Annotated in this window: 50 protein-coding genes (2 of these 50 only partly in view); 23 read left to right on the top strand and 27 right to left on the bottom strand. The window is 64.0% G+C overall.

What is annotated here, in order from left to right:
- Positions 1-505, top strand: the 3' portion of a protein-coding gene (locus AC1RRT_RS08410; protein WP_493013335.1) for a hypothetical protein. 182 nt of this gene lie to the left of the window's left edge; 505 of the gene's 687 nt are visible here — the last part of the coding sequence; its start codon lies beyond the left edge, outside the window; it ends in the stop codon at positions 503-505.
- A 6-nt stretch (positions 506-511) separates the two neighbouring features.
- On the opposite strand, the gene AC1RRT_RS08405 is transcribed toward AC1RRT_RS08410, so the two are convergent.
- Positions 512-1,702: a hypothetical protein gene (locus AC1RRT_RS08405; protein WP_493013334.1), complete on the bottom strand. Its 1,191-nt coding sequence runs from the start codon at positions 1,700-1,702 to the stop codon at positions 512-514.
- Positions 1,703-1,972: 270 nt separating this feature from the next.
- Between AC1RRT_RS08405 and AC1RRT_RS08400 the strand changes: the two genes are divergently transcribed.
- The 4 genes from AC1RRT_RS08400 to AC1RRT_RS08385 all read left to right on the top strand — a co-directional run bounded on the left by AC1RRT_RS08400 (position 1,973) and on the right by AC1RRT_RS08385 (position 8,360).
- Positions 1,973-2,611 (top strand): glutathione S-transferase family protein, encoded by a 639-nt coding sequence (locus tag AC1RRT_RS08400; RefSeq protein WP_493013333.1) that lies wholly within the window; start codon positions 1,973-1,975, stop codon positions 2,609-2,611.
- An 81-nt stretch (positions 2,612-2,692) separates the two neighbouring features.
- Positions 2,693-5,344 carry an FG-GAP-like repeat-containing protein gene (locus AC1RRT_RS08395; RefSeq protein WP_493013332.1) on the top strand — a complete coding sequence of 884 codons (2,652 nt, stop codon included), beginning with the start codon at positions 2,693-2,695 and terminating at the stop codon, positions 5,342-5,344.
- Positions 5,345-5,768: 424 nt separating this feature from the next.
- A complete protein-coding gene (gene scpA, locus AC1RRT_RS08390; RefSeq protein WP_493013331.1) occupies positions 5,769-7,925 on the top strand; it encodes a methylmalonyl-CoA mutase in 2,157 nt (718 codons plus the stop codon).
- Between the two features lie 21 nt (positions 7,926-7,946).
- Complete coding sequence (locus tag AC1RRT_RS08385; protein WP_493013330.1) at positions 7,947-8,360, top strand: MAPEG family protein; 414 nt, start codon at positions 7,947-7,949, stop codon at positions 8,358-8,360.
- A gap of 1 nt (position 8,361) precedes the next feature.
- Here the strand turns inward: AC1RRT_RS08385 and AC1RRT_RS08380 are convergent, their stop codons facing one another.
- The gene (locus tag AC1RRT_RS08380) at positions 8,362-8,751 is read right to left on the bottom strand and encodes a response regulator (RefSeq protein WP_493013329.1); all 390 of its coding nucleotides are present in this window, start codon (positions 8,749-8,751) and stop codon (positions 8,362-8,364) included.
- 150 nt (positions 8,752-8,901) lie between these two features.
- Between AC1RRT_RS08380 and AC1RRT_RS08375 the strand changes: the two genes are divergently transcribed.
- On the top strand, positions 8,902-11,172 hold the full coding sequence (locus AC1RRT_RS08375) for a PAS domain S-box protein (protein WP_493013328.1): 2,271 nt from the start codon (positions 8,902-8,904) through the stop codon (positions 11,170-11,172).
- On the opposite strand, the gene AC1RRT_RS08370 is transcribed toward AC1RRT_RS08375, so the two are convergent.
- Positions 11,169-11,687, bottom strand: a complete 519-nt coding sequence (locus tag AC1RRT_RS08370; protein WP_493013327.1) for a GAF domain-containing protein — start codon at positions 11,685-11,687, stop codon at positions 11,169-11,171. The two genes, AC1RRT_RS08375 and AC1RRT_RS08370, sit on opposite strands and share 4 nt — an antisense overlap.
- Positions 11,688-11,773: 86 nt before the next feature.
- Complete coding sequence (locus tag AC1RRT_RS08365; RefSeq protein ID WP_493013326.1) at positions 11,774-13,483, bottom strand: GNAT family N-acetyltransferase; 1,710 nt, start codon at positions 13,481-13,483, stop codon at positions 11,774-11,776.
- A 317-nt stretch (positions 13,484-13,800) separates the two neighbouring features.
- Between AC1RRT_RS08365 and AC1RRT_RS08360 the strand changes: the two genes are divergently transcribed.
- Positions 13,801-15,249 (top strand): CYTH and CHAD domain-containing protein, encoded by a 1,449-nt coding sequence (locus AC1RRT_RS08360; protein WP_493013325.1) that lies wholly within the window; start codon positions 13,801-13,803, stop codon positions 15,247-15,249.
- Positions 15,250-15,255: 6 nt separating this feature from the next.
- Here the strand turns inward: AC1RRT_RS08360 and AC1RRT_RS08355 are convergent, their stop codons facing one another.
- From AC1RRT_RS08355 to AC1RRT_RS08330, 6 genes are read right to left on the bottom strand one after another with little or no spacing between them, the layout of a single operon-like run.
- Positions 15,256-16,080, bottom strand: a complete 825-nt coding sequence (locus AC1RRT_RS08355) for a phosphodiesterase (RefSeq protein ID WP_493013324.1) — start codon at positions 16,078-16,080, stop codon at positions 15,256-15,258.
- A 21-nt stretch (positions 16,081-16,101) separates the two neighbouring features.
- Positions 16,102-17,148 (bottom strand): ABC transporter ATP-binding protein, encoded by a 1,047-nt coding sequence (locus AC1RRT_RS08350; RefSeq protein ID WP_493013323.1) that lies wholly within the window; start codon positions 17,146-17,148, stop codon positions 16,102-16,104.
- Complete coding sequence (locus AC1RRT_RS08345) at positions 17,141-17,953, bottom strand: ABC transporter permease (RefSeq protein WP_493013322.1); 813 nt, start codon at positions 17,951-17,953, stop codon at positions 17,141-17,143. Before AC1RRT_RS08345 ends, AC1RRT_RS08350 begins: the two co-directional genes overlap by 8 nt.
- A gap of 4 nt (positions 17,954-17,957) precedes the next feature.
- Positions 17,958-18,776 (bottom strand): ABC transporter permease, encoded by an 819-nt coding sequence (locus AC1RRT_RS08340; RefSeq protein ID WP_493013321.1) that lies wholly within the window; start codon positions 18,774-18,776, stop codon positions 17,958-17,960.
- Positions 18,777-18,836: 60 nt separating this feature from the next.
- Entirely contained in the window at positions 18,837-19,847 is a 1,011-nt protein-coding gene (locus tag AC1RRT_RS08335; protein WP_493013320.1) for an extracellular solute-binding protein, read from the bottom strand.
- 2 nt (positions 19,848-19,849) lie between these two features.
- Positions 19,850-20,695: a DeoR/GlpR family DNA-binding transcription regulator gene (locus AC1RRT_RS08330; protein WP_493013319.1), complete on the bottom strand. Its 846-nt coding sequence runs from the start codon at positions 20,693-20,695 to the stop codon at positions 19,850-19,852.
- Between the two features lie 123 nt (positions 20,696-20,818).
- Here AC1RRT_RS08330 and AC1RRT_RS08325 point away from each other — a divergent pair, with 123 nt between their 5' ends.
- Together AC1RRT_RS08325 and AC1RRT_RS08320 are read left to right on the top strand one after the other, a co-directional pair.
- Positions 20,819-22,228: a sodium:proton antiporter gene (locus AC1RRT_RS08325; RefSeq protein ID WP_493013318.1), complete on the top strand. Its 1,410-nt coding sequence runs from the start codon at positions 20,819-20,821 to the stop codon at positions 22,226-22,228.
- A 62-nt stretch (positions 22,229-22,290) separates the two neighbouring features.
- Positions 22,291-22,749: a hypothetical protein gene (locus AC1RRT_RS08320; RefSeq protein ID WP_493013316.1), complete on the top strand. Its 459-nt coding sequence runs from the start codon at positions 22,291-22,293 to the stop codon at positions 22,747-22,749.
- Between the two features lie 10 nt (positions 22,750-22,759).
- On the opposite strand, the gene AC1RRT_RS08315 is transcribed toward AC1RRT_RS08320, so the two are convergent.
- Positions 22,760-22,951 carry a superinfection immunity protein gene (locus AC1RRT_RS08315; protein WP_493013315.1) on the bottom strand — a complete coding sequence of 64 codons (192 nt, stop codon included), beginning with the start codon at positions 22,949-22,951 and terminating at the stop codon, positions 22,760-22,762.
- A 103-nt stretch (positions 22,952-23,054) separates the two neighbouring features.
- Between AC1RRT_RS08315 and AC1RRT_RS08310 the strand changes: the two genes are divergently transcribed.
- From AC1RRT_RS08310 to gltB, 3 genes are all read left to right on the top strand, one after another.
- Positions 23,055-24,020 (top strand): complex I NDUFA9 subunit family protein, encoded by a 966-nt coding sequence (locus AC1RRT_RS08310; protein ID WP_493013314.1) that lies wholly within the window; start codon positions 23,055-23,057, stop codon positions 24,018-24,020.
- A 418-nt stretch (positions 24,021-24,438) separates the two neighbouring features.
- Positions 24,439-25,884 carry an NAD(P)-dependent oxidoreductase gene (locus AC1RRT_RS08305; RefSeq protein ID WP_493013312.1) on the top strand — a complete coding sequence of 482 codons (1,446 nt, stop codon included), beginning with the start codon at positions 24,439-24,441 and terminating at the stop codon, positions 25,882-25,884.
- Positions 25,885-25,897: 13 nt separating this feature from the next.
- Positions 25,898-30,439 (top strand): glutamate synthase large subunit, encoded by a 4,542-nt coding sequence (gene gltB, locus AC1RRT_RS08300; RefSeq protein ID WP_493013311.1) that lies wholly within the window; start codon positions 25,898-25,900, stop codon positions 30,437-30,439.
- A gap of 143 nt (positions 30,440-30,582) precedes the next feature.
- Here the strand turns inward: gltB and AC1RRT_RS08295 are convergent, their stop codons facing one another.
- Entirely contained in the window at positions 30,583-31,509 is a 927-nt protein-coding gene (locus AC1RRT_RS08295; protein ID WP_493013310.1) for a PLP-dependent cysteine synthase family protein, read from the bottom strand.
- A gap of 67 nt (positions 31,510-31,576) precedes the next feature.
- On the opposite strand from AC1RRT_RS08295, the gene AC1RRT_RS08290 reads away from it, so the two are divergent.
- A complete protein-coding gene (locus tag AC1RRT_RS08290) occupies positions 31,577-31,888 on the top strand; it encodes a hypothetical protein (protein WP_493013309.1) in 312 nt (103 codons plus the stop codon).
- 25 nt (positions 31,889-31,913) lie between these two features.
- Here the strand turns inward: AC1RRT_RS08290 and AC1RRT_RS08285 are convergent, their stop codons facing one another.
- From AC1RRT_RS08285 to AC1RRT_RS08275, 3 genes are all read right to left on the bottom strand, one after another.
- On the bottom strand, positions 31,914-32,303 hold the full coding sequence (locus AC1RRT_RS08285; protein ID WP_493013308.1) for an MAPEG family protein: 390 nt from the start codon (positions 32,301-32,303) through the stop codon (positions 31,914-31,916).
- A 35-nt stretch (positions 32,304-32,338) separates the two neighbouring features.
- Entirely contained in the window at positions 32,339-32,938 is a 600-nt protein-coding gene (locus AC1RRT_RS08280) for a TetR/AcrR family transcriptional regulator (protein WP_493013306.1), read from the bottom strand.
- A 76-nt stretch (positions 32,939-33,014) separates the two neighbouring features.
- Entirely contained in the window at positions 33,015-34,904 is a 1,890-nt protein-coding gene (locus AC1RRT_RS08275) for a methyl-accepting chemotaxis protein (protein ID WP_493013305.1), read from the bottom strand.
- Positions 34,905-35,141: 237 nt separating this feature from the next.
- Here AC1RRT_RS08275 and AC1RRT_RS08270 point away from each other — a divergent pair, with 237 nt between their 5' ends.
- Positions 35,142-36,947 (top strand): ABC-F family ATP-binding cassette domain-containing protein, encoded by a 1,806-nt coding sequence (locus AC1RRT_RS08270; RefSeq protein WP_493013304.1) that lies wholly within the window; start codon positions 35,142-35,144, stop codon positions 36,945-36,947.
- A gap of 11 nt (positions 36,948-36,958) precedes the next feature.
- Here AC1RRT_RS08270 and AC1RRT_RS08265 read toward each other — a convergent pair whose 3' ends face one another.
- The 6 genes from AC1RRT_RS08265 to AC1RRT_RS08240 form a co-directional block, all read right to left on the bottom strand.
- Positions 36,959-38,815 carry a glycosyltransferase family 39 protein gene (locus tag AC1RRT_RS08265; RefSeq protein ID WP_493013303.1) on the bottom strand — a complete coding sequence of 619 codons (1,857 nt, stop codon included), beginning with the start codon at positions 38,813-38,815 and terminating at the stop codon, positions 36,959-36,961.
- Positions 38,816-38,866: 51 nt separating this feature from the next.
- Positions 38,867-39,463 (bottom strand): PAS domain-containing protein, encoded by a 597-nt coding sequence (locus tag AC1RRT_RS08260; RefSeq protein WP_493013302.1) that lies wholly within the window; start codon positions 39,461-39,463, stop codon positions 38,867-38,869.
- Positions 39,464-39,481: 18 nt separating this feature from the next.
- Entirely contained in the window at positions 39,482-40,060 is a 579-nt protein-coding gene (locus tag AC1RRT_RS08255; RefSeq protein WP_493013301.1) for a PAS domain-containing protein, read from the bottom strand.
- A gap of 119 nt (positions 40,061-40,179) precedes the next feature.
- Positions 40,180-41,187, bottom strand: coding sequence for an ABC transporter substrate-binding protein (locus tag AC1RRT_RS08250; protein WP_493013300.1), 1,008 nt, complete (start codon positions 41,185-41,187; stop codon positions 40,180-40,182).
- A gap of 25 nt (positions 41,188-41,212) precedes the next feature.
- A complete protein-coding gene (locus AC1RRT_RS08245; RefSeq protein WP_493013299.1) occupies positions 41,213-42,004 on the bottom strand; it encodes an ABC transporter permease in 792 nt (263 codons plus the stop codon).
- The gene (locus tag AC1RRT_RS08240) at positions 42,001-42,840 is read right to left on the bottom strand and encodes an ABC transporter ATP-binding protein (RefSeq protein ID WP_493013298.1); all 840 of its coding nucleotides are present in this window, start codon (positions 42,838-42,840) and stop codon (positions 42,001-42,003) included. Before AC1RRT_RS08240 ends, AC1RRT_RS08245 begins: the two co-directional genes overlap by 4 nt.
- A 581-nt stretch (positions 42,841-43,421) precedes the next feature.
- Between AC1RRT_RS08240 and AC1RRT_RS08235 the strand changes: the two genes are divergently transcribed.
- A complete protein-coding gene (locus tag AC1RRT_RS08235) occupies positions 43,422-43,610 on the top strand; it encodes a hypothetical protein (protein ID WP_493013297.1) in 189 nt (62 codons plus the stop codon).
- Between the two features lie 81 nt (positions 43,611-43,691).
- On the opposite strand, the gene AC1RRT_RS08230 is transcribed toward AC1RRT_RS08235, so the two are convergent.
- Positions 43,692-43,850 (bottom strand): hypothetical protein, encoded by a 159-nt coding sequence (locus AC1RRT_RS08230; RefSeq protein ID WP_493013296.1) that lies wholly within the window; start codon positions 43,848-43,850, stop codon positions 43,692-43,694.
- Positions 43,851-43,950: 100 nt separating this feature from the next.
- Between AC1RRT_RS08230 and AC1RRT_RS08225 the strand changes: the two genes are divergently transcribed.
- Positions 43,951-44,307 (top strand): hypothetical protein, encoded by a 357-nt coding sequence (locus AC1RRT_RS08225; protein WP_493013295.1) that lies wholly within the window; start codon positions 43,951-43,953, stop codon positions 44,305-44,307.
- A 205-nt stretch (positions 44,308-44,512) separates the two neighbouring features.
- The gene (locus tag AC1RRT_RS08220; RefSeq protein ID WP_493013294.1) at positions 44,513-44,815 is read left to right on the top strand and encodes a hypothetical protein; all 303 of its coding nucleotides are present in this window, start codon (positions 44,513-44,515) and stop codon (positions 44,813-44,815) included.
- Positions 44,816-44,817: 2 nt separating this feature from the next.
- On the opposite strand, the gene AC1RRT_RS08215 is transcribed toward AC1RRT_RS08220, so the two are convergent.
- The gene (locus tag AC1RRT_RS08215; protein ID WP_493013293.1) at positions 44,818-45,120 is read right to left on the bottom strand and encodes a hypothetical protein; all 303 of its coding nucleotides are present in this window, start codon (positions 45,118-45,120) and stop codon (positions 44,818-44,820) included.
- 397 nt (positions 45,121-45,517) lie between these two features.
- Between AC1RRT_RS08215 and AC1RRT_RS08210 the strand changes: the two genes are divergently transcribed.
- The 5 genes from AC1RRT_RS08210 to AC1RRT_RS08190 all read left to right on the top strand — a co-directional run bounded on the left by AC1RRT_RS08210 (position 45,518) and on the right by AC1RRT_RS08190 (position 49,776).
- Complete coding sequence (locus tag AC1RRT_RS08210; RefSeq protein ID WP_493013292.1) at positions 45,518-45,814, top strand: hypothetical protein; 297 nt, start codon at positions 45,518-45,520, stop codon at positions 45,812-45,814.
- A gap of 76 nt (positions 45,815-45,890) precedes the next feature.
- Positions 45,891-46,529, top strand: a complete 639-nt coding sequence (locus AC1RRT_RS08205) for a DUF938 domain-containing protein (RefSeq protein WP_493013291.1) — start codon at positions 45,891-45,893, stop codon at positions 46,527-46,529.
- A 13-nt stretch (positions 46,530-46,542) separates the two neighbouring features.
- Positions 46,543-47,619: a metal-dependent hydrolase gene (locus AC1RRT_RS08200; RefSeq protein WP_493013290.1), complete on the top strand. Its 1,077-nt coding sequence runs from the start codon at positions 46,543-46,545 to the stop codon at positions 47,617-47,619.
- Between the two features lie 278 nt (positions 47,620-47,897).
- Complete coding sequence (locus AC1RRT_RS08195; RefSeq protein ID WP_493013289.1) at positions 47,898-48,221, top strand: hypothetical protein; 324 nt, start codon at positions 47,898-47,900, stop codon at positions 48,219-48,221.
- A 217-nt stretch (positions 48,222-48,438) separates the two neighbouring features.
- Positions 48,439-49,776 carry a hemolysin family protein gene (locus AC1RRT_RS08190; protein WP_493013288.1) on the top strand — a complete coding sequence of 446 codons (1,338 nt, stop codon included), beginning with the start codon at positions 48,439-48,441 and terminating at the stop codon, positions 49,774-49,776.
- 579 nt (positions 49,777-50,355) lie between these two features.
- Here the strand turns inward: AC1RRT_RS08190 and AC1RRT_RS08185 are convergent.
- The 3 genes from AC1RRT_RS08185 to AC1RRT_RS08175 all read right to left on the bottom strand — a co-directional run bounded on the left by AC1RRT_RS08185 (position 50,356) and on the right by AC1RRT_RS08175 (position 53,030).
- Positions 50,356-51,558, bottom strand: a complete 1,203-nt coding sequence (locus AC1RRT_RS08185; protein ID WP_493013287.1) for an EAL domain-containing response regulator — start codon at positions 51,556-51,558, stop codon at positions 50,356-50,358.
- Between the two features lie 112 nt (positions 51,559-51,670).
- On the bottom strand, positions 51,671-52,405 hold the full coding sequence (locus AC1RRT_RS08180) for a phosphatase PAP2 family protein (protein WP_493013286.1): 735 nt from the start codon (positions 52,403-52,405) through the stop codon (positions 51,671-51,673).
- Between the two features lie 7 nt (positions 52,406-52,412).
- Positions 52,413-53,030, bottom strand: coding sequence for a peroxidase-related enzyme (locus AC1RRT_RS08175; protein ID WP_493013285.1), 618 nt, complete (start codon positions 53,028-53,030; stop codon positions 52,413-52,415).
- 171 nt (positions 53,031-53,201) lie between these two features.
- On the opposite strand from AC1RRT_RS08175, the gene AC1RRT_RS08170 reads away from it, so the two are divergent.
- Positions 53,202-55,406: a methyl-accepting chemotaxis protein gene (locus AC1RRT_RS08170; RefSeq protein ID WP_493013284.1), complete on the top strand. Its 2,205-nt coding sequence runs from the start codon at positions 53,202-53,204 to the stop codon at positions 55,404-55,406.
- A 142-nt stretch (positions 55,407-55,548) separates the two neighbouring features.
- Here AC1RRT_RS08170 and aroC read toward each other — a convergent pair whose 3' ends face one another.
- On the bottom strand, positions 55,549-55,579 hold the 3' end of the coding sequence (aroC, locus tag AC1RRT_RS08165; protein ID WP_493013283.1) for a chorismate synthase. It continues 1,079 nt past the right edge of the window; 31 of the gene's 1,110 nt are visible here — the last part of the coding sequence; its start codon lies beyond the right edge, outside the window — the gene reads right to left on this strand; the stop codon is at positions 55,549-55,551.

Genomic DNA, 55,579 nt, shown 5'->3' with positions numbered 1-55,579 from the left:
CTCCATGCTGGACTCGCAGCTCGACAACGTGCCGCGCGCCTTCGTCTATGTGCCGCTCCGCGCCTATGTGCTGCCGACAACGCTTTATCCGGCGGTGCGCGGCCAGCTTGATGCGCTGGACGGCCTGACCCTGCCGACTGGCGGCGAAGTGACCATCGCGATTTCGCGGCAGCTCTCGGGCTGTTCGATCTGCTACCGGCCCTCGGGCGGGGCGGAGAATTTGCAGGACGTCAAGATCATCCACATCCAGCCCGATGGCCTCACCCGGACACCGGGCGGCATGTCGCCCGGCGACAAGCTGCAGAATATCCTGCAGGCCACGCCAGCCACCTTCGCCGGCGATAACGGCCGCCCGACCAAGGTCTACGGCGCCATCGACATCAACAACCAGCGCGCCAACATCATCTTCCTGCGCGCCGAGGGGAAGTGGAGCATGCTGTCGCAACGCTATGTCGCTGGCAGCAGCACCCCGATCGGCGTCGATGTCGTGCCGTTGTATGAGTGAGGGTGCTCAGCGCCGCCGCGCCTTGCCCGCCGTCTTCACCGCCCGCCGCTTTTTGGTCGGCGCTGTCTTGACTGGCGCTGTCTTGACCGGTGCCGCTTTGCGCCGGTCGCCCTGCGCAGGCGGCGGCATCTGGGCCAGCCTGTAGGCGCGGCGTCCGATCAGGGCGCTGGCATCGTCGTCGGCGGGGATGTTGATATTCGCGGTCGGCTTCGGCGGCTGGCTCGGCGCCGGCGGCAGGTTGCCGGGATCGTAGGCATCGCTGATCAGCACCGGGCTCTGCGCCATCGAAACCGTGGTCAGCGGCGTCATGCCGCCGGGGCCGTTGACCGGCGTCGGCCAGATAGGGTCGGGCGCGTCGGTCGAGGATGCGATGTTCAGTGTCTGGTAGACGGTGAGAATATCGACCAACTGCCAGCGCAGGAAATACTGCGTGACGTCGGTCGTGTTGTGCAGCTCCAGCGATTCATACTGGGTCGATTCCGACGATACCGAAATCTGCTGGAAACTGCTGGAGCTGGCGCTCAGGTTGGCCGACAGGCTGGCCGAGATCGGCCCCCAGCCGAACGAGCTGCTGAGGCCGATGCTCTTCGACACGGACTCTTCATGCGACGAGGTATCCTGCATGCCAGAGACCAGCGTGGTCGAGACCGTGCGCTTGGTCTGCGGCGCCATCGTGTAGGAATCGCTGGCGCGCTGCCAGAACTGTTCACGCACGATCACATTGGGTGGCGTGGTCGAGGTGGTGCCGACGCCGACCAGCACGCGCGGCGAGTCGGTGGGCAGTGGCATGTCAGGCCATGGCACCGGGAACATGCCGATCTGGTTTGGCGGCAGCAGGTTGTTGGCATTGAGGGTGAACGGCGGCGCCAGGTCGGTGGTCGAAGCGCCGTTGGTGGTCGTATAGAGCAGGCAGACGAAGGCGCCGGAAAAGGCGGTGCGGGCGATGAAGAAGGCGTTGGTGATCATGTTGAATACCGTGGGCACGCCGGGACTGAACAGGATCGGCGTTTTGGTGTTGGTGCCTGGCGCGAAATTCAGACACAGCACCTGCTCGCCCGCCGTGGTGACGCCATAGAGATAGAGTGGCACCGGCAATTGGTTCGTCAGGGTGAAATAGCCGCCGCCGCTGTAGTTCTGTCCGAGCCAGCTTGGCGATACCAGCGAGCCGTTCAGCGCGGCGGTTGTATACGGGTCCATGCCTGTCTCCCTCATCACGATGCGCAGGATGCGTATCGCATCTCAGCATTGCGGGATGATGGCGACAAGATAATCCACGCGATGCGCCTTGCGGAGGGCATGAGTTGAATACGCGGGTGTGTTTGATGCAGGGGCGTGATAGTGCATGATGGTGGCCGTCGCCTGCCGGGATATGCCTCTCCGGGATGTGATCGGCGCCGCCCTGTGCCTGGCGGGCACCGGAATTATCTTCTTCGGACCCCAAACCCACGTTTGCATCAGGGACCCATCATGCTCACCGTGCATCACCTCGTCCGCTCGCAGTCCGAACGCATCGTCTGGCTCTGCGAGGAGCTCGGCATTGCCTACGAGCTCAAGCGCTACCAGCGCATGGCCAACAATCTCGGGCCGGCGGACTACAAGGCGCTGTCACCGATGGGCACGGCACCGGTCATTTATGACGGCGATCTGGTGCTGGGCGAGTCTGGTGCCTGCGTCGAGTATATCATCAACACCTATGGCGAGGGCCGGCTCAGCATCCGCCCGGGCCAGCCGAATTATGCCGATTATCTGCACTGGTTCCATTTCGCCAACGGCACCCTGCAGCTCGGCGCCATGCGCATGATGGTGATGCGCCGGCTCGATGCGCCGGCCGATCACCCGACGGCGGTGATGGGCGCGCAGCGTTTCGCGCTGGTGCTCTCGATCATCGATGCGCGTCTGAAAGACGTGCCCTGGCTGGCTGGCGAGCAGTTCACGGCCGCCGATATCATGACGGTGTTCTCGCTCACCACCATGCGGCTGTTCCAGCCCTATGATCTCTCGGAGTACCCCAACATCCTGGCCTACCTGCAGCGCGTGGGCGCGCGCCCAGGATACCAGCGCGCGATGCAGAAGGGCGACCCGGAGATCGAGCCGCTGTTGGGGTGAGGGTCGCCCCCCCTTCAGGTGATTGACAAGTCCGTCATGGATTTCCTAGCTGTCAGTCAGGCATCCGGTCGGGGGAAGACAATGCATAAGACTCACGTGATCATGGCAGCTGCCCTGGTGCTGGTGGCCTTGCCAGCTGCTGCGCAGATGACGCTGCCTGGCAAGTTCGAGGTCACGGATACCGGCTCGGCGTCTTACAGCATTCCGATCAGCGTGGTGCCTGGCACGGCAGGGCTGGAGCCGAAGCTGTCGCTTTCTTACGACAGCCGCGGCGGCAATGGCCTGCTCGGCATGGGCTGGTCACTCTCCGGCCTGCCGTCGATCACGCGCTGCGGCCGCACGATTGTGCAGGATGGCGCGGTGGGCGGCGTGAATTTCGATGCCAATGACCGCTTCTGCCTCGACGGCCAGCGCCTGATTGCCACCAGTGGCAGCTACGGCGCCGACCAGACCGAATACCGCACCGAGCGCGAGAGTTTCTCCAAGGTCGTGAGTTTCGGTAGTGCCGGCAGCGGCCCTGCCTGGTTCAAGGTCTGGACCAAGGCCGGCCTGATCATGGAGTTCGGCAACACCACTGACAGCCGCATCGAGGCGCAGGGCAAGGCCAGCGCGCGCGTCTGGGCCATCAACAAGACCTCGGACACCAAGGGCAATTACTTCTCGGTCAGCTACACCGAGGATAACGCCAACGGTAGCTACCAGCCGGCCCGCATCGATTACACCGGCAATGGCGCGACGGTGCCGACCAACTCGGTGAGCTTCGTCTATGAGGCACGGCCTGACGTGACGCCGCTTTATCAGGCCGGTAGTCTGATCAAGTCGACCCAACGCATGACCAAGGTACAAACCTGGCAGGCAGAGACTCTGGTGCGTGAATACCGAACGGCATATGAAACCAGCCCTAGCACGCAGCGTAGTCGAGTTACCAAGGTGGAACTCTGCGAGGCGACCTCATGCCTCGCAGCCACAAGCATGTCATGGCGCAATGGTGGCGGCGGCTTGATGACGGCGGCCAATCTGGTCGAGAGTTTCCCGGCCACCAACTGGAAGGGGACCTTCGATATCTATCCGGGCGACTACAATGGCGACGGCATTTCCGACCTGTTCGTGGCAGGCGCGAATGAAGCCTATTTCTGTCCCGGCCCCGGCGTTACCACCAGTAATAATTGCGGTGCGGCACTGCCGAACTTTGGCAGCGGCTGGCGCGCCAATTATGCCATTTATCCAGGCGACTATACCGGCGATGGGATCATTGACCTGCTGCTGGTCAGCGATACAGGAATGCATTTCTGCTCAGGCCCTGGCATTGCAGTTGGCAACAACTGCACGCCGATCACGGGCGTCGGCACCGGCTGGAAGACGTCCTACTCAATTTATTCGGCTGATTATAATGGCGACGGCAAAACTGATCTACTCATGATCGGCGACAACGGCACCTATCTATGTGCCGGCCCCGGTTTCACGACCGCGAACAACTGCATTGCTATGCCTGGATATAGCGGTTGGCGCTCTACTTACTCGGTTTCTATTGGCGACTTCGATGGCAACGGTAAATCGAAGGTCTACCTGATCGGCGAGCAGGGTAATTATCTCTGCACGCCAGCCCCGGATCTGGCGTCTCTGCCCTGCACGCAGACGACGGGCGCCAGCAACTGGCGGTCGGCCTATACGACCTATGTCGGTGATTTCAACGGTGACGGCGTGGCGGAACTGTTCTTGACCGGCCTGCAGTCAAACGTCCTGTGCAGTTTCACGCATGGCTCGGCCGCCGTGAATTGCTCAACACTGCCGACCGGCAACAACTGGAAATCGACTTATGCGGTTTATCCCGCCGATTACATAGGCGATGGTTTGACACGGCTTTACATGATCGGGGATGTCAGCGGCAATCATGCTTGTCGGATCACGATGCTACCTTCGGCGGATGTCGTCTGCCAGCAGATATCGGGCTATAGCTTCTGGTTGTCGGCCTATAATGCTTATCCGGGTGATTTCAACGGCGATGGCACCACCGACCTGATGCTGACAAGTGCAAACGGGGTTTACTTTCTGGCTGGCGGTGATCGTCAGGTGGATGTTGTTGAGCGTTTCGCCAGCGCATCCGGTGCGATGTCTGATATTGCGTCGAAGCCGATTTCCGTCGGCTCAGTAATCTATGCCAAGGATATTGCGGGGGCGACTTGCGCCTTCCCATGCCTCGACCTGCAGGGTCCGATGTATGTTGTCTCCGAGGTGAAATCCTCCAACGGCATCGGCGGCGAGTATCGCTCGACGTATCGCTATGCCGGCGCGAAAGCGCATGTGCAGGGCCGAGGCTTCCTCGGTTTCCGCCAGATGACGGTGAAGGACGAGCAGACCGGCGTCGAGCAGGTGACGACCTATCGCCAGGACCATCCCTTCACCGGACTGGTCGCATCGCGCGAGAAGAAGCTGGCGGCCCAGCTTCTGAACCGTTCGACCAACACCTATGGCAGCACCGATCTCGGCGGCACGCGGCGCTATCCCTTCCTCACCGCAAGCCTGGAGGAAAGCTGGGAGCTGACCGGCGCGGCGCTGCCGGCTGTCACCACGACCTATCAGTACGATGCCTTCGGTAACGCCACGCAGGTCGGCGTCTCCACCGGCGACGGCCATGCCAAGACGACGGTGAACACCTACAGCAACGACAGCGCCACCTGGCTGCTCGGCCGCCTGACGCGATCCGAAGTGACGAGTGCGACCCCTGAAAACTGATTGACGGCTGGCGAGCAGCGCGGAAGCCTTGGCTTGAAATTCGGCCCAATTGTTGCTATAATGTTCTAATTATAGTTGCGGATTTCCGCTATTCCCCGGCCCGGCCCCCGGATTTCAAGGACTTGGTACGCCAGATCAATCACTTAGCCGGCTTTTCGCTGGCCCGCGTTGGCTGAAATTGGTCAGAATTGGCTAAAGGTGGCGCGCATTGGCTGGAACAGGCACGCCGCTGGCTCGCATTGGCCGGATTTGGCATCGGCTGGCACCGGGTTGGCGCAACGGGAACGCGCAAGCCGTGTTAGACTGACGATACGGGACTTTGACAGCATCGGGAGCCGCGCTTCATACTGGCTGCTGCACCGCAGCAATTTGAACCAGTCTGCGGCCAAAAAAGCGCAAGTCCGGGACGAAAGTTACAGAGACCATGACCAGCAAAGACGAGATGTCATTCCCAGAAGCCTGGGCCAAGCTCGCGCAGAAAGAGCTGGGCGAGAAGCCGCTGGCCGATGCGGTCTGGCAGACCCCGGAAGGCATCGCGGTCAAGCCGCTCTACACCGCCGCCGATCTCGAAGGCCTGGAGACGGTGAATTCGCTGCCGGGCTTCGAGCCTTTCACGCGCGGCGTGCGCGGCACCATGTACACCAACCGGCCCTGGACCATCCGCCAGTATGCCGGCTTCTCGACCGCCGAAGAATCCAACGCCTTCTATCGCAAGAATCTCGCCGCCGGCCAGCAGGGCGTCAGCGTCGCCTTCGATCTCGCCACCCATCGCGGCTATGACTCTGATCATCCGCGCGTGGTCGGCGATGTCGGCAAGGCCGGCGTGGCGATCGATTCCGTTGAGGACATGAAGATCCTGTTCGACGGCATTCCGCTCGACAAGATGAGCGTGTCGATGACCATGAACGGCGCGGTGCTGCCGGTGCTCGCCTGCTACATCGTGGCCGGCGAGGAGCAGGGCGTCAGCCCTGAGCAGCTCTCAGGCACCATTCAGAATGACATTCTGAAAGAGTTCATGGTGCGCAACACCTATATCTATCCGCCCGCGCCCAGCATGCGGATCATTTCCGACATCATCGGCTTCACCGCCGCCAAGATGCCGAAATTCAATTCGATCTCGATCTCCGGCTATCACATGCAGGAGGCCGGCGCGACCGCCGTGCAGGAGCTGGCCTTCACGCTGGCCGACGGCAAGGAATATGTGCGCACCGCCATTGCAAGCGGCCTCGATGTCGATGCCTTCGCCGGGCGTCTGTCCTTCTTCTTCGCCATCGGCATGAACTTCTTCATGGAGATCGCCAAGCTGCGCGCCGCGCGCTTCCTGTGGACCAGGATCATGAAGGAGTTCAACCCGAAGAAGCCGGGTTCGCTGATGCTGCGCACGCATTGCCAGACCTCGGGCGTCTCGCTCACCGAGCAGGACCCGTATAATAACGTGGTGCGCACCGCGATCGAAGCCATGGCCGCCGTGCTGGGCGGCACTCAGTCGCTGCACACCAATGCGCTGGACGAGGCCATCGCGCTGCCGACGGAATTCTCCGCCCGTATCGCGCGCAACACCCAGCTCATCATCGCCGAAGAGTCTTATGTCACCAAGGTGGTCGATCCGCTCGCCGGTTCGTATTACGTCGAGGCGCTGACCCACGCACTGATCACGCATGCGTCGGCGCTGATCGACGAAGTGGAAGCCATGGGCGGCATGACCAAGGCAGTCGAGAGCGGCATGCCCAAGCTGAAGATCGAAGAGGCCGCGGCGCGCCGCCAGGCCCGCGTCGATCGCGGCGAGGATGTCATCGTCGGCGTCAACAAGTATCGCCCGGCGACGGACGACAAGCCCGAGACCTTGGAGGTCGACAACACCAAGGTGCGCGACAGCCAGGTGGCGCGGCTCAACACCATCCGCAACACGCGCAACAAGCCCGCCGCCGAGAAGGCGATCAAGGCGCTGGAGATCGGCGCCGCCGGCACCGCCAACCTGCTGGAGCTCTGCGTGCAGGCGGCGCGCGCGCGCGTCACCGTGGGCGAGATGTCGGATGCGATGGAGCGCGTGTTCACCCGCCACAAGGCGACCGTGCGTTCGATCGCCGGCGTCTATGGCGCGGCCTATGCCAATGACGAGGGCTTCCGGATGATCCAGAAGGAGATCGAGGCTTTCGCCGCCGAGGAGGGCCGCCGGCCGCGCATGCTGGTCGTGAAGCTCGGCCAGGACGGCCATGATCGCGGCGCGAAAGTGATCGCGACGGCGTTTGCCGATCTCGGCTTCGACGTCGATGTGGGTCCGCTGTTCCAGACGCCGGAAGAGGCCGCGAAAGACGCCATCGAGAACGACGTGCATGTGGTCGGGATTTCCAGCCAGGCGGCGGGCCACAAGACGCTGGTGCCGCAGTTGATCGACGCGCTGCGCAAGAATGGCGCGGGCGACATCCTGGTCATCACCGGCGGCGTGATCCCGCCGCAGGATTACGACTTCCTGCGCAATGCCGGCGTGGCCGGCATCTATGGCCCCGGCACCAATATTCCGCAGGCGGCGGCGGAAATCCTGAAACTGATCCGCCAGCAGCACGTTAAGGCTGCTGAGTAAACCCTAACCCCCGGGTCATTCATGCTGCCTCCCTTCGCCGTCACGCCGCTTTACGCGGCCCTTTGCGGCCTGCTGCTGCTGGCGCTGTCCCTGCGCGTCATCATCCTGCGCGGCCGTCACAAGGTGAGGATCGGCGATGGCGGGCATGACGACCTGCAGCGCGCCATCCGCGTGCATGGCAACTTCGTCGAATATGTGCCGCTGCTGCTGCTCCTGCTGTTCCTGCTGGAGCTGTCGCGCCAGGCGCCGGTCTGGGCGCTGCATATCTTGGGCGCGATGATTTTCCTTGGCCGTATCGCGCATGCCATCGGCGTGGCGACGCAGCGCGGTAACGAGGCCGCGCCGCTGCGCGTGCTCGGCATCTGCTTCACCTTCCTGCCGCTGGCTGTGACCTCGGTCTGGCTGCTGCTCGTGGTGCTGCAGCGCTATATGTGAGTCAGCCGCGCTTGCGCGCCTCGATGCTCTGCAGCGCGGTCTCGACGGCCTGCAGCAGGTCGTCGCGCCGCACCGGCTTGGTCAGCACCTGATCCGCGCCCAGCCGTTCGGCCATGCCGAGCAGCTCCTGCGCGCCGATCCAGCCGCCGCCCGAGATCGCGATCACCGGCAGGTTGGGCCAGCGCTTTTTCACCATGCGCAGCACTTCGACGCCGTCGCGATGCGGCATCAGGATGTCGGTCAGCACGATGTCGGTCTCACCGGCCTCCAGCAGGCTGAGGCCCTGATCGCCGTCGCCGGCCAGCGTGATGGCATGGCCACGGGTTTCCAGATGCGTGCGCAGGATGGTCCGGAATTCCGGATTGTCATCGATGATGAGAATGCGGGCCATTTCTCGGTCCTCCACAGGCTTCACTCAATCGAGTGAAATTGGCGTTGCAAAGCCCTGCGCTTGCCACCATTCTAGCGGTGAATATCGGGGTGGAAAGACATATTTAAGATTGCAAAAGCGCCTTAATTAATCCTGCTGCGGGCACAAGACATGAACAGCGATCTTATGAAGGCCGTTGTTGATACCGCCATCGATGGCCTGATCCTGATTGAAGCCGATGGCCGCATCATCCTGTTCAATCCCGCCTGTGAACGGCTGTTCGGCTACACCGCCGCCGAGGTGCTAGGCAAGAACGTCTCCATGCTGATGCCCGAGCCCGACCGCTCGGCCCATGACGGCTATCTGCGGCATCACCAGACCACTGGCGAGAAGCGCATCATCGGCATCGGCCGCGAGGTGATGGGCCGGCGCAAGGACGGCAGTGTTTTCCCCTTCGAGCTGGCGGTCGGCGAATATGGCGGCGGCGAACGCCCCTGTTATGTCGGCGTGATCCATGACCTCACCAAATACCGCCGCAGCCAGGAGCGCTTCCGGCAGGTGGTGGAGACCGCGATCGACGGCATGATCCTGATCGATGCCGGCGGCATCGTGAAGATGTTCAATCCCGCCTGCGAGCAGCTCTTCGGCTACAGGCCCGCCGAGGTTCTCGGACAGAATATCTCCATGCTGATGCCCGAACCCGACCACTCGGCCCATGACGGCTACCTGCGGCATCACCTGCAGACCGGCGAGAAGCGCATCATCGGTATCGGTCGCGATGTGCAGGGCCGGCGCAAGGACGGCAGCGTTTTTCCCTTCACACTGGCGGTGGGCAGCTTTGTCGAGGATGGGGCGACGATGTTCGTCGGCGTGATCCACGATCTCAGCAAGTATCGCCGTGTCGAGGCGGCCGAGCGCGAAAGCGAGGCGCGCTTTCGCATGCTGGTCGACAGCATTCCCGATTACGCGCTGTTCATGATGGATGCCGATGGCCGTATCCTGAACTGGAATGTCGGTGCAGTGAATCTCACCGGTCACACGCCTGAGGAGGTGATCGGCAGGACCCGCGACATATTCTATACCGAGTCCGACGTCGCCGCCGGCGTGCCGGCCGCAGCGCTCAAGCGCGCCCGCAAGAAGGGCCGCTACGTCAACGAGGAATGGCGGGTGCGCAAGGATGGCCGGCGCTTCTGGGTCAGCGTGGCAATCACGCCGATCCTGAGCGAGGAAGGCAAACTCACCGGCTATGTCAATGTCACGCGCGACATGACCGAACGGCGTCAGGCCGACGAACTGCGCGACCAGTTGCGGCAGGCGCAGAAGATGGAGGCGCTCGGCCAGCTCACCGGCGGCGTGGCGCATGACTTCAACAATCTGCTCGCCGTGATCGTCGGCAACCTGGAACTGCTGGGCGACCGCATCACCGACATGGAAGGCCGCCGCCTGGTGGACCAGGCTTTGCGCAATGCGATCAGCGGCGCCGATCTGACCAAGCGGCTGCTCGCCTTTAGCCGCCAGCAGAAGCTCAATCCGATCCGCCTCGACGTGAACGAGCTGATCGACAGCACCCTCGATATCTTGCGTCGTACGCTGGGCGACGCCATCGCGATCCAGGCCGCCTTGGCCCTCGACGTCTACATGGTCGAAGTCGATCCGGGACAGCTCGAGAATGCGCTGCTGAACATGGCGCTGAATGCGCGCGACGCGATGCTGAGCGTCAGCAGCAAGGGGACACTGACCATCCGCACGGCTGTAACCCACCTGGACGAACCGCGCGTCATGCCCACGCGCATCGCGCCGGTTGGCACCTATGTGATGATCTCCATGCGCGATACCGGCGCCGGCATGACGCCGGAGGTGATGGCGCGCGTCTTCGAGCCTTTCTACACCACCAAGGAGATCGGCAAGGGCAGCGGCTTGGGGCTTAGCCAGGTCTACGGATTCGTCGTGCAGTCGGGTGGCTATCTGGAAGTCGAAAGCCAGCCGGGCTTCGGCACCGAGTTCCGCATCTACCTGCCGGCGCTGGAAGGCGAGCGGCTGTCGGCGCGACGGCCGGAAAATGAACCCGACCGCAAGCTGATCCTCTGTGTTGAAGACAATCCCGACGTACGCGCCACCATCATCGCGCTGCTCGGCAATCTCGGCTTCGCCGTGCTGCCGGCCTCCAGTGCGCAGGAGGCGTTGGCCGAGCTGCGGCGCGGCCTGCCCATCGACCTGGTGCTGACCGACATGGAGATGCCGGGCGATATGGATGGGCTGGGGCTGGCCGAACGCCTGGTTGCCGACGATCCGAGCATGCCGGTGCTGTTCATGTCGGGCTCGGTCGAAAGCCAGCGGCTGCACGGCACGCGCTTCGAGCATGTGACGCAGATCCTCTCCAAGCCGGTGCGCAAGGCCGACCTCGCCGAGGCGATCAAGAAGCTGCTGGCGAAACGCGATTAGGCGATGGGAAGGCGGCCAAGCTGGCGCAGGCTGGGCGTCGCCAGCTCGGTGATCTGGTAGAGCTGCAGGATATCGGCTTCGCGCCAGTCGCGCGGGCGATCCTGTTCGGCCGAGATGATGGCCAGCGGTTCGCCATCGGCATCGGTCACCAGCGCATCGATCAGCGCGCGGATGCCGGTCGACTGCGCATAGGGCGCGCCGAGGTTGCGGGTGGCCGGATGCTGCGCATAGTCGGGGATCACCAGCAGGCGTTCCGTCCGCATAATCTCGAAATAGAGCGGCACGCCGGCCGCGGTCAGAACAGTGTCGGGCGGAAACTGCCGGCCGCGCTGGTCATAGAGACTGCGGCAGTGAATGGCGTCAGCAGCCAGGGTGAAGCGCCAGATGCTGGCCCGGGTGCAGCCCAGGCCTTCAACGATATCGCGGCAGATCGCCTGGAAAAGCTCCTGCGGCTCGGCGTCGCCGGAGATCGGGAGCGGCGCCCTGTTCTGGAGCGCGGCGCGGGTATGCTGCATTCTCGGCCAGTCCGATGACGGATGATCTGGCCACAAACCTAGGGCGAATAGCAGAAAAAGTCACCACTTTAAGCCTGTAAACCAGGCTATTCGGCCGCCTCCCGCCGGCCGTTCGCCCCTGTATCCCGTCTCCCGGCCTCGCGCGGACCGCCGGATGCCTCCTTCCAGGTGACGTTGTAGAGGTCGAAGCGGCGGTCCTTCAGGTTCTGCACCGTGCCGCTCTGCCGCGCCGCCGCCAGGCTGTCGAGATTCACGTCGGCGATCGCCACCATCTCGACATTCGGCGTGGTGTCGGCGGCGATGCCGTCACGGGCGAAGGCGAAGTCGCAGGGCGTCAGCACGCAACTCTGGGCATATTGGATGTCCATGTTCTCGACGCTGGGCAGGTTGCCCACATTGCCGGCCATCACGACGTAGCACTGGTTCTCGATGGCGCGGGCCTGGGCGCAGAAGCGGACACGCTGATAGCTCTGTCGCTCGTCCGTGCAGAAGGGCACGAACAGGATTTGCGCGCCCTGGTCGGTCAGGTGACGGGCAAGTTCGGGGAATTCGGCATCGTAGCAGATCATCACGCCGATCGGCCCGAAGTCGGTTTCGATCACATTCGAGCTGTCGGCACCGCTGATGTTCCACCAGTAGCGTTCGTTCGGCGTGGGATGGATCTTGCGCTGCTCATGCACGGCGCCGTCGCGCAGGCAGACATAGCAGATGTTGTATACATGGCCATCGACCGGATCGCGGGTCGGATGCGAGCCGCCGATGATGTTGATGTTGTAGCTGACCGCCAGTTCGCTGAACAACGCCTTCACCCGTTCGGTGTAGCGCGTCAGCGCCGCCACTGCCTCGGCGGCTGGCGCGTTACGGTTCTCGATCGACAGCAGCTGCAGCGTCAGCAACTCGGGGAACAGCACGAAATCGGCTTTGTAATCCGCCACCACATCAACGAAATACTCGACCTGCTTGGCGAAATCCTCAAACGAGGAAATCTGGCGCTGCTGGTATTGCACGGCAGCGACGCGCGCGGCGCGGGCGCGCAGCGGTGGCTTGTCTGGCGTGTGGTGTATGGCGTCGCCGAATTCGGGGTTGCGCCAGACCATATGCGTGGCGAAGCCACGCGATTCATGGTCGTTGTCCATATAGGCGCGCAGTACGCCCAGCGGCTCGAAATTGTTACGCATCTGGAAATTGATGACGGGATCGCGCAGGCGGCCGCTCAGCACCAGCTCCAGATACTTGTCGGCCGAGCGCAGCTGCATCCAGCGCCGGTTCAGGCCAGGCATGCGACCGCCAAACACGATGCCCTTCAGATGCAGGTGCTGGCAGAGCTGCTTGCGCGCGTTGTACAGGCGCTGGCCCAGGCGCAGGCCGCGATAGTCGGGATCGACGCAGACTTCCAGGCCATAGAGCCAGTCGCCATGCGCATCGTGGCGCGCGGCATAGCCGCGGCCGGTGATGCCTTCCCAGTCATGCGGCTTCAGTGCCAGCTTCTCGGTGATGCGGAAGGTGGCGCAATAGCCGACGACGGCACCGTCATAGACGGCGACGAACTGGCCTTCGGGAAAATGATGCTGATGGCCGCGCAATTGCGCCGTGGTGTAGCCGCCCTCGGTGGCGCCGTAGACTTTGTCCGACAGGGCGCGGATGCCGGGGATGTCGTGCGGTGTGGCGTTGCGCAGCATCAGCCGCGGCTTCTCGACAGCCGAGGCGGCGCCGGGTTTCCGCGTGCTCTGGCGTTTGCGGGGCGCGCTCGGCTGCACCAGCTTGATCGGGGCTTTGGGAGATTTGGCTTTGCTCATGGGACCGCTTTCTGTGTGCGGGACAGAAACGACACAGACGCAGCCAAATTCCGGCGCCATCGACGGAAGCCGGGCCGGAAGGTGAGCAAGATGCGGGAAGGATTGGGGAAATGAGGGGCCGTCCGGCGGGTCCGGGGGAAAGACCATGATGCCGGACGGCCCGGCAGGCTGCGAAAATTGCCGCCTGAAGTGTATTCAAGTCGACAAAAGGGGCGGAATTGAGGCGGCTTGGAATGCTCCGTTTCGCAGAACTGTAACAATCGTAAACGCCTGAGTTCATTGACCCTTTCAGAACCGCTCCGATAGAGTCCGCCGCCATGAGCGACTTGCCCGCGCTGCTGCGTCTCGGCCTTGCCCCGGGCTCGCTGAAATCCCTCCGCCAGCATCCGCTGCTGGCCGGGCGGCCCGTCCGTCGCATTCAGTCACAGCTTCGCCTTCTCGATACGGCCGATCGCCGATTCGCCGCAGCCGGCTGGCTTTGCCTCGGCACCGAGGATCGCGCCGGTCTGCGGCATGTGATGCTGCCGGTGTCGGGCCAGCCGCAGCCCGATGCGCCGGCGGTGGATGGCGAGCTGCAGCTGCTCGCCGATGGCAAGCTGAGCGGGCAGTCGATCAGCCTTGAGCGCGACGGCCAGACGCTGGACGTGCAGAGCCACATGATTGAATTGCAGCGCGGCAAGCAGACGGTCAGCTATGAGGCGCTGGTGCTGCAGGGCGCGGCGGATTCCGCCGCCGATGCCATGCATGCGCTGGCGGCTGAACTCAGCCTCGATCTGTCCTTGCGCTGGACCGGTGCCGCGCCGCTGGTGCAGGCGGCGGCCGATCTCGGTGTCGTCGAACCGCCTGCCTTGCGCGCCGCTGTTTTCGATACGGCGCTGAATGAAGAGTCCGATACGGCGGTGGCCTTCGTCGCCATCGCACGCCAGTGCCTGGCGCAGTTCGATGCCAATATCGCGCCGGTGCTGCGCGATCGCGATATCGAAGGCGTGCACCAGATGCGCGTGGCGCTGCGTCGCCTGCGGTCGGCCATCGGATTGTTCGCCGACATGCTGGATGGCGAGCGACTGTCGCCGCTGCTGGAAGACCTGCGCTGGCTGAACGGCCCGCTCGGCCGCAAGCGCGACCTCGATGTCTTCATCACCGAGACGCTGGTGCCGCTGCAGGGCCTGCCGCAGGCGCCCAAGGGCCTGACGCATCTGGCCACCGTGCTGGAGGACCGGCGCGTGGCGGCGCAGGAGGCCCTGCAATCCGCGCTGCTGGCGCCGCGGCTGGCCGCCTTCCGCCTCAATTTCGAAACCTTCCTCGACGCCGTGCTCGAAGGCAGCGCGGTGAAGGCGGCCGAGATCGCCGCCCTGCCGGTGCCGCGCTTTGCCGCAGGGGTGCTGCAGCGTCGCCGCAAGAAGCTGCGCAAACTGGGCAAGCAGCATGAGGCGCTGGAGACAGACGCGCTGCACGAACTGCGCATCCGCGCCAAGAAGCTGCGGTATGCGGCGGAATATTTCCGCGCCGCCTTCAGCCGCAAGGAAAGCCGCCGCTTCATCGCGGCGTTGGCGCAGCTGCAGGATTGCCTGGGCGCGCTGAATGACAATGCCGTCGGCACCACGCTGATCAGCAACATCCTGCCGCCGCCGGCGCGTGATCCAGCCGCCGCCGCCATCGCCGCCTGGTTCGCCGGGCGGCAGCAGCTGCAGCTCGCGCATCTGGGCACGGCTTGGAAGGCCTTCGACCGGATCAGGCCGTTCTGGAAGGACGCGCTGGAGGACTGAGCGCGCTCAGTCGATCAGATTGCCGTCGGGGCCGTGGAAGGGATGCGGCCCGTCGTAATCGCCGATCGCCACGGTATGGCTGACCAGCCGGTTGTCATGCCACCAGTGCAGCATGTAGCCCGGCGGCTCCATGGTGAAGCGGCTGGGCGCGTCGTTATCGATATCGAGCGCCACCTGATGTGCCGGGCTCGGACAGGTCAGCGCCGTGCGGCCACCGATATCGGCGCGGATCACGCGGTGCAGATGGCCGCAGAGGATCAGCTTGATCTGTGGATATTGGGCGACGACCTTTTCAAAACCGTCGGACCCCTTGAGGCCGATCTTGTCCATATGGCCGATGCCGGTGATGAACGGCGGATGATGCATCATCACCAGGGTTGGGGCATCGGGCTTTTTGCTGAGCGTCTCATCCAGCCAGGCCAGGCGCTTGTCGCAGAGTTCGCCGCCGCCCTGGCCGGGGATCACGGTATCCAGGCCGATGATGCGTAGCGGATACTCGTCCTCGATCGCGAACTGCAGGAAACTGCCGCGCTCGCGCGGCAGGTAGCCGCCGCCGGCAAAGGCATCGCGCATCGCGTCGCGGTCGTCATGGTTGCCGGGGATGGCGATGATGCGCTGCCGGATCGGCGCGAGGATGGCTTTCAGATGATCGTATTCGTCGGGGCGGCCGAGATCGACCAGGTCGCCGGTCAGCAGGATCAGGTCGGGCTGCTGCTTCAGCGTGGCCAGATGCGCCACGCAGCGTTCCAGCATCGTTGCCGTGTCGACCTTCCGGTAAGCCAGCTTGCCCGGCAGCTTGATATGGGTATCGGTAATCTGGGCGATCAGCATGGGGCGCTGCTCCTTACTCTTTTACAGAACCAGTATACCGCGCGGGTCGATGGCCAGGCCAACCTGTTCACCATGACTGAAATCGCGGCGCACCGTGCTTTCCACCACCAGCGGCTGCTGCTCGCCGGCATCGACGAACAGCCGCGTGCGGTCGCCGAGGAAGAAGGCGGCGGCGATGGTGCCACGTAAACCGGTCTGCTCGCCCGGTTCGGCGATGCGGATGTCCTCGGGGCGGAACAGGATTTCGGTGACATTGGCCGGTGCATCGGCCCAGGGCAGGTCGCCGGCGCGACAGGTGAAGACGCCGTTGCGGGCGCCACCGTTCAGCCGGTTCATGGTGCCGATGAAATCGGCGACAAAGCGCGTGGCAGGCTTCTGGTAGATCTCGCGCGGCGCGCCGATCTGGGCAACGCGCCCATGTTCCATGACGACAATGCGGTCGCCCAGTGCCATGGCCTCGGCCTGGTCATGCGTCACGTAGATCGCCGTGATCTTGAGCGAGCGCAGCAGCGTGTCGATCTCCAGCCGCAGAGTGTCGCGCAGCTTGGCGTCGAGTGCGGTGAGCGGTTCGTCCAGCAGCAGCGCGCGGGGCCGCACGGCCAGTGCACGCGCCAGCGCCACGCGCTGGCGCTGGCCACCGGAGAGCTGGTCGATCTTGCGGTTGGCCAGCTTCTCGATCTGCATCATTCCCAGCATCTCGCCGACGCGGGTGCGAATCTGCTCGGCCGGCATTTTGCGGATCTTCAGGCCATAGCCGATATTCTCGGCCACCGTCATGTTGGGGAAGAGCGCGTAGGACTGGAACACCATGCCGACGTTGCGCTGCTCGATCGGGATAGCGGTCACGTCCTTGCCGTCGAACAGCACCTTGCCGCCGGCGTCAGGCTCTTCCAGGCCAGCGATAATCCGCAAGGTCGTGGTCTTGCCGCAGCCCGAGGGACCGAGGAAGACGACCGTTTCGCCGGCATTGATCGACAGATCGAGCGGCTCCAGCGCGCGCGTACCGTCGGCAAAGGTTTTCGCGCAACCGGTCAGCGCGATCGACATCGGGATGAACGGATCACTCATGGGTATCGTCCTCGGCAACGAATTTCTTCAGGCGTGGCTGCGCGAAGGCCTGCAGGGCCAACAGCAGCGGCATGATCATCAGGAAGAAGACCAGGGTATAGGCGCTGCCGATCTCAAGTCGGAGCGACGCATAAGCGTCGGCCAAGCCAACAGGCAGCGTCTTGGTGAAGGGCGTGTGCAGCAGCCAGGTCATGTTGAACTCGCCCATTGACAGCGTCACCACCATCAGCGAGCCGGCAAGAATGCCGGCACGGCAGTTGGGCAGAACGATGTCGCGGAAGCGGGCGAAGAAGCCGGCGCCCAGCGAGGCCGCGCCTTCTTCCAGCGTCTTCAGGTCAATCGCCATCAGCACGGCCAGCACGCTGCGCACCATGAAAGGCAGAGTGAACAGCACATGGCCGACCAGGATGAACAGCCAGCTGGTGCGGAAGCCCGACAGGCCGCCATAGGTGACGATCAGCGCCAGCGCTGTCGCCAGCCCCGGCACGGCGACCGGCATCACCAGCAGTTCCTCGATGGCGCGGCTGAGCGCGCTCTGGCGGCGTGCCAGCACGTAGGCCGTCGGGATACCGAGGACCAGTGTGACGGCTAGGCAGGCCAGCGAGATGCCGATGGAGAGGAAGATGGTGTCGCGATAGCCGTTCCAGACCTCCATCACCCAGCGCAGGGTCAGCCCGCTTTCGATGCCGACCAGATAGTTCACGGTCAGACCGGCCATCACCGAGAGGATCACCGGCACGATCAGGAAGGCGCAGACGATCAGCGTGAAACCGAGCTGCAGGATGAAAAGCCACTTCTTATGCATGGTCCTAACCCGCCGCCGCGACGGTGCCGCCGGCGGCCGTGCGCGCCAGCGCCAGCACGATCCAGGTCACCGCGCCGAGCACGAAGCTGAGTGCTGCCGCCATGGCGATATTGGCCGACAGCGTGAACTCGGTGTAGATCACCATCGGCAGCACGTTGATGCGTGCCGCCAGCGTGAATGCCGTTCCAAACGCGCCGACAGCGGTGGCGAAGCAGATCGCGCCGGCTGAAATGAAGGCAGGCTTTAAGCCCGGGATGATCACGTCCGTGACGACGCGCAGCGGCGAGGCGCCAAGCGAGCGCGCCGCTTCCTCAAGCTTGGGGTCGAGCTTCTCGGCGGCGGCCATCACGGTGAGGATGGTGCGCGGGATCGAGAAATAGACATAGCCCATGAACAGGCCGGCCAGTGAATAGGCGAAGACGATCTTGTCGCCGGTCAGCGCCTCGGCGACGCTGCCGATCAGGCCCTGGCGGCCGGCCAGCATGATCACCATGAAGCCGATGACGACGCCGGGAAAGGCGAGCGGGAAGGTCAGCATGGCGACCAGCGCGCCGTTGCCGGGAAACTTGTGGCGCTGCAGGAACACGCCCGCAATGCCGCTGATGAGCAGGGTCACCACGGTGGTCAGCACCGCGACGACCAGCGTGGCCAGTAGGCTGTTGAAGTAATTGGCGTTGGTGATGATGGCGGCATAGGCGGCCCAACCGTCCTTGCCGCTGCCGCCGATCAGGAACAGCTCGGCCATCGGAATCAGGAAAAAGGCCGCGAAGAAAATTCCAGCCGGCAGCAGGAGCAGAATCAGGCGTCGCGTTTCGCGTTGCATTTTTTACGGTATTCCTCCCCGGAAGGAACGGGCGGCCCGGTGACAGACCGCCCGCAATGCTCAGTTCACTTCCTTGTTGTAGCGGTCGACGATCACCTTCTGGGCGGTCGCCAGCTTCTTCAGATCGATCGGCTTGGCGCGGGCATAGTCGGCCTCGGGCAGGAACTTCGCCTTGGCTTCGGCCGAGAGATGCTGTGCGAAGACCGGACGCAGATAGGCATTGCCCCACATGGTCTGGCTTTCATCCGAGAGCACGAAATCCAGCACCTTCTTGCCGTTCTCGGCATTCGGACCCTTGTTGGTCAGGCCCATCACATAGGGGAAGACCACGCTGCCTTCCTTGGGGATCACGAATTCGATCGGCGCCTTGTCGGTATACTTGCCGCGATAGGCGTTGAAGTCGTAATCGATCAGGATCGGAATCTCGCCCGAGATCACGCGGGCATAGGATGTCTGCTTCGGCACGATCGGCTGGTTCTTCTGCAGGTCCTTGAAGTACTTGATGCCGGCATCGAGATTCTCGTAGGAGCCGCCAAGCGCCAGGTTCACCGCCATCACGCCGAGCTGGCCAACGGCCGCCGAGGTCGGATCGAGGTAGCCGACCAGGCCCTTGTATTCCGGCTTCTGGAGATCGGCCCAACTCTGCGGCACCGGCTTGCTGCCCAGCGCCTGCTTGTTGATGAACAGGCCAAGCGTACCGGAGTGGATGGTGAACCAGTTGCCGTCCGGATCCTTCAGGTCGGCCGGAATCTTGTCCCAGTTCTTCGGCTTGTAGGGCGAGAGCACGCCGGCATCCTTGGCCGGATCGGCGGCGATGCCACCCAGGTAGGTCACGTCGGCGACCGGATTGGCCTTCTCGGCGATCAGGGCCGCGATGGCCTGGCCGGAATTCTTGTTGTCCGGCGGCACGGTGATGCCGAGCTTGGACTGGATCGCCTTGAGCTGCGAACCCCAGTCGGCCCATTCCGGCGGGCAGTTGTAGCAGACCGCACGCTGCTGCGCGTTCGCGTCCGCGATGCCACCGAGGGCGGCGAGGCCCAATGCGGTGGCGAGAAGAATACGTTTGAACATGATCAGCCTCTCCCGTTTGTGTGATGCTGTGTGGATGCAGCGGTGGCGGCGTCGTCGGACCAGACGACGAGACGGACGCCGGCATCGCGCAACTGGTCGGCGATGGCGGCGGGAACCGGGCGGTCGGTGAATACCGCATGCGCCTCGGTGATATGACCGCCGCGCACGGTGGCGTTGCGGCCGAATTTCGAATGGTCCAGCACCAGGAAGCGCTGGCGGCAATGCTGCGCCAGGCTCTGGCGCATATGCACCTCGTCGGGGCTGAAATCGAGCAGCGTGCCGTCATCTGCCACGCCAGCGACACCGAAGATGCCGATATCGGCGGAGTAGCGGCTGAAGAAGCCATGCGCCTCGCCGGCGATCACGTCGCGGTCGAGGTTGCGCATGCGGCCGCCGGCCAGCGTGATCTCGCAGGCGGGATTGCGCGCCAGCGCGATGGCGACGTTCACGTTGTTGGTCATGGCGCGCAGGTTGAGGTGATCGACCAGCGCGAGCGCGCATTGCTCGGGCGTGGTGCCGATGCCGAAGAACAGCGAAGCGCCCTCGGGCACCTGCTGCGCCACCAGTTCGCCGATGCGGCGTTTGGCCTGGTAGTTCAGCACCTGACGGGCGGGATAGGCGAGGTTCTCGCCTTCGGGCGGCAGCTCGACGCCACCATGTTTCCGGCGCAGCAGGCCGCGGTCGCAGAGCAGGTTGACGTCGCGGCGGATGGTCTGCGGCGTCTTGTCGAACTGCGCTGCCAGCGCATCGATGGTCTGATAGCCATCGCGCCGCACCAGCTCGATGATGGCGCGCGCGCGGTCGTCGGCCGAAAGGTCGGCGCCCATGCTGGTCGTTTCCTGTCCCATGTGGCCTGTCATGCGCGAATGAACATGCAGGCCGTTTATTTCGTTAAAATGACATTCACATGAAAATTCTGATTACGTCAAATGAACATTGTTTTGCAGTGCGAAAGGATGGCAGTTTGACTCATGACCTCGCGTCGCATGCTGCGTCTGCCTCCGGTTGTCATCCTGCTGTTTGCTGCACCGGTGCGTGCCGCTGGCATCGATGGTGCAACCCTTGATCTCCTCTGGGGCCTGCCGTTTGCCGGCATGTTGCTGTCGATCGCGCTGCTGCCGCTGATCGCGCCGGCCTTCTGGCATCATCACTACGGCAAGCTCGCTGCGCTCTGGGCGCTGGCCTTCCTGATCCCCTATGGCTTGCGCGACGGCATCGGTGCGGCCGCGCATGTCGTGGTCGATGTGGCGCTGCTGGAGTACCTGCCTTTCACCATCCTGCTGCTGGCGCTGTTCACCATCGCCGGCGGCGTGCGTATCACCGGCAATCTTCACGGCAGCCCGGCGCTCAATACCGGCCTGCTGGCGCTGGGCACGCTGCTGGCCAGCATCATGGGCACCACGGGCGCGGCGATGCTGCTGATCCGGCCGCTGATCCGCGCCAATGACAACCGCCGGCACAATGTGCATGTGGTGGTGTTCTTCATCTTCCTGGTCGCCAATATCGGCGGCGCGCTGACGCCGCTGGGTGATCCGCCGCTGTTCTTAGGCTTTCTCAATGGCGTCGACTTCTTCTGGACGCTGAAGGCGATGTTGCTGCCCACCCTGCTGCTCAGCGGGATCCTGCTGGTCGCCTTCTACCTCATCGACCGCCATTACTATGTGAAGGAGGACGTCACGCCCGATCCGACGCCTGACACCACAGGCATCGGCATGGAGGGCGCGATCAATCTTGTGCTGCTCGGTGGCGTGGTCGGCGCCGTGCTGCTCTCGGGCGCCTGGAAACCCGCTTGGGATCTGAGTGTTTTCGGCGTGCGCGTCGAAGCGCAGAACTTGGCGCGCGATGCCATCCTGCTGGCGCTGGCCGGGCTGTCGCTGCTGATCACCAACAAGGACAGCCGCAACGCCAACGGATTCAGCTGGGAGCCGATCGCCGAAGTGGCCAAGCTGTTCGCCGGCATCTTCCTCACCATCGTGCCGGTGATCGCCATCCTGCGTGCCGGGCCGGAAGGCAGCTTGCAAGGCCTGATCGCGCTCAGCACCAATGCCGATGGCGCACCACGCGACGAGATGTATTTCTGGCTGACCGGCCTGCTGTCGGCCTTCCTGGATAACGCGCCGACCTATCTGGTCTTCTTCCATATGGCCGGCGGTGATGCGGCGACCCTGATGGGGCCGCTTGGCATGACCTTGCTGGCGATCTCGATGGGCGCGGTCTACATGGGTGCGCTCACCTATATCGGCAATGCGCCAAATTTCATGGTGAAAGCCATTGCCGAACAGGCCGGCATCCGCATGCCCGGCTTTTTCGGCTACATGCTGTGGTCCTTCCCGCTGCTGCTGGTGCCCTTCGCGCTGCTGACCCTGATCTGGTTCCTGTAGGCACTAAAGTGCGCGCCGCGAGTTGCTGTCAGGTCACTGCCGCGTTCACACAGGGAAAACCGATGAAACAGCACACACACCGCCGTGCTTTGGCGACAGGCCGGCGGCAGGCCGTGAAAACCGCCACGCTTGGCATGGTTGCCGGCGAGGTGATCGCGCGGCGCGTGCTGCTGGCGGCCAACGGCGATCACGGCGAGGCCAGTCGCATGGTCAGCGAGAAGGTGGGCGCAGCAACGGCGTCCGGCGCAGTGCTGATGCAGCATGCAATGCGCCTGATGCTCGGCATGGGCAGCTTCGGGTTGGCGGAATCCGTCCGCCTGGCGCGTGGTATGCAGGCCATGGCCGTGGCGCCCAGTGTCGATGCGATCTGGCGCGCCCAGATGGCGATGCTGCAGGCGGCCTGGCCGCGGTGGCAGGATCAGTCGGTGGCGGTCGGCACCGCGCTGGCAGCTTCGGGCACCGCCGCCATGGCGCCGGTCCATCGCACAGCGGCCGCCAATGCGCGGCGGCTGAGCTGTTAGGCTGCCAATCTCAAATACGGGGTCGCCGCAGCGCCAGGCCCAGGCAGATCACCCAGCCGATCACGGTCCAGCCGACCGCCAGGTTGGCGAGCAGGATTTTCTGCCGCCACGGATGCCCGCGCCGCCAGGCCAGCAGGCTGGGCAGGAAATAGACGGCTGCGATCAGCAGCCCCATGACAACAGTGGGGAATCCGGCGCCCATAGGGGCAGGATAGGGTCTGCCTGCGGCGCTGCAAACCATTGGCTGGGGCGGTAAAATCGCTATAGTCCGGCCAGATCAGTGCTTTTCGCAGGGGAAGAACCTCATGTCGCTGCGCAACCAGCTTGTCACCGTCTTCGGCGGTTCCGGTTTCATCGGCCGCTATGTCGTCCAGAAGCTGGCGCAGCAGGGCGCGCGCGTGAAGGTGGCGATCCGCCGCCCCGAAGAGGGCCTGTTCCTCAAGCCCATGGGCGCGGTCGGCCAGATCGAGATCGTGCAGGCCAATATCCGCGTGGCGCCGTCGGTGCAGGCCGCGGTGCGCGGCTCCGATGCGGTGATCAACTGCGTCGGCATCCTGTTCGAGCGCGGCGCGCAGAAGTTCGGCGTGGTGCAGGGCCGTGGCGCTGAACTCGTCGCCGCTGCTGCTGCCGAGGCCGGCGTGAAGAAACTGGTGCAGGTTTCCGCCATCGGCGCCAATGCCGACAGTGCGTCTGACTATGCCAAGAGCAAGGCGGCCGGCGAGGCCGGCGTGCGTCGCCGCATGCCCAACGCCACCATTATCCGCCCCAGCGTCGTGTTCGGCCCGGAAGACGATTTCTTCAACCGCTTCGCCTCGATGGCGGCGCTGGCCCCGGCGCTACCGCTGGTCGATGGCGGCCATACCAAGCTGCAGCCGGTCTATGCCGGCGATGTGGCCGAAGCGATCGTGCGCGCGCTGACCAATGACGCCGCCGCCGGCCAGACCTACGAACTCGGCGGGCCGAAGGTCTACAGCATGAAAGAGATCATGCAGCTCACGCTTGCCGCCATCCACAAGAAGCGCCTGCTGGTGCCGGTGCCCGGTGCACTGCTCAAGCCGCTGGCCTTTGCACTGGAACTGCAGCCGATCTTCGCGCCGCCGATCACGCGCGACCAGATCGAACTGCTGAAAGCCGACAATGTGGTGAGCGCAGGCGCCAAGGGCCTGAAGGATCTCGGTATCGACCAGCCGACGCCGGTCGAAGGCATGATCGAGACTTACCTCTATCGCTACCGTCGCGGCGGCGGCAAGTTCGAGCCGCGCTTCTCGTAAGAGCCTCTTCCCTCACGCGCTTCGGCGCGGTGATCCTTCCTCTGCCCAACTTCCATGGGCCGGACCTGGGCAGCCATGTCTGGACCGAAGAAAAATGCCCAGTTTTTGACTGATTCTTTCTTTTAAGTGATTCAATAGCTTAGATAAATTAAAGTCTCAAATCGGTCCTAATTTGGAGTCATCCACAGGTAAAAGCTGTTCGCAGGCCGACAAAGTGCCCGCGCAACAATCGAAAAGGTCACTAAAGCTGTCCTATCGAACATTTTTTGCTTGATCGGCAAGGCCTCCCGCAATAAAAGTTGCGCTCCGCCCCAGAGTATCGGTGTTTCGCGTCCCCTCTGACGCCACAGACCCGCCGCCCCGGGGCATCCCTGAAGTCTGAAGTCCCTGCCCCCAGGGTGTGGTTGGAGCGTTTGTGATGGCCGAGAAGATGCTGAAGTTCGTGCAGACCGCCCAGGCGATGCCTGAGAAGCGCGCGGCCACCGAACGCGCCCATGACTTCGACGAGATCTATCGCGAATTCGCTGCCACCAAGGCTGACGAGCAGGCCTCGCGCTGCTCGCAATGCGGCGTGCCGTTCTGCCAGGTGCATTGCCCGCTGCACAACAATATCCCCGACTGGCTGCGCATGACCGCCGAAGGCCGCCTCGAAGAGGCCTACGAGATCAGCCAGGCGACCAATACCTTCCCCGAAGTCTGCGGCCGCATCTGCCCGCAGGATCGCCTGTGCGAAGGCAACTGCGTGATCGAGCAGTCGGGCCATGGCACCGTCACTATCGGCTCGATCGAGAAATACATCACCGAGAAGGCCTTCGAGGAAGGCTGGGTGCAGGCTCCGCATCCCAGCCATGGCGAACGCCCGCAGAGCATCGGCATCATCGGTGCAGGCCCTGCCGGCCTGGCCGCTGCCGACAAGCTGCGTCGTCTCGGCTATCAGGTGCATGTCTATGACCGTTACGACCGTCCCGGCGGCCTGCTGATCTACGGCATCCCGAACTTCAAGCTCGAGAAGAGCGTGGTCGAGCGCCGCTCGAAGCTGTTTGCCGATGCCGGCGTGAAGTTCCATCTCAATTTCGAAGTCGGCCGCGACGCCACGCTGGACGACCTGCGCAAGAAGCACGACGCCGTGCTGATCGCCACCGGCGTCTATGCCGCGCGCGACATGCAGGCGCCGGGGTCGGGCCTGGGCAACATCGTGCCGGCGATGACCTATCTCACGGCCAGCAACAAGCATGGTCTGGGCGACAAGGTCGCCGATTACGAGAACGGCAAGCTGAACGCCAAGGGCAAGCGCGTCGTCGTCATTGGCGGCGGCGACACCGCCATGGATTGCGTGCGCACCGCGATCCGCCAGGGCGCGACCGCCGTGCACTGCTTCTATCGCCGCGACAAGGCCAACATGCCGGGCTCGATGCGCGAAGTGAAGAATGCCGAGGAAGAGGGCGTGGAATTCGCCTGGCTGTCGCTGCCCAAGAGCTTCCGTGGCGAAGGCAATGTCACGGCCGTGCATGCCGGCCGCATGAAGCTTGGCCCGGCCGACGGCTCGGGCCGTCAGATGCCGGTCGAGATCGAGGGTGCGGATTTCGACCAGCCCGCCGATATCGTGATCAAGGCGCTGGGCTTCGATCCGGAAAACCTGCCGCAGGACTTCAAGGCGCCGAACCTGGAAGTCACGCGCTGGGGCACTGTGAAAATCTCTGCCCGCAGCAAGATGACCAGCATGCCGGGCGTGTTCGCCGCCGGCGACATCGTGCGCGGCGCCAGCCTCGTCGTCTGGGCGATCCGCGACGGCCGCGACTGCGCCGATGCGATCCATCAATATATTCAGGCCAAGGCGCAGCCCGCTGCTGCGGCCGCAGAGTAAGGGAGTCCCATCCATGAGCATCGAAAAGAGCTATGTCGAGCAGTGGCAGGACGAGACCAAGCATCTGTCGGAAACCGGCATGTACCGGCCCGAGGAAGAGCATGACGCCTGCGGCGTCGGCCTGATCGCCTCACTGGACGGCCAGCCGCATCGCAGTGTCGTTGCCGCCGGCATCATGGCGCTGAAGGCGCTGTGGCATCGCGGCGCGGTGGACGCCGATGGCAAGACCGGCGACGGTGCCGGCATTCATGTGCAGATTCCGCAGGACTTCTTCCGCGAGCATGTGCGCCGCTCGGGCTTCGAGCCGGGCGAGGGCAAGCTGGGCCTGGGGATGGTCTTCCTGCCCAAGACCGATCTCTCGGCGCAGGAAACCTGCCGCACCATCGTCGAAACGGCCATTCTCGACTTCGGTTACGGCATCTATGGCTGGCGCCAGGTGCCGGTGGATGCCACCATCATCGGCGAGAAGGCCAATGCGACGCGCCCTGAAATCGAACAGGTGCTGATCGAAAACCGGCTGAACAAGGATGACGGCGCGTTCGAGCGCGACCTCTTCCTGATCCGTCGCCGCATCGAAAAGCAGGTGCTGAACGCGCATATCAGCGACTTCTACATCTGCTCGCTGAGCTGCCGCTCGGTGATCTACAAGGGCATGTTCCTGGCCGAACAGATCGACTATTTCTATCCCGATCTGCAGGACGAGCGTTTCGTCTCGACCTTTGCCATCTATCACCAGCGCTATTCGACCAACACCTTCCCGACCTGGCGCTTGGCCCAGCCGTTCCGCATGCTTGCCCATAACGGCGAGATCAACACGCTGCGCGGCAACGTCAACTGGATGAAGAGCCACGAGATCAAGATGGCGTCGGAGGCCTTTGGCGATTTCTCCGACGATATCAAGCCGATCGTGCAATCGGGCTCGTCCGACTCTGCCGCCCTCGACAGCGTCTTCGAGGTGCTGGTGCGCGCCGGCCGCAACGCGCCGATGGTCAAGACCATCCTGATTCCGGAGCCGACTTCGAACAAGCCGCTGATGCCGCAGGCGCATCGCGACCTCTACGCCTATTGCAACTCGATCATGGAGCCCTGGGACGGCCCGGCCGCGCTCTGCGCCACCGATGGCCGCTGGGCGGTTGCCGGCCTTGACCGCAATGGCCTGCGTCCGATCCGCTACACGGTCACCACCGACAATCTTCTCATTGTCGGCTCCGAGACCGGCATGGTGCCGGTGCCGGAACAGAATGTCGTGCACAAGGGCCGCGTTGGTCCGGGCGAGATGATCGCCATCGACCTGAAGAAGGGCCGCCTGTATCTCGACCGCGAGATCAAGGACAAGCTGGCCGGCGAGCATCCGTATGGCGAGTGGGTCAAGAACATCACCACGCTGGAGAAGATCAAGGACGCCGCCCCGGTGGCCAAGAGCTTCAGCAAGGATGAGCTGCGCCGTCACCAGTTGGCCTTCGGCCTGACGCTCGAGGATATGGAGCTGATCCTGCATCCGATGGGCGAGGACGCCAAGGAAGCCATCGGCTCCATGGGCGACGACACCCCGATCGCCGTGCTGTCGGAACAGTATCGCGGCCTGCATCACTTCTTCCGCCAGCAGTTCAGCCAGGTCACTAATCCGCCGATCGACAGCCTGCGTGAAAAGCGTGTGATGAGCCTGCGCACCCGCATGGGCAACCTCACCAACGTGCTGGACGAGGATGCCAAGCAGGTCGCCATCCTGCTGCTGGAAAGCCCCTGCCTGTCGAATGCCGACCTGGCGCGCGTGCTGAAATATGCCGAGAAGACCACGGCGAAGGTCGACTGCACCTTCCCGGTCGATGCCGGCGAGGGGTCCTTGCGTGATGCGCTGAAGCGCATCCGCGCCGAGGCCGAGAATGCCGTGCGCGGCGGTGCTGCCCATATCGTGCTGACCGACGAGGGCATGAATGCCCAGCGCGCCGCCATCCCGATGATCCTGGCCACCGGCGCCGTGCACAGCCATCTGGTCCGCCAGGGCCTGCGCACCTTCACGTCTTTGACCGTGCGCTCGGGCGAATGCCTGGATGTGCATTACTTCGCCGTGCTGATCGGCGTCGGCGCCACCAGCGTCAACGCCTATCTGGCGGAGGCCTGCCTGGTCGACCGCGTCAACCGCGGCCTGCTGGGCAAGCTCAGTGCCGAGGAGGCCGTGCACCGCTTCAAGGATGCCGTCGATGGCGGCCTGCTGAAGATCATGTCCAAGATGGGCATCTCGGTGATCAGCTCCTATCGCGGCGGCTATAACTTCGAAGCGCTGGGTCTGTCGCGCTCGATGGTGGCCGATCTCTTCCCCGGCATGCCCTCGCGCATCTCAGGGATAGGCCTGATCGGCATTCAGAAGACCGTCCTGGCTCTCCATGCCAAGGCCTACAACCAGGATGTGACGGCGCTGCCCGTCGGCGGCATCTATCGCTACCGTCGCGGCGGCGAGGCTCATGCCTGGGAAGCCAATCTGATCCACATGATGCAGGAAGCGGTGGGCGGCGAGAATTACACGCTGTTCAAGAAGTATACCGCCGGCCTGCGCGAACTGCCGCCGATCTCGGTGCGCGACCTGCTTGAGATCAAGCCGGCCAGCAGCGCGATCCCCATCGAGCAGGTGGAATCGGTCACCGAAATCCGCAAGCGCTTCATCACACCGGGCATGTCGCTCGGCGCGCTCGGCCCGGAAGCCCATGAGACGCTGACCATTGCGATGAACCGCATCGGCGCCAAGTCGGATTCCGGCGAAGGCGGCGAAGCGCCCGAGAATTTCAAGCCGCGCCCCAATGGCGACAACGCCAACTCGGCGATCAAGCAGGTGGCCAGCGGCCGCTTCGGCGTCACGGCGGAATATCTCAACAACTGCCGCGAGCTCGAAATCAAGGTTGCCCAGGGCGCCAAGCCCGGCGAAGGCGGCCAGTTGCCCGGCTTCAAGGTCACCGAGCTGATCGCCAAGCGCCGCATGTCGACACCGGGCGTGATGCTGATCTCGCCGCCGCCGCATCACGACATCTATTCGATCGAGGATCTGGCGCAGCTCATCTATGACCTGAAGCAGATCAACCCGGAGGCACAGGTCGCCGTCAAGCTGGTGTCGGAAGCCGGCATTGGCACGATCGCGGCGGGCGTGGCGAAGGCCAAGGCCGACGTCATCCTGGTGTCCGGCCATGTCGGCGGCACCGGCGCATCGCCGCAGACCTCGGTGAAGTATGCCGGCACGCCCTGGGAAATGGGCCTGTCGGAAGTCAACCAGGTGCTGACGCTGAACAAGCTGCGGCATCGCGTGAAGCTGCGCACCGACGGCGGCCTCAAGTCCGGCCGCGACATCGTCATCGCGGCCATGCTCGGTGCGGAAGAGTATGGCATCGGCACGGCCGCGCTGGTGGCGATGGGCTGCATCATGGTGCGCCAGTGCCATTCCAACACCTGCCCGGTCGGCGTTTGCACGCAGAATGAAGCGCTGCGCCAGAAGTTCACCGGCACGCCGGAGAAGGTGATCAATCTGTTCAGCTTCATCGCCGAAGAGGTGCGCGAGATTCTCGCCAGCCTCGGCGTGAAGTCGCTGAACGAGATCATCGGCCGCACCGACCTGCTGATGCAGGTCAGCCGCGGCGGCGCGCATCTCGACGATCTGGATCTCAACCCGATCCTGGCCCAGGCCGACAGCGGCGACCATGCGCGCTACTGCACGCTGGAAGGCCGCAACGAGGTGCCGGATACGCTGGACGCCCAGATGCTGGGCGATGCGGCACCCGTGTTCACCCATGGCGAAAAGATGCAGCTCGCCTACAACATCCGGAACACGCATCGCGCCATCGGCACGCGGCTGTCGTCGCATCTGGTGCGCAAGTTCGGCATGACGGGCCTGAAGCCCGGCCATATCACCGTGCGCCTGACCGGTTCGGCCGGCCAGTCGTTCGGGGCTTTTGCCGTGCAGGGTCTCAAGCTGGAAGTCTTTGGCGATGCCAACGACTATGTCGGCAAGGGTCTGTCGGGCGGCACCATCGTGGTGCGGCCGTCGCCGGCCTCGCCGCTGATGCCCAGGACCAACGAGAACACCATCATCGGCAATACCGTTCTCTATGGCGCGACCAGCGGCAAGCTGTTCGCGGCGGGCCAGGCGGGCGAGCGCTTCTGCGTGCGCAACTCGGGCGCCACCACGGTGATCGAGGGCTGCGGCTCGAACGGCTGCGAATACATGACCGGCGGCCGGGTGGTCGTGCTGGGCAAGGTGGGCGACAACTTCGGCGCCGGCATGACCGGCGGCATGGCCTTCGTCTACGATGCCGAGGACCAGCTCCCCATCGCCATCAACGATGAAAGCGTGGTCTACCAGCGGCTCGCCTCCAGCTACTGGGAAGGCGTGCTGCGCGGCCTGATCGACGAGCATATCCGCGAGACCCAGTCGGTCTTCGCCAGCAACCTGTTCAGCGACTGGGATATCGCCAAGACCAAGTTCTGGCAGATCTGCCCGAAGGAAATGGTGAGCCGGCTCGAACATCCGCTCGGTCCGGTGGCTGCGGCCGACAGCGCCAAGCGGGCTTAACACTTCTGGTATCCGGCCTGCCCAAACCGGCCGGAGCCCAGGGAAGCGGAAACGCCGTCGAGAGCAATCTCGGCGGCGTTTTTGCATGGTTGGAACGCAATAGTCTTGTCATGCCCGGGCTTCCCGACCATGACGGCGCGGGTTTAGGTCTGAGAATACAGCGCGGTGCTGAGGTATTTCATGCCGCTGTCGACGGCCAGCGTCACGACTGTTTTCCCCGGCCCGAGCCGCGCTGCTTCCTCCAGCGCCACCAGCACATTGGCACCCGTCGACGTGCCGGCGAAGATGCCCTCGTCCCTGGCCAGCCGGCGCGCCATTGCCATTGCATCCTGCGTGGAGACCGGCCGGATCGCATCGGCGATGCCCTCCTGCCACAGTGGCGGGATGAAGCCGGGCCCCGTACCCTCGATCTTGTGGCTACCGCTCATACCACCAGAGAGCACGGCCGATTCCGCCGGCTCGATGGCTGTCACGTGCAAGGCGCCGTTCAATGCGCGAAGCCGCGTGGCGGTGCCGCGCAAGCTGCCGGCCGTACCCACCATTTGCACGAAAGCGTCGATGCGGCCACCGGTCTGTTCCCACAGCTCATCGGCCAGTCTGCCGTAGTTGAGCATCTGGTCGGGATTGTGCAGCTGGTTGGTCCAGTGGCTGCCGGGCAGGTCGGCGGCGATCCGCTTCGCCGTCTCGATCATCTCCAGCGTCAGCGCCTTGGTGGTGCCGCCGGTATCGCTCGGCACCAGCGTCAGCGTCGCGCCCAACGCCGCCATGTGGTCGCGCTTTTCCCTGCTGAAGACCTCCGAGGTCACGATATGCAGCGGAATGCGTTTCGCCGCGCAGACGAAGGCCAGCGAGACGCCGGTGCTGCCGCCGGTATATTCCACCACCGCGCCGCCGGGCTTCAGGCGGCCGTCGGCTTCGGCGGCCTCCACCATGGCCAGCGCCATGCGGTCCTTCATGCTGCCGGTCGGGTTCTCGTATTCCAGCTTGAGCAGAATCCGGGCGCTGTTTTCCGGCACAATATGGCGCAGCGGCACCAGCCGGGTGCCGCCAATAGTGTCAAGGATACTCACGGTCTTTCACGCTCCGGTAACCTGCGGCATGCTATGCAGCCGGGTCGCTGTCAGTGAGGTCTGGATCATGCTCCGCGCAGTCATCGCCACTGTCCTTCTCTCAGGTGCCATCTTGCTGGTCTCCGCGCCGGCGGAAGCCTTCTGCGTGGTGAACGAGAGCAGCGTGCCGATCGACATCAAGGCCGGCGGTTCGCCGCCGATCTATGTCCGACCGCGCCTGCAGCCGGGTGATCGCGACTGCCATGTGCCGCGCAAGCCCGAGGGCATCCTGGTCGAGATCTATGACAACACCAGCGGCACCATGCGTTGCCGTCAGTCGATCCCGGCCAAGAACAGCACCATCGTTTTCGGCAACACCTGCCGTGTGAAGCTCGACTAGGCCTGTCTCAGGTGGGGAGCGTCGCTTACGCGACGATCCCATAGAGCACCAGCGCCATGCCGATCACGCCGCCGAACCAGGCGATGGTGCGCATCCACGGCACGCCCAGGATATAGACCACCGCATGCAGGATGCGGCTGTAGAAGAAGACCTGCGCGCCCAGTGCGGTCCAGGCGCCGGCCTTGCCGGCGACGGCTGCCGCCAGCACCAGGGCGGCAAACGGCACCAGATTCTCCACCATGTTCAGATGTGCACGATGGGCGCGACCCATCCAGCCGGTGCCGGGCGGGAAATCCTCGCGATTGCCCACCATCACATAGAGGCCGCGCGTAAAGATGAAGCCCATCGTATAGGGCAGGGCCAGCAGCACGGTGAGCACTGCGCTGCCGATCAGCATGGTCATGTCGGTTGTCATGGACGTCTCCTCAGTTGAGTCTTGGGGGTTGGGTCTTATGCGGGTTTGATAACGGGGCGCAGCACGGCGGCGCCGGTGCTCACCATTTCGGTCAGCGTCTCGCGGCTCGAGCCGCTTTTCGCCAGCACCATCAGGCCATGCGCCAGGCCGACCAGATAGCGGGCCAGCGCGTTCACATCTGAATCTGCCGCGATCTCGCCGCGCGCCACGGCATTGCCAAGCGCATTGCGGAAGGCGCTTTCCATATTGGCGATATGCTGCTGCACCTTGGCAGCGACGGTGTCGTCATGCGGCGCCAGCTCCAGCGTGGTGTTGGCCATCAGGCAGGCGCGGCGCTTGGGGAACTGCAGCACGAAATCGACGATGCCCAGCGCGGCATCATGCAGCGCCTGCAAGCCGGCATCAGGGGTTTTCAGCGGCCCGAGCATCGCGTCTTCCAGCATGGCGCAATAGGCATCCATGGCGGCGAGGAACAGGCGATGCTTGTCGCCAAAGGTGTCGTACAGGCTCTGGCGGCTGATCCCCATGGCGGTGACCAGCTGCTCCATCGAGGTGGCGGCATAGCCCTGTTCCCAGAACAGCTCCATCGCCCGCACCAGGGCGTCCTGCGCATCGAAGGATTTTGGCCGCGGCATGCGGCTTTCTAGCAATTATAGAACGATCAGTCAAGAATAAATCCGACTGAGCCGGAATGACCTGTGCGGAGGGCTTTTAGGCGGTACGGAAAAAGCCGACCAGACGGGCCAGTTCGCGGGCCTGTGCGGAGAGGGCCTGGGCTGAGGCCGAGGTTTCCTCTACCAGGGCACCGTTGCGCTGGGTCATCTCGTCCATATTGCTGACCGCAATATTGACCTCTTCCAAGCCGGTAGCCTGTTCGCGACTGGCAGCGGCGATCTCGGCCACGATATCAGAGACCTTCTTCACCGAGTTGACGATCTCGCTCAACGAACTGCCGGTCTGGTTCACCAGCGTTGCACCGGCCTTAACCTGCGCATTCGATTCCGTGATCAGCGCCTTGATGTCCTTGGATGCATTGGCCGAGCGTTGCGCCAGCGCACGCACTTCCTGCGCTACCACCGCGAAGCCCTTGCCGGCTTCGCCGGCGCGTGCCGCCTCGACCGAGGCATTGAGCGCCAGCAGGTTGGTCTGGAAGGCGATCTCGTCGATCAGACCGATGATATCGGCGATCTTCCGCGCGCTGGCCTCGATCTGGGTTACGGCGCTGACGGCCCCAGTCACCACATCGCCGCCTTTTTCCGCTGTGTCGCGCGCCGCCGTCGCCAGCTGGTTTGCGGCCTGGGCGTTGTCGGCATTCTGCTTCACTGTCGTCGTCACTTCATGCATGGATGCGGCAGTCTCCTCCAGTGCGGCGGCCTGCTGCTCGGTGCGCCCTGCCAGATCCTGACTGCCGGCCGAAATCTCGGCCGTTGCGCTGGTCTGGGCTTCGACGGCGGCCGCGATCTTCTGCACCACCTCGGTCAATGTATCGGCCATGGCGTTCAGATCGGTCTGCAAGGCGGCGAAAACACCGCTATATCTGCCTTCCATATGGGCGCGAAGATCGCCTCGCGCGAGACCGGACACTGTGGTCTGGATGCTGGCAATAGCCCCACTTAGCATGTCGAGCAGGGTATTGATCTGCGCACCGATTTTAGCGGTCACGCCTTCAAGGTCCGCGGTATCGATGCGGCTATTCAGGTCGCCGATGGCAGCCGCGCCGACCACCTGGCCAATGGCGCGGTCGAGCGTGGATTCCTGCGCAATCCGGCTCTCCTCGTTGCGCTGGCGTTCGGCTTCGATTTGTCCCTGTAGGCGGTCGCTCTCAATGCCGTTCTCCCTCAGAACGCTGACCGCGCGGGCGATATCGCCAATTTCATCACCGCGGTCCTGACCCGCGACTTCCGCCTGCCAGTCGCGACGGGCAAGGCGGCTCAGTGTTGCGGTCAGCGCTGCCAGCGGCCGACTGATGCCGGTGATCATGATCCAGCCCAGGCTGCCCAGCAGCGCGATGATGGTGATGATGATGCTGCCGTTGATGGCCAGTTGGCGCTGGAATATCGCTTCGATGTCGTCGACGTAAATGCCAGTACCGACAATCCAGCCCCAAGGGGCAAAGCCTTTGACGTAGGAAATCTTCGGCACGGGCTTGTCGAGGCCGGGCTTGGGCCAGAGATAATCGACAAAGCCACTACCATCCTTTCTGACCACGTTGACGAACTCCACGAACAGTCGCTTGCCATTCGGGTCCTTGTTTTCGCTGAGATCCTTGCCGATGAGCTGCTTGGAGAAGGGGTGCATCACCATCACCGGGCCCATGTCGTTGACCCAGAAATATTCCTTCTCGTCGTAGCGCAGCACTTCCAGATCCGCCAATGCTAGGCGTTTGGCGTCGGCCTCGCTCAGTTCGCCGGCCTGGGTGCGGGCGTGATAACGCAGGATGATGCTATGGGCGACCTCAGCGAGATTGCGGGTTTTTACCATGCGGTCTTCGGTCAGACTGTCGTGCAGGCGGTACAGACCAACGGCCCCAACCATAAGGAGGCCGATGACCGCGATGATCAGGATCGACCACAGGCGAGGTGCTAGACGAAGGTTCTTCATTGCTAATACTCCCTCCAGAGGGGAACTCAGCTTGGGGATGCCGGATTTGCGAGTAACGGGCGGATTTAGGTCTCTATGGTCGGCCTTGTAATGTCATTTTCCGCTGACCCCAGGGGACGTACTCGTGGGTTACTAAGAAAAAACGCCTACGGTGGCCTATTCTGCCGGCGAGAGGCATGCGGCGCTTCCCTGGGCGGGCCTGGGTTGCTATCACCGGCGCCTGATTGAAGGACTTCCATGGCCCCCCCGCTTCTTACGCTTCGCGACATCCATCTTACCTTCGGCGGCACGCCATTGCTGGACTCGGCCGATCTTTCGGTGGGTGCCGGCGACCGGCTCTGCCTGGTCGGCCGCAACGGCTCGGGCAAGTCAACCATGCTGAAGGTGGTGGCCGGCCTGGTGCAGGCCGATCGCGGTGACCGCATCATCCAGAACGGCGTCACCATGCGGTATCTGCCGCAGGAGCCGGACCTGAGCGGCTTCAAGGATGTGCTGTCCTATGTCGAGGATGGCCTCAATCCCGGCGACGACCATTACCGTGCGCTGTCGCTGCTCGGCGCGCTTGGCCTCGATGGCACCGAAGATCCGTCGCGGCTGTCGGGTGGCGAGGTGCGGCGTGCGGCGCTGGCGCGCATGCTGGCGCCCGAACCCGATATCCTGCTGCTCGACGAGCCGACCAACCATCTCGACCTGCCGGCCATCGAATGGCTGGAAGGCGAGTTGAAGACCATCCGCTCGGCGCTGGTGCTGATCAGCCATGACCGGCGGTTCTTAAGCAACCTCACGCGCGCCACCGTCTGGCTCGATCGCGGGGCCACGCGCCGCATGGAGCAGAGCTTCGCGGCGTTTGAGGATTGGCGCGACCAGTTGCTGGAGCAGGAAGAGACCGAGCGCCACAAGCTCGATCGCAAGATCGTGGCCGAGCTCGACTGGGTGCGCCATGGCGTGTCCGGCCGGCGCAAACGCAACATGGGCCGCATGCGCGCGCTGCAGGATCTGAAGTCCGAGCGCCGCGACCAGCGCAAGGTCACCGGCAATGTCACGCTGAATGTTTCCGAGGCCGAAACCTCGTCGAAGCTGATCGCCGAGGCCAAGGGCGTATCAAAAGCCTATGGCGATCTGGTCGTGCTGCAGGATGTGTCCGTGAAGATCCAGCGCGGCGACCGCCTCGGCATCATCGGGCCGAACGGCGCCGGCAAGACCACGCTGCTCAATATCCTGACCGGAAAACTGGAAGCCGATTCCGGCAGCGTGCGGCTGGGCGAGAATATCGCGCTGGTGACGCTCGACCAGAAGCGCGAGACGCTCGATCCTGAAATGACGCTGCAATACGCGCTGGCCGGCGGTAGCGACAAGGTGACGCTGAACGGCCAGCCACGCCATGTCATGAGTTACATGAAGGATTTCCTGTTCACGCCCGAACAGGCGCGCTCGCCCTTGCGCGTGCTCTCGGGCGGCGAACGCGGCCGACTGATGCTGGCGCGCGCACTGTCCAAACCGTCCAACGTGCTGGTGCTCGACGAGCCGACCAACGACCTCGATCTGGAAACGCTCGACCTGCTGCAGGAAATGCTGGCCGATTATCCCGGCACCGTGCTGCTGGTCAGCCATGACCGCGATTTCATCGACCGCGTCGCCACCTCGGTGCTGGTCGCCGAGGGCGAAGGGCGCTGGCAGGTTTATGCCGGCGGCTATTCCGACATGGTGGCACAGCGCGGCGCCGGCGTGCAGGCCAAGGCAGCCGCCGCCAAGGCCGCGAAGACGGAAAGCGCAAAGGCGGAGTCCGCGCCGCGGGCTGCGTCGAAGCGCAAGCTCAGCTTCAAGGAGAAGCACGCGCTGGAATCGCTGCCCAAGACAATTGTGAATTTGCAGGCCGAGATCGCCAAGCAGCAGCGCATCCTCGACGACCCCAAGCTGTTCTCGCGCGACCAGGCGAAATTCCAGGCCGCCACCAAGGCGCTGGAACAGGCGACCGCCGATCTTGCCAAGGCGGAAGATCAGTGGCTGGAACTGGAAATGCTGCGCGAGGAACTCGGTAACTAGACGTTAGGCAGCTAGGACCCGGCCTGGAGCGGCCCTGCATCGGGCCGCAGATCATAGAGCCCCGCGCGTTCCTCACCTTCGCCAAAAGGGGCACTGCGCCACAGGCGTGGATGCACCGCCCGGCCATGCTGCCGCACCCAGACTGCAAATTGCCGGCGCGGATCACTAGCGTCCAACTGCACCTGCCCGGCACCCGTGGGAAGACCGGTGCTCAGCATCACGAAGCGCAGTTCGCCGGCTGCGGCGCGGCGCGCAAATTCCTCCAGCGTCAGGATTGGATCTTTGCCGCTGAAGCCGCCATAGGCCATCACCGGCAGGTCCTGCAGGATCAGCGGCGCCGCCAGCCGCGTGCTGGTGGTCACCAGCGCGAAGCGTTCGTCGCCGCGGTTGGCCTGCAAAAAAGCCAGCAGTTTCGGATCGGCCACGGGTGATGGTGTCTCGGTGGCGAGCCGGCGCCAACGCCGCGTGCCGTCGGCAGTGCTGCGGCCGGTCAGATGATCGAGGTCGGCGGCCGGCAACATGGTGTAGACGCGCGCGACTACTATGCTCGCACTCCAGGCCAGCGGATTGAGCAGCAGCATGACCAGCGCTATGGCAGTGCTCACGCGATGCGGCATCAGGGCAGCGACAAAGGCGGCGATGGCCGGCAGCACCATCAGCCAGAAGGCTGGGTCGCCGGCATCCGCTTCGCCCAGGCTGCCGGCCGACAGATAGGCCTGCCATGCGACGCAGAGCGCCAGCGTGCCGAGCAGCCAGCGTCGCTGCGGCCATAATGCGATGGCGCCGATGCCGGCCAGCGCTGCGATTGCAGGGCCTAGCGCCACCAGATAATAAGCATGGAAGATGCCGCCGGCCGCGCTGAAGACGACACCGTAGCTCAGCAGCCACAGGCCCCAAAGCAGCAGATTGGTCCTGTGGGCGCCGCGCCGCCAGGCGGCGATGAGGCCGATGATGGCCAGCGGCAGCAGCCACAGCACCTGCGCGGCCAAGTGCCGGTCGGCCAGCCGCAGCGGCCCGACGGGTACGGCATCGTGAAACTGCGGCACCGGCTGGCTGTTATCAATAACGTGCAACGGCGCGCGCGGACGGAAGCGGTCGAGGCCGTTATGGACGACTGTCAGCTCCAGCATGGAGTTATGCACGCTGCTGCCCGCGTAAGGCCGCTGCTCTGGTGGCGTCAGGTCGAAGGCGATGGCCCAGCTCAGGCTGACGGCGACTAAGACGACAGCCGTGAGCGCGAGCGGCCTGATACGGTGCCGCCAGGGGATTGCCGTGCCGTGCCACCAGACCAGAACGAAAGCCGGCAGCAGGACGAAGGCCGCCAGCATCTTGGTGTTGAAGGCGAGTCCGCCGAAGACGGCACAGAGCAACAGCCAGCCCACGCGCTGTGTCTCGACGGCGCGCAAGAGCGCCCAGGCGGCCAGCAGAAGAAGCAGCACCAGCGCTGAATCGGTATTGCCCGAACGGTCGACCGCGACGCTGACCGGCGTCAGCGCGAGGCAGAGCGCGGCGATGAATGCCGCCGCCTGCCCGAAACGGCGTGCCACCAGATGATGCAGCAGCGCAATCGCACAGAGGCCCTCGATTACTTGCGGCAGCAGCAGGCTCCAGCCGCTGAAGCCAAACAGTTTCGCGCTGATCGCCTGCAGCCAGAAGGCCAGCGGCGGTTTGTCGAGCGAGACGAAGCCGACGGGATCGAAGCTTAAGAAAAAGAAGTGATGCAGACTGCCCAGCATGCTGTGCACGCCGGCGGCATAATATTCCGTGCCCAGGCCATTCTGCTGCAGGTTCCACAGCCGCAGGGCCGCGCCCAGCAGCAGGATGGCCGCCAGCGGGCCATAGTGTTTGATATGCTGAAGTCCCGGCATCGTCTCCCCCGGAGATTTTCACGTCGGGGCGGTCGGAATCCTGCGCGGAAATTACTGAACGGGTCGGGCGTCCTGGCGCTTGGCCGGCTCCAGCGGCGGGATGCCGTAGCCGATATCGATGAAGCGCATGCCTTCGCCTTCTTCATACGAGTCCGGATCGACCGGCTGGCCGCTATAGGTCATCGGATCGATCAGCCCGGTGGCGCAGCACAGGATCAGGTTGGATTCCGTCGCGCCGGTCTCCAGCAGCGGCGCGCCACAGAACTCCACCGGCAGCACATTGCCATTGGGGAAGCGCAGCCAGTAATAGATCACCACGCCGCAGGGCTGGGCGGCCTGCGCCACCGTCAGATGCGCGCGCCAGGCACGATTCTCGCGGCTGGTCAGGTCGAGGTAGTTCATGCCGGTGAGGTCGAAGCCGATCTTGGCGGTGATCTGCACGCCGACATTGTCGACGCGGATCAGGTCGGGGCCGCGGATATCCAGCAGCAGGCAGGTGGTGGCCAACTCGCCCAGATCGTCCAGGTCGATGCTGCCGCGCTCGGGCAGCCGGCGGTCCTTGCGCCAGCGCTGCCACACGGCAAAGAACTGCCGCGCGCGCGATGACAGCGGCGTGGGCAGGGTGGTGAGGAAGTCATCAGAAGTCATCGCCGAAAGTATAAACCGCTACTGCAGCGGTGCGCCATGCTGGATCGCGGCCGGGGTCATTTTTGGGACGCCGAAGCCGATATCGATGAAGCGCATGCCCTCGCCGATCATGTAGGTGTCGGGATCGGCCGGCCCGACGGGGGTCATCTGCACCAGCGGCACGGCGCTGGACAGGATCAGGCCGGTTTCCTCGCGGCCGTCCAGATTGAGCGGCGCGCCGATGCATTCCAGCGGCAGGATGCGGCCGTCGCCGAAGCGCAGCGTGTAATACAGGCTGTAGCCGCAGGGTTGGGCGAGCTGCGCCAGAGTCAGGTGCGCGCGCCAGCTGCGGTTTTCCGGCATGGTGAAATCGAGGTAATTGTAGCCGGTCGGATCGAAACCGCAGTATTGCGCGATGCGGTCACCGGCATAGGTGATGCGGATGCTATCGCGGCCGCGCACTTCCACCAGCATGGCGCTGTCGCGCAAGGGCCCGAGCGCCGCCCAGTCGATGTCGCCGCGCTCGGGCAGGCGCCGGCCGGCGCGCCAAGTTTCCCACAAGCGGAGGAAACGGCGGCTTTCCGTATGCAGGTCGGTGAGGGTCTCGAGAAAGTCCATGTGCGGGAGTATAACCCAGCCTGTTTTCAAAAAAAGAAAACGGCCGGGGTTTTTCGCCCCGGCCGCCAAAAAGTGATGCTGTCAAACCGCGATGCGCGACTGCTGCGCGAATATGACAGTTACTTCTTCACCGCCTTCACATACTTGTCGGTGAAGGTCTTGGACAGGTCGATCTTGGCCTCGGCGATTTCGGGATCGAACTGCTTCAGCATGTCATGGGCACTTTTCATGCCGTCGGCCGAGATGATGCCGGTGCGCGAATAGGTTTCCATCGACGCCTTCACCGCCTGCAGGTACAGCGGCTTGTCGCCCAGGTAATAGGCTTCCGGTACGGCACCCGCGATATCCTCGGGCTTGGCCGTGGCGATGAAGTCCAGCGCCTTGGCCAAGGCGTTGACCAGCGCCTGGGTGGTTTTGGGATTCTTCTCGGCGAATTCAGGCTTCAGATACAGCACGGCGGCTGGGTTCGAACCGCCGAAGATCGCCTTGGTGCCGGCTTCGGTGCGGCTGTCGGCCAGCACGAAGCCCAGCTTGTCGGCTTCCAGCTTGGAGATAACGGGATCGAGGTTCGACATGCCGTCGATCTCACCCTTCATCATCGCGGCCACGGCGCCCGCACCGCCGCCGACGCCGATATAAGCGGTGTCCTTGGGATTGCCGCCAGCCTTGGCGATCAGGTAGTTGACGAAGAAGTTGGTCGAGCTGCCCGGCGCGGTGACGCCGATCTTCAGGCCCTTCAGGTCGGCCGGGGTCTTCACCTTGTCCTTCAGCTCGTTCTTCACCATCAGCACGATGCCAGGGAAGCGGCCGAGTTCGATCACGGCCTGCAGCGGCTGGTTCTTGGCCTGCATGCGGATGGTGTGCTCATAGGCGCCGGTGACGACATCGACGCTGCCGCCCATCAGCGACTGCAGCGACTTGGCGCCGCCGCCAAAGTCATTGATGGTGACATCGAGGCCCTCGGCTTTGAAATAGCCCTTGGTCTCGGCAATGGTCAGCGGCAGGTAATACAGCAGCGGCTTGCCGCCGACGCCGAGTTCCAGCTTCGGCTTTTCCACCTGCGCCATGGCACTTCCGGTCATGAGGCCGAGTGCGGCCAGCGCTGCGAATGCAATCTTGATCATCATGGGTCGTTTCCTCCTGATTATATGTTTAAGCGGTCTTCGCCGCCGTGTCGGGCCGCCAGACCAGCAGCCGGTTTTCGATAAAAGTGACGCAGGTATCGATGATGATCACAAAGATCATCAGGATCAGCATGCCCGAGAAGACGCCGGTCACGTCGAAGACGCTTTCGGCCTCGTGGATCTTGTAGCCCAGCCCGGCGGACGAGCCGAGATATTCGCCCACCACCGCACCGACCAGCGCAAAGCCGACGCTGGTATGGAGCGAGGAGAACATCCAGGTTAGCGCGGCGGGCCAGTAGACATGGCGCAGCAGTTGCCGCTCGTTCATGCCCAGCATGCGCGCATTGGCCAGCACGGTGGGGCTGACTTCCTTGACGCCTTGATAGACGTTGAAGAAAACGATGAAGAAGACGAGGCTGAAGCCCAGCGCCACCTTCGACCAGATGCCAAGGCCAAACCATAGCGCGAAGATCGGCGCCAGCACCACGCGGGGCAGCGCATTGGCGGCCTTCACGTAAGGATCGAAGACGGCGGCCAGCAACTCGCGCCTCGCGAAGGCAAAGCCGATAACGATGCCGCCGCCAGCGCCGGTGGCGAAGGCCAGCACGGTTTCCAGCAGCGTGATGCCGAGATGACGCCAGATCTCGCCCGAGGCGAAATCCTTCCAGGTGCGCGCCAGCACATCCAGCGGCGTGGAGAAGAAGAAAGGCGCGAACAGCGGCTTGCCGTTGGCCATCGGTACGGTGGTGAGCAGATGCCAGATCACCAGGAAGGCGATGCCGACCAGAACCTGCAGGGCGACGAGCGTGACGCGGTTCATTGGCCATCCTCCAGGCGGGCGCGTTCTTCTTCCTGGGCATAGGCCTTCTGCACTTCGCCGCGCAAACTTGACCAGATCGCCTTGTGAATCTCGTGGAAGGCGGCTTCAGTACGGATTTCGGCAATGTCGCGCGGGCGCGGCAGGGTGATTTTGAAGTCACCGACAATCGTTGCTGCAGGGCCGGCCGACATCACCACCACGCGATCGGCCAGCGCAATCGCCTCTTCCAGATCGTGGGTGACGAACATCACCGCCTTCTTGTTGGCGGCCCACAGGTCGAGCAGCAGGTTGCCCATGATCTGGCGCGTCTGCGCATCCAGCGGGCCGAAGGGCTCGTCCATGAGAAGGATCTGCGGATCGCGGATCAGCATCTGCGCCAGCGCCACGCGCTTGCGCTGGCCGCCCGACAGCATATGCGGATAGCGCTGCGCAAAGCTTTTCAGGCCGACGCGGCCGAGCCAGTCCTTTGCGCGCATCAATGCTTCTGCGCGCGGCACGCCCTGCGGCTCCAGCGCCACGGCGACATTGTCGATCGCGGTCTTCCACGGCATCAGCGCATCGGACTGGAACAGGTAGCCGGCCTTGGCATTCAGGCCGCTGAGCGCCTCGCCCTGAATCTGCACGGTGCCGGCCGAGGGCTTCAGCAGGCCGGCGGCGGCATTGAGCAGCGTGGACTTGCCGCAGCCGGTGGGGCCGACGATGGCGACGAATTCGCCCGGCGCGACGGACAGGTCGATGGTGGTGACAGCCTTATGCTGCTCGCCGGTGTTGAGCTGGAAGGTGATGGCCAGCTGCGACAGCCGCACATCGGCCGCCTGGCCGGCAGGGGCCTGCATATAAGAAGACTCAGAAGCAACGGCTGCCGATGACACCGCCTGTTTCCCTCCCAGGAAAATTATTCTTGGCCGGCTTGAGAAATCCGGCAGGCGGGCACGATACAAAGCCGCGGGCCGCAAGGTAAAGCGCCGAACACGGATTACGGTGTTACGCGGCGCTATTTCGTCTGATCCGATGCTTATCTGCCCTTATTCAGGGCTTATCCGATCTTATTCACCTCTTATCCGCGCTTATCTGGCGCTAAACGGCGAAACCGGTGCTGTAGGCGTCGAATCTGATGCTGTAGCTGTCGAATTCCGTCAAATCCGGCTTCGGGAATTTGTAATCGACGGCTTCGCGGATGGGAACATATATAGTACATTTCAACTTGCAGGACAAGCCTGCGCTCGTCATCGCAAATATTCATGCGCGATCATCAAGTAATGAATAAATAATACTGAGGAAATGCAGGGCCTTGAATGTTTGATCTTCAATAAATTCAAATAAATCAAAGTATTATTTATTTATGGGTGGAATAAATATCAAGTAATACCCATATCAGCGGTCTGGCATATTCCTGCCAATAGAAAGCGTGATTTTCATGACGCAGACCGCAAACCAGCCCCAGAACAAATTCGCCGCGCTCGACCAGAAGGTGACCGACGCCAAGAAGGCCGAAGCCCAGCAGAGCCAGGGTCCGGTCCAGGCCAATGGCGGCGCGAAGACCGTTCAGCCCGATGCCGGCACCCCGGCGCCGGCCCAGCAGGGCAGCGCCGCGGTCGCCAAGTAACATGACCCATCCGGGCTGGCGTTGCCGCTGCTGGTTACGCACGGCGAGGCTGCCCCGGTTTCTTTGGTCCCCTGTCGCGTATCAGTTGGGCGGGCGTTGATCGAAGACGGTCAGGCCGGCGACTTGCCGCTCCATGGTCTGCTGGTCGACGAAGCCATGCAGGCCATGCTGCGCAGCGCCGGTCTGGCTGCGGCCACATTCCGGCAGCAGGTGCAGGCGCTCGCAGTTACAGCGCGCCATCTGTAACGCCGCCGTTCTCCTACAGGCCGCATCGCAGTGCCGGCGATGCCGTTGATCCTCACAGCAGCCGCGACGGCATGGCGGTGAAGGAGATTCCATCATGACCATTGCCCTTGACCGAAAGCCTACCTGGCAGGATCGCCTTGGCGATCAATGGGACACCTACAAGCTGCCGGCGATGATGCTGGCTGTCGGCCTGATCGCCGGGCCGCTGTTTTCGAATTACATGGGCTGGCAGGTGACGCGCAGTTATGCCGACCGCCAGAGCACTGCCAGCGCTGTTGAACAGCAGGCGCGAATCTGTGCTTTCAATGCGCGCGCCGACACGCCCGATACCGCAAACCTGAGCTGGGCCGTGCGTCGCGACCTGGCCGATAAGTTCGCCATCATGCCGGGCCGCGACACGGCGGATACCGGCGTGGCCAGCGCCTGCGCCCAGCAGTTGACGATGCCGTGACTTGGGCAGTGACCTGGGCCCGTGACCCGGTTCCGGGCTTTGGCCTGAAGCCATGTCAGATCACGTTTTAGCGGATTAAATGTCGTTCTGGCGGCCTGCGGAATAACTCACCGTTGGCCGCCGGAATGCTATATGGTGCCGCCCGCGGCCCGCTGCGCCTTTTCCCAAGGTGTCTTCTTGGGCGCACCGCAGAGGGTCTTCCGACATGACAGCAGGTCTTACCGCAGCCGAAACGCTGCAGCGCTCGTCCGCGCATCAGGATCGCCAGCGCCAGCTTCAGAAGGCGGCCGCCGACTCCGAGAAATTCCAGCAGGAAGCGCGCAGCGCCAGCGTCGCCAAGATGGCGCGCCTGCGCGAGCTGCGTCTGGCCCACGAGGCGACGCAGCGCGAAGCGGCTGCCTTGCGCAAGGCCGAAAAAGCCGCCAAGCCGAAGCGGCAGCGCAAGCCCAAGGCGGCTGAAGCCGCACCGGCCGCTGCACTTGACGATATCGTGGCTGCAGAAGGCTGATCTTACACCGCCTGTAAAAGAATCTGGCTGCCTGCAGCGGTCAGCCGCAGCGCGCCTTCGGTCAGGCGCACGCGTTCCATCGCATTATCGATGATACGGCCCTCGATGCGCACTTCCTCGCGCGCGATCAGCCGGCGCGCATCGTCGCGGTTGGCGGCTAGGCCGCCGAGCACCAGCAGTTCGGACAGCGAGACGCCTTCGGCCAGATGGGATTTCTGCAGGCGCAGTTGCGGCAGGGCCGCCGGTTCAAGCCCGCTTACAGCTTCGAGCCTGTTGACTGATTGAATGGTGGTTTGGATCGACATGACGGTCTCCGTTCATCCTGTGTGGATGCGGCCGTAAGGCCGGAGACCCGTTTGAACATGCAAAGCCGCCGACCTGGCGGCTGCAGTGGTTCAGACAATAACCAGCGCGCCGCCCTTATGGGAGGTCGTAAACCAATAATACTGGTGGGCGCACGTGGTCATGGCCGGAATTTAAGCCGACGGTGGCGGAGCCGTCAATCGCCACATGAGCGCTGCGCTGGCAAAGCCGCCGACCTGTGCGGGCCATCACGCAAGATTCAACGTAGAATCGGCGGCAAAACGACGGATTCAGCCGTCTTTTCGGGGGAATTACCGCCGCTTTACAGCGGGAAATGCGGTATAATGCCCGAATACGCGGCACGCGCAGCACAGGCTGGCGGCCGGACAGGAGTTCTCAGTGACAAAACAGACTATGGCCGATGAGGCGCGGCTGCGGGCGGATGTGCGGCAGGAAAAACTGCGTCTGCGCGAGCAGCTCGCGGCGGAAACCGAGCGCCAGCAGGAAGCGCAGCGTCAGGCCACCCAGGACAAGGTGTCGCGTCTGCGCGAGCTACGGCTCGCCCGCGAAGCCATGGACCGCGACACGGCCGAGCGCCTGAAGGCCGAACGCGCCGCCGAACCGCCGGCGCCCAAGCGCTCGCACAAGGCCAAGCCCAAGATCGCCCAGCAGGACGGCGACGCGGCGGAGCTTTAAGCTTCCGCAGATCGTGAAGGCCGGCGGGTTCGCCTGCCGGTTTCCTTTCATCCGGCTGCACCATACTGTGCCCGGCATGACTGGTTCTCCATCCTCCGAGCCTGACCCGCGGCGCCACGCGCCGGCGACCTTGCGCAACCGCGAGGCCATCCTGGCCGTGCTGCGCGATCTGCTGCCGAAGCAAGGCGTGTTGCTCGAGATCGCCAGCGGCAGCGGCGAGCATGCCGCCTGGATGGCGCCGCAACTCAAGCCGCTGCTCTGGCAGCCAAGCGATTACAGCGCCGAGGCGCTGCCCGGCATCGACGCCCATGCGCAAGACGCAATAGCGACGGGGGGCGCAGCCAACATTCGCCCGGCCCTGCATCTGGATGTGACACGGCACCCCTGGCCGCTCACCGCCTGCGATGCGCTGCTCTGCTGCAACATGATCCATATCGCGCCCTGGGCCGCAGCCGAGGCGCTGTTCGCGGGCGCGTCGCAGATCATGGCCAGCGGCGCGCCGTTGCTGCTTTACGGGCCCTTCCGCCGCGATGGCGCGCACACTGCGCCGTCCAACGCCGCCTTCGATGACGACCTGAAGCGGCGTGATCCGCGCTGGGGCGTGCGCTGCCTGGACACCGAGGTGCAGCCGCTGGCACAGCGCAGCGGCTTCCACCTCGACCGCATCGTCGATATGCCGGCCAACAACCTCACCGTCGTGTTCCGGAAATCCTGAATGGCCATGGCTCATGGATAGCGTCACGCAGCTTCTGTTTGGCGGCGTTGTCGCTGGTGCCGGTTTCCGCATGCGCCTGGGCCGTCGCGCGGTCGCTGCTGGCGGCCTGATCGGCACGCTGCCTGATCTGGACGTGCTGTCGAGCCTGTTCGGCCAGACGATGGTGACCGATGTCTGGCAGTATCATCGCGCCGTCAGCCATTCCTTTCCCGCCACGCTGGTCTATGGCGCCGCTATCGGCTGGATGATGTGGAAAGCGGAAACGCTGCGCCGCAAGGTGGCCGATATCAATACTGACAGCGGCCGTCGCCGCAGCTGGATGTGGCTGGGCGCGCTCAGCGCCGTCACGCATCCGCTGATCGACCTGTTCACCGCCTATGGCACGCAGCTGCTGGCCCCGTTCAGCACCGTGCGTTTCGCCGTCAACGCAATGCCGATCATCGATCCGCTGTACACGCTGCCGCTGCTGGCGGTGTTTCTGTTCAGCCTGATCACACGCGCGAAAGCGGTGACGGCGCAGCGCGCGGCCCAGCTCGCGCTGATCTATGTCGGGCTCTACACCACCATGGCCTGGGGCATCGGCCTGCATATGGAGCAGCGTGCCCGCGACGAGCTGCGCCTGCAGCAGCCGACGGCGGCGACGGCGCGCATCGATGCCTATCCGATGCTGCTGCAGCCCTGGTGGCGGCGCATCGTCGCTGATCTGCCCGACGAGATCTTGATCGGTTTTGCCTCGCCCTTCGCGGCGCAGCCGATCGGCTGGCAGCGTGTGCCGCGGCCGGATCGCAACGATGCGCTGGCCGCCGTGCAGGCGACGCGCGAGGCCACGGTCTTCCGCTGGTTTGCCGATGGCAGGCTGCATTGGCGTCTGACTGCCGATGCTGCCGCGGATAATCCTGGCGGCCTGGTGATCGAGGCGCGCGATTACCGCTATGGCATGCCGGGCGATAGCCTGCTCGGCTATTGGGGCCTGCGGTTTCGCACCGATGCGCAGAACCGGGTGCTGGGCGCGCCTGCCATGCTGTCGGAACGGCCGCCATTCAGCCGCGCCGCCCTGCAGCAGACGCTGGATGGTTTGCTTGGGCGCTGATCCGGCCCCAGTGATCAACCTGGCTTTGATCAGCAGGGTTGAATTCGCGCCGTTCCGACACCATATAGATAAGACGCCCGGAACCATCCGGGCGCCGGTGCGTTCTGATACGCCTGATTTCTGGACCTGATAAAGGCCTCGTGCCCACGGTCCTTCGCCTGTGGCTCTTGCCACTTCCCGCCCTGTCCACCGGACGCGGATCACAGCCGCCGCCGGTTCATCATGGCGATGATCGGTCTGGACAGTTTTTTTCATGCAGGTTTCTCAGGGAGCAGCCGATGTCGACCCGTCCCAGCAGTGAGGAGGCGCGCAATCGCGCCGAACAGCGTTTTCAGAAAATCTCCGAGCGCGAACGCGCCGCCGAGCAGGCGGTGAAGGAGCAGGAAAAGGAATACAAGGCGACCGCCGACAAGGTCGAGCGCCTGCGCGCCATGCGTCTGGCCAAGGAAGCGGCGCAGAGCGATGGCGAGCCGAGCGAGCTTGATCGCGAGGCCGAGGCCCAGGCGGAAGAGCAGCGCGCCGCCATCCTGGCGATCGGCAAGCCGCCAGCGCCGCCGAAGCCCAAGCGCGCATCGCGCAAGAAGGCCGTCGTCCAGCATTGACCATCGAACGGCGCGACGAATGCGCGCCGTTAACGTCGTCATGCGGCCCGGTTCTGTTCCTTCAGGGGCCTAGCCGGGCCGCGACACATCCCGTATATTGCCGGCGCTATGCCAGACCGACCTAGCGTGGGCGTCACGCCCCAAGCCGGCCGCTGCAGTCTCTGTGTTGCCGCCGCCGCTTTCATAAAATTCCCATATACCCGACAGCAGGGCGGTCATGTCGCTCGCGCTTGAACTGCTGCTGATCATTGCCCTGATCCTGCTGAACGGCCTGCTGGCCATGTCGGAGCTTGCCGTCGTCTCGGCGCGCAAGCCGCGCCTGGAGGCGATGGCGCGCAAGAAGAAGCGCGGCAGCCGCGGCGCGCGTATCGCGCTGACGCTGGCCGCCGAACCGGGTCGCTTCCTCTCTGCCGTGCAGACCGGCATCACGCTGGTCGGCATTCTCGCCGGCGCCTATTCCGGCGCGACGCTGGCCGAGCGGCTCTCGGTCTGGCTGGTCGAACGCTTCGGCATCGACATGGCGATCGCCAATCCGGCCGCATTCGGCGTGGTTGTCGGCGCCGTCACCTATCTGTCCCTGATCATCGGCGAGCTGGTGCCCAAGCAGCTCGCGCTGAAGAACCCCGAAGCCATCGCGGCAGCCGTATCGCCGCTGCTCAGCGCGGTGGCCACAATCTTCAGCCCCATCGTCTCACTGCTCGATGTGTCGTCGCAGATTTTGCTGCGCATCATCGGCGGCGGCCGCAGCAACACCGATGCGGTGACGGAAGAAGAGATCAAGCATCTGGTGGCGGAAGCCGAATCCGCCGGCACGGTGGAGCCGGCCGAGCGCCTGATGATCGCTGCGGTGATGAAGCTGGGCGATCGCACGGTGCGCAGCGTGATGACGCCGCGCCACGATCTCGACTGGCTCGATCTGTCCGAACCGCATGAGGAACTGCTGCTGCGCTTGCGCGAAACCACGCATCTGCTGCTGCCGGCGGCGCGCGGCTCGATCGACGAACCGCTGGGCAGCGTCAGCGTGAAGGATGTGTTGAACATCCTGCTCGATGGCGGTCGCGACGAGCTGGCGCGCCAGAGCATCAATTCGCTGGTGCGGCCGGTGCCGGCGCTGCATGAAAGCGCCGACCTGCTCGATGCGCTGTCGCTGCTGCAGAAGTCGCCAAGCGGCATGGCCTTCGTGGTCGATGAATTCGGCAGCCTGGAAGGCGTGGTCACCGCCAATGACATCCTTGAAAACATCGCCGGCAATTTCGCGCTCGGCGATGGCGAGGTTGCGCCCGGACTGGTCCAGCGTGCGGATGGATCATGGCTGCTCGACGGCCTGCTCGCGCGCGAGGACATGGCCGAACGGCTGAAGCTCAATCTGCCCGAGGAAGACGATCACCACACGGTGGCCGGATTCCTGCTGGCGCGGTTCGGGCGCCTGCCCGAGGCCGGCGACATGGTGGAATGGGAAGGCTGGCGCTTCGAGGTGATGGACATGGACGGCCGTCGCATCGACAAGGTGCTGGCCGTGCCGCCGCCGGCCGCCTCGGCTGCCCACGACTCTTAAGTCGACTCTTAAGTCGGCGCGCGCGTTTTTCTGCAATCCAAAGCGGGGCGGAACCGGGATTGTTCGACCGCGTTACCATCCGTAGCCGGAGGGCTGTCACCCATCCGGTGGATAAACCGCGGGCCAAGACACTATCGGCTCGATAACCCCGCCGTATACAGGACGCAGTCCTGGGCCGCCGGTCTGATCGATTTTGGGCAAAAAAAGGGGCCGCATCGAAATGCGGCCCAAGTCTAGGGAGGAAACGCCCGAGAAGGGCATGCAACAAACCGGAAGCTTGTTGCGTTGCAATATGTATCGCGGAGCCGGGTGCAGTGCAAGAGGAAAATGCGGCACAGAATGTCGCACCTTTGATTTCAATGGGTTGCACAACTTTGTGAGTCAGAATCTGTCTGTACACGACAGATTCTTAGCCGAGGCTTCATTGTGCAACAGCGAATAGTTTCAGACTGTTGCGCCTGGAACACAGGCAGTCTCATTTCTGGTCAGATTGTGAGCAGGTTACACTGGCCGCCCGAATCGGCGGCTGACCGGCCGGCACGGCCGATCACGAAGACTCAGCGCCCAGTCAGCGCCCAGTCAGCGGCTGAGCCAGCCGCCGATCCATTTCGGCAGGTCCTCGGGCAGCAGCGGCAGGGAGACAAAATAGCCCTGGCCGATATCGCAGCCCTCGGCGGCGGCGCAGTCCCAGTCACTCTGGGTCTCGATCCCCTCGGCCACCGTGATCATGCCCAGCTTCTTGGCCAGGCGGACGCTGGAGGACACGATGGCGCGCGCCGCGTTGTCTTCCGACGCCAGCGCCACGAACTGGCGGTCGATCTTCATTTCCTCGAACGGGAAACGCTGCAGCTGCTCCAGCGAGGAATAACCGGTGCCGAAATCGTCGATGGCGAGGTTGAAGCCCTTCAGCCGCAGGCGCGTCAGCACCTCGAGCGCGGCCGTCTGATCTTCAATCAGTCGGCTTTCGGTGACTTCCAGCATGATGTCGGCGGGCTGCAGTCCATTCTCGGCCGCCGCCGCCTCGATGCGCTGCGGCAGATCAAGTCTGGTGAGATTGGCCGTGGAAAGATTCACCGCCATCTGCAGGCGCAAGCCATCGGCGCGCCAACGGGCGGCGGCGCGCAGCGCCTGCGCGAGCACGCTGTAGAACAACGGCTCGGCGGCGGCGCCATTCTCGGCCAGCGGAATGAACTGCCCGGCGCCGATCATGCCGCGCTGCGGATGGCGCCAGCGCGCCAGAGATTCCACGCCAACCGGCTGGCGCGTATCCATGCGCACTTTCGGCTGCACGGCGATCTCGATCTGGCCCAGCCGGATCGCATCCAGCAGCTCTTCCTCGGTGAAGGGCGCGTCGGGGCGGCCGGGGATGCGCGCATCGCCTTCGCGCATGCGACTGAGCAGGGCGGTGATGCTGCCGCGCGTCAGCGGCTTTTCCAGCACGCCGAGAATGTTGAGGCGATGCGCGCGCGCCAGTGCCTCGGCGGTGCGCAGCACGCGGCTGGCCTCGCCGCTGAACAGCGCGATCTGGCCGGGGAAGCCGCGATCGGCCAGATGCCGCAGCACCTCAATGCCATCCATCACCGGCATGTTGAGATCGAGCAGCACCAGGTCGCAATGGGTGCCGGCCTGGGTCATGACATCCAGGGCGTCCAGCGCCTCGGCGCCATGTTCGGCCAGCGCGATGCGGCTGATGCCGGCGGTACGCAGCATGGCCGAGGCCATGTCGCGCATCAGCTTCAGATCGTCGACCACCAGCACCTGCAGGCGGGTGACATCGAGCATCCGGGCGGAATCAGTGACGGAGTCGGGAGAGGACAAGCGGGCCTCGAATCAGGGTTGGCCCACTCTCGGCTTGCCGCAGGGGCAGGTCAAGCGGCGTTATGACGGGCCATTTTCAGGGCTGTCCAGTCGTCTCGCTCTCACCCGGCTTTTCGATTTCACCACGCCGCTGCAGCAGGCGCGCCAGCAGCCAGCAGAGCGCGGCCCAGGCGCTGCCGGCGATCCACCCACCGAGCACGTCGGTGGGCCAGTGCACGCCGAGATAGACGCGGCTTGCGCCCACCAGCACCGTGAGCGCGATGGCCATCCCGATCAGGAACAGTTGCTGCCGGCGCGAGATCACGCTGCGCGCCAGCAGGGCGGCCAGCGTGAGATAGGTGACGGCGGCCATCATGGCATGGCCGCTCGGGAAGCTTTCGGTATAGACACGCATGCCATGCGGCACGAGATCGGGGCGCGTGCGGTCAAAGCCGAATTTCAGCAGGCTCGACAGCAGCTGCCCACCACCCAGCGCCAGCGCCAGGAACAGGCCGGTGCGGTATTTGCGCAGCATGAGCAGCCACCAGAATGCCGTCAGCCCGATGAAGACCAGCGGCCCGGTGCTGCCGAATGCCGTCACGTCGCGCACCATCTCCTCGAACCATGGCGGCCCGAGCGGATCGGAGAGATCGGCCGGGTTGCGCAAGCTCAGCAGCAGCGCGCGGTCGATGGCATGGGTCTCGCCTTCCAGCATCTCGTCGGCCAGGGCGATGAAGCCGAGCACCATTGCCGCCGCCACACCAAAGACGGCCAGCAGCGGCAGCTCGGTGCGGCGGATCAGGGCGATGAAGGCGGCGAGGGCGCTTTGCATGTAACAGTCACCGGAAGGCGGCGTGATATTCGTCGTTGGGCTGCATCTCGATGGCGGCCGCCATGCGGTTGCTCATGTTGAAGAAGCTCGCGGTTGCCGCGATGTCCCAGATGTCCTTGTCGCTCCAGCCCGCCTTGCGCAGCGCCTCGCGGTCGGCCTCCACGATCTTGGCCGGCGTCTCGGTCAGCTTGGCGGCGAAATCCAGGGCCGCGCGGATCTTCGGCTTCAGGTCGGCGGCGCGGTAGTTCATCACCATCAGTTCGCCCAGCTTGGGATCGCCGGAAATCTGGCGCACGGCGGCGCCATGGGCGGTGAGGCAATAGAAACAGTGATTGATGCTGCTGACCACCACGGCGATCATCTCGCGCTCGAGCTTGGTCAGGCCGCTCTCACCCAGCATCAGCTCGTTGTACATCTCGGTGAAGCCGCGCAGCTTCTTCTGGTCGAAGCTGTAGCTGAGCAGCACGTTGGGCACGAAGCCGATCTTCTCGTCGCATTTGGCGAAATAGGCCTGGGTCGCCGGATCAAGCTTTTCGCGTGCCGGCACCGGAATCTTCAGCGCATGCGGCTTCGATGCGGCCTTCTTAGGCAAGGCTTTCCCGGATTTGTTTTTCTGTTTGCTCATGACGGCATCCTCTTGGCGTTTCTCACTGTATGCGCATACTGCGTTATTCTGCGCTGCCATCGATGCTTCCGCAAGCATGGCAACTTGTCCCAGCATGCCGAATCCTGTTCTGGAATCCACCTTGCCGAGTCAGACTGCGGCGATTAAGGCAGGCAAACCGGGAGAGAGCAGATGTGGCGTCGCTTATCCATCGGCTGGAAGATTACACTGCTGGTCTGCGGGATGGCCCTGGCCGCTGTCACGGCCGTCACGGCCACCAATGACTGGTTCGTGCAGCGCCTGTTCGGCGAGACGGAGCAGAGCGCGCTGGAACAGCTTCAGGGCCGCATGGATGCCGAGATCGCGCAGAATGCAATGCGGGCGCAAACACTGGCCGCGCTGGTGGTTAGCAACGCGGAGGTCGTCCGCCTGATGGCGGAGAAAGACAAAGATGGGCTGCGCAAGCATTTCGAAGATGGCTTTGGCGCGTTGCGGCAGGGATACGGCATTGAGCAGTTCCACTTCCATGCGCCCGAAGGCGTCTCCTTCTATCGCGTGCATGCTCCGCAGCAATCGGGTGATGCGACCGCCAACCGCCGCCTGATCGCGCAGGCGTTGCGCGAGGGTAGGGCCGGCGCCGGCATCGAACAGGCGGCGACAGGGCTGAGCATCCGCGGGGCCGTGCCGGTGCAGGCCGGGCAGAAAATCGTCGGTGCGCTGGAATTCGGCGTTACCTTCGGTGCGCCGTTTTTCCAGGCCTTCACCAGGGCGACCGGCGCGCCGGCAGCACTCTATGTCCAGCGCGACGGCCGTTTCACCGCCTTCGGTTCGTCGCTGCCCGACAACTACATGCCTAGTGACGCGGTGCTGCAGCGCGGGCTGAGCAGCCCAGAGCGCTTGCCCGATGTGGAGCTGAGCGGCGTGGGTTACGCCTTGCGCATGGCGCCGATGCAGGATTTCAGCGGCACCGTTGTCGGCGTCAGCCTACTGGCTTACGAGCTGACCACGCTGCAGCGGGCGCTCAATAGTCAGCGCTGGGTCGAGCTGGGCATCGGCATCGTGATCCTGCTGCTGTTCGGCTTGCTCAGCATGCTGTTGCGACGCGCCATCGCAATCCCGGTGGCGGGACTGGCCGGCGTGGTGCGGTGCCTGACAGCAGGAGAACTGGAGATTCAGATCGCGGATCGCGAGCGCGAGGACGAGATCGGCCGGTTGGCGAATGCGCTGGAGGTGTTCAAGCAGCAGGCCATGGAGAAACGGATGCTGGAGCAGCAGCAGCGCGATGAACGCAAGCGCCATGAGGAAGAGCGCGCGGCACAGGAAGCTCTGCTCGACCGTGCCGTGGGACAGGTGGTGGAAGCGGCGGCGGCCGGAGATCTGAGTCGGCGTATCGACGCGGCCGCCCTGGATGGCGTGATGCGCACGTTGGGTGAAGGGGTCAACCGGCTGGTATCGGTGGTGGATGGCGCGCTGGGTGAGGTTGGCAGCGTGATGCATCACATGTCGGATGGCGACCTGACCCATACGGTCGAGGGGGACTATAAGGGTGTTTTCGGTACGCTTAAGGATGCAGTCAATCGCACCGGCGCGGAACTGACGGCGACGATGCGCCAGATCGCCGACAGCGCGCGCACGGTTTCCAGCGCATCGGAAGAGATATCGGAGGGCAGCAAGGATCTGGCCAAGCGCACCGAATCCCAGGCCGCGAGCCTGGAGGAGACGGCCGCCTCAATGCATCAGCTCACCACCACGGTGAAACAGAATTCGGACAGCGCCCAGGCGGCCAGCCAGCTATCCGCCGGTGCATCGCAGGCCGCTGACCAGGGCAGCCATATCGTCGAGCAGGCAGTGGCGGCAACCCAGCGGATCGAGGAGAGCGCCCGCAAGATCAACGATATCGTCGGCCTGATTGACGAGATCGCCTTCCAGACCAACCTGCTGGCGCTCAACGCATCGGTGGAGGCAGCCCGGGCCGGCGAGGCCGGAAAAGGCTTCTCCATCGTGGCACAGGAGGTGCGTGCGCTGGCGCAGCGTTCGGCCAACGCATCGAAGGACATCAAGGCGCTGATCGGGCTGTCCAATACCCAGGTGAAAAGCGGCGCCGACCTGGTGCAGCAAACCGGCACGGCGCTGGCCGAGATTGTGACGGCCGTGAAGAAGGTCTCCGCCATCGTGGCCGAGATCGCCGGGGCCAGCCGCGAGCAGTCAACCGGGCTGGAGCAGATCAATACCGCGGTGGCGACGATGGATGAGATGACGCAGCGCAACGGTGCGCTGGTGGAGGAAACATCGGCGGCGGCGGAATCTCTGGCCGGTCAGGCCCAGATGCTGTCACAGCTGGTCGGCCGCTTCAGGCTAACGGAACAAAAGCACCGGCCCCGGGTTGAGGCGGCGTAACAGCTTCTTCTCGGGAGAGTGCCATGCATGCCCAGATGATGATCCAGACCCATCCGCAGGTCGATAATGACGTGGATGGCCGGAACCAGTCCGGCCATGACAATCTTCGATATTGCTGGAAAGCAGCAAACGAAAGCGTTGTCTAGCGCTTGTCGAAGCCGTCCTTGAAGCCA

It is taken from the genome of Ferrovibrio sp. GW821-FHT12B10 (assembly GCF_058807515.1).
This window is presented reverse-complemented; position numbering and strand designations above follow the sequence as displayed.

What these genes read in the sequence shown, in the direction of transcription:
- AC1RRT_RS08270 (WP_493013304.1), top strand. Translation starts at nt 35,142, where the DNA reads ATGGCCCCCCCGCTTCTTACGCTTCGCGACATCCATCTTACCTTCGGC.
- AC1RRT_RS08340 (WP_493013321.1), bottom strand. Translation starts at nt 18,776, where the DNA reads ATGCAACGCGAAACGCGACGCCTGATTCTGCTCCTGCTGCCGGCTGGA.
- AC1RRT_RS08380 (WP_493013329.1), bottom strand. Translation starts at nt 8,751, where the DNA reads ATGGCCCGCATTCTCATCATCGATGACAATCCGGAATTCCGGACCATC.
- AC1RRT_RS08320 (WP_493013316.1), top strand. Translation starts at nt 22,291, where the DNA reads ATGAAACAGCACACACACCGCCGTGCTTTGGCGACAGGCCGGCGGCAG.
- AC1RRT_RS08315 (WP_493013315.1), bottom strand. Translation starts at nt 22,951, where the DNA reads ATGGGCGCCGGATTCCCCACTGTTGTCATGGGGCTGCTGATCGCAGCC.
- AC1RRT_RS08230 (WP_493013296.1), bottom strand. Translation starts at nt 43,850, where the DNA reads ATGGCGCGCTGTAACTGCGAGCGCCTGCACCTGCTGCCGGAATGTGGC.
- AC1RRT_RS08350 (WP_493013323.1), bottom strand. Translation starts at nt 17,148, where the DNA reads ATGAGTGATCCGTTCATCCCGATGTCGATCGCGCTGACCGGTTGCGCG.
- AC1RRT_RS08335 (WP_493013320.1), bottom strand. Translation starts at nt 19,847, where the DNA reads ATGTTCAAACGTATTCTTCTCGCCACCGCATTGGGCCTCGCCGCCCTC.
- AC1RRT_RS08180 (WP_493013286.1), bottom strand. Translation starts at nt 52,405, where the DNA reads ATGCAAAGCGCCCTCGCCGCCTTCATCGCCCTGATCCGCCGCACCGAG.
- AC1RRT_RS08235 (WP_493013297.1), top strand. Translation starts at nt 43,422, where the DNA reads ATGACGCAGACCGCAAACCAGCCCCAGAACAAATTCGCCGCGCTCGAC.
- AC1RRT_RS08310 (WP_493013314.1), top strand. Translation starts at nt 23,055, where the DNA reads ATGTCGCTGCGCAACCAGCTTGTCACCGTCTTCGGCGGTTCCGGTTTC.
- AC1RRT_RS08405 (WP_493013334.1), bottom strand. Translation starts at nt 1,702, where the DNA reads ATGGACCCGTATACAACCGCCGCGCTGAACGGCTCGCTGGTATCGCCA.
- AC1RRT_RS08395 (WP_493013332.1), top strand. Translation starts at nt 2,693, where the DNA reads ATGCATAAGACTCACGTGATCATGGCAGCTGCCCTGGTGCTGGTGGCC.
- AC1RRT_RS08325 (WP_493013318.1), top strand. Translation starts at nt 20,819, where the DNA reads ATGACCTCGCGTCGCATGCTGCGTCTGCCTCCGGTTGTCATCCTGCTG.
- AC1RRT_RS08370 (WP_493013327.1), bottom strand. Translation starts at nt 11,687, where the DNA reads ATGCAGCATACCCGCGCCGCGCTCCAGAACAGGGCGCCGCTCCCGATC.
- AC1RRT_RS08330 (WP_493013319.1), bottom strand. Translation starts at nt 20,695, where the DNA reads ATGGGACAGGAAACGACCAGCATGGGCGCCGACCTTTCGGCCGACGAC.
- AC1RRT_RS08385 (WP_493013330.1), top strand. Translation starts at nt 7,947, where the DNA reads ATGCTGCCTCCCTTCGCCGTCACGCCGCTTTACGCGGCCCTTTGCGGC.
- AC1RRT_RS08215 (WP_493013293.1), bottom strand. Translation starts at nt 45,120, where the DNA reads ATGTCGATCCAAACCACCATTCAATCAGTCAACAGGCTCGAAGCTGTA.
- gltB (WP_493013311.1), top strand. Translation starts at nt 25,898, where the DNA reads ATGAGCATCGAAAAGAGCTATGTCGAGCAGTGGCAGGACGAGACCAAG.
- AC1RRT_RS08245 (WP_493013299.1), bottom strand. Translation starts at nt 42,004, where the DNA reads ATGAACCGCGTCACGCTCGTCGCCCTGCAGGTTCTGGTCGGCATCGCC.
- AC1RRT_RS08185 (WP_493013287.1), bottom strand. Translation starts at nt 51,558, where the DNA reads ATGCTCGATGTCACCCGCCTGCAGGTGCTGGTGGTCGACGATCTGAAG.
- AC1RRT_RS08365 (WP_493013326.1), bottom strand. Translation starts at nt 13,483, where the DNA reads ATGAGCAAAGCCAAATCTCCCAAAGCCCCGATCAAGCTGGTGCAGCCG.
- AC1RRT_RS08205 (WP_493013291.1), top strand. Translation starts at nt 45,891, where the DNA reads ATGACTGGTTCTCCATCCTCCGAGCCTGACCCGCGGCGCCACGCGCCG.
- AC1RRT_RS08240 (WP_493013298.1), bottom strand. Translation starts at nt 42,840, where the DNA reads ATGCAGGCCCCTGCCGGCCAGGCGGCCGATGTGCGGCTGTCGCAGCTG.
- AC1RRT_RS08250 (WP_493013300.1), bottom strand. Translation starts at nt 41,187, where the DNA reads ATGATGATCAAGATTGCATTCGCAGCGCTGGCCGCACTCGGCCTCATG.
- AC1RRT_RS08175 (WP_493013285.1), bottom strand. Translation starts at nt 53,030, where the DNA reads ATGAGCAAACAGAAAAACAAATCCGGGAAAGCCTTGCCTAAGAAGGCC.
- AC1RRT_RS08360 (WP_493013325.1), top strand. Translation starts at nt 13,801, where the DNA reads ATGAGCGACTTGCCCGCGCTGCTGCGTCTCGGCCTTGCCCCGGGCTCG.
- AC1RRT_RS08275 (WP_493013305.1), bottom strand. Translation starts at nt 34,904, where the DNA reads ATGAAGAACCTTCGTCTAGCACCTCGCCTGTGGTCGATCCTGATCATC.
- AC1RRT_RS08345 (WP_493013322.1), bottom strand. Translation starts at nt 17,953, where the DNA reads ATGCATAAGAAGTGGCTTTTCATCCTGCAGCTCGGTTTCACGCTGATC.
- AC1RRT_RS08255 (WP_493013301.1), bottom strand. Translation starts at nt 40,060, where the DNA reads ATGGACTTTCTCGAGACCCTCACCGACCTGCATACGGAAAGCCGCCGT.
- AC1RRT_RS08190 (WP_493013288.1), top strand. Translation starts at nt 48,439, where the DNA reads ATGTCGCTCGCGCTTGAACTGCTGCTGATCATTGCCCTGATCCTGCTG.
- AC1RRT_RS08290 (WP_493013309.1), top strand. Translation starts at nt 31,577, where the DNA reads ATGCTCCGCGCAGTCATCGCCACTGTCCTTCTCTCAGGTGCCATCTTG.
- AC1RRT_RS08285 (WP_493013308.1), bottom strand. Translation starts at nt 32,303, where the DNA reads ATGACAACCGACATGACCATGCTGATCGGCAGCGCAGTGCTCACCGTG.
- AC1RRT_RS08170 (WP_493013284.1), top strand. Translation starts at nt 53,202, where the DNA reads ATGTGGCGTCGCTTATCCATCGGCTGGAAGATTACACTGCTGGTCTGC.
- AC1RRT_RS08225 (WP_493013295.1), top strand. Translation starts at nt 43,951, where the DNA reads ATGACCATTGCCCTTGACCGAAAGCCTACCTGGCAGGATCGCCTTGGC.
- AC1RRT_RS08305 (WP_493013312.1), top strand. Translation starts at nt 24,439, where the DNA reads ATGGCCGAGAAGATGCTGAAGTTCGTGCAGACCGCCCAGGCGATGCCT.
- AC1RRT_RS08400 (WP_493013333.1), top strand. Translation starts at nt 1,973, where the DNA reads ATGCTCACCGTGCATCACCTCGTCCGCTCGCAGTCCGAACGCATCGTC.
- AC1RRT_RS08220 (WP_493013294.1), top strand. Translation starts at nt 44,513, where the DNA reads ATGACAGCAGGTCTTACCGCAGCCGAAACGCTGCAGCGCTCGTCCGCG.
- AC1RRT_RS08200 (WP_493013290.1), top strand. Translation starts at nt 46,543, where the DNA reads ATGGATAGCGTCACGCAGCTTCTGTTTGGCGGCGTTGTCGCTGGTGCC.
- AC1RRT_RS08260 (WP_493013302.1), bottom strand. Translation starts at nt 39,463, where the DNA reads ATGACTTCTGATGACTTCCTCACCACCCTGCCCACGCCGCTGTCATCG.
- scpA (WP_493013331.1), top strand. Translation starts at nt 5,769, where the DNA reads ATGACCAGCAAAGACGAGATGTCATTCCCAGAAGCCTGGGCCAAGCTC.
- AC1RRT_RS08355 (WP_493013324.1), bottom strand. Translation starts at nt 16,080, where the DNA reads ATGCTGATCGCCCAGATTACCGATACCCATATCAAGCTGCCGGGCAAG.
- AC1RRT_RS08375 (WP_493013328.1), top strand. Translation starts at nt 8,902, where the DNA reads ATGAACAGCGATCTTATGAAGGCCGTTGTTGATACCGCCATCGATGGC.
- AC1RRT_RS08195 (WP_493013289.1), top strand. Translation starts at nt 47,898, where the DNA reads ATGTCGACCCGTCCCAGCAGTGAGGAGGCGCGCAATCGCGCCGAACAG.
- AC1RRT_RS08280 (WP_493013306.1), bottom strand. Translation starts at nt 32,938, where the DNA reads ATGCCGCGGCCAAAATCCTTCGATGCGCAGGACGCCCTGGTGCGGGCG.
- AC1RRT_RS08265 (WP_493013303.1), bottom strand. Translation starts at nt 38,815, where the DNA reads ATGCCGGGACTTCAGCATATCAAACACTATGGCCCGCTGGCGGCCATC.